Source organism: Aeromonas piscicola (genome assembly GCF_000820005.1).
Lineage (GTDB): Bacteria > Pseudomonadota > Gammaproteobacteria > Enterobacterales > Aeromonadaceae > Aeromonas > Aeromonas piscicola.
Genome location: NZ_CDBL01000081.1, coordinates 1,765 through 54,240, shown reverse-complemented (window position 1 = coordinate 54,240; position 52,476 = coordinate 1,765). Strand labels below are relative to the sequence as shown.

68 protein-coding genes, 1 tRNA gene and 1 riboswitch (1 of these 70 only partly in view) are annotated in these 52,476 nt (G+C 57.8%); of the genes, 22 read left to right on the top strand and 47 right to left on the bottom strand.

Annotated features, from left to right (window positions below):
* From BN1128_RS22245 to BN1128_RS22210, 10 genes are all read right to left on the bottom strand, one after another.
* Positions 1–744: the 5' portion of a PD-(D/E)XK nuclease-like domain-containing protein gene (locus tag BN1128_RS22245; protein WP_042872946.1), read on the bottom strand. Its footprint begins 99 nt before the window's first position; the window shows 744 of its 843 coding nt (coding positions 1–744); it begins with the start codon at positions 742–744; its stop codon lies off the left edge, out of view.
* Positions 741–1,040 (bottom strand): hypothetical protein, encoded by a 300-nt coding sequence (locus BN1128_RS22240; RefSeq protein ID WP_042872943.1) that lies wholly within the window; start codon positions 1,038–1,040, stop codon positions 741–743. Before BN1128_RS22240 ends, BN1128_RS22245 begins: the two co-directional genes overlap by 4 nt.
* Positions 1,037–1,402, bottom strand: coding sequence for a hypothetical protein (locus tag BN1128_RS22235; RefSeq protein WP_042872941.1), 366 nt, complete (start codon positions 1,400–1,402; stop codon positions 1,037–1,039). Before BN1128_RS22235 ends, BN1128_RS22240 begins: the two co-directional genes overlap by 4 nt.
* A gap of 9 nt (positions 1,403–1,411) precedes the next feature.
* A complete protein-coding gene (locus tag BN1128_RS22230) occupies positions 1,412–1,657 on the bottom strand; it encodes a hypothetical protein (protein ID WP_156140631.1) in 246 nt (81 codons plus the stop codon).
* Positions 1,654–1,788 (bottom strand): protease FtsH-inhibitory lysogeny factor CIII, encoded by a 135-nt coding sequence (locus BN1128_RS26610; RefSeq protein WP_156140629.1) that lies wholly within the window; start codon positions 1,786–1,788, stop codon positions 1,654–1,656. Before BN1128_RS26610 ends, BN1128_RS22230 begins: the two co-directional genes overlap by 4 nt.
* A 52-nt stretch (positions 1,789–1,840) precedes the next feature.
* Positions 1,841–2,041: a hypothetical protein gene (locus BN1128_RS22225; RefSeq protein WP_042872938.1), complete on the bottom strand. Its 201-nt coding sequence runs from the start codon at positions 2,039–2,041 to the stop codon at positions 1,841–1,843.
* A 4-nt stretch (positions 2,042–2,045) separates the two neighbouring features.
* Positions 2,046–2,270 (bottom strand): transcriptional antitermination N peptide, encoded by a 225-nt coding sequence (locus BN1128_RS26645; protein ID WP_042872998.1) that lies wholly within the window; start codon positions 2,268–2,270, stop codon positions 2,046–2,048.
* 10 nt (positions 2,271–2,280) lie between these two features.
* A complete protein-coding gene (locus BN1128_RS25695; RefSeq protein WP_156140627.1) occupies positions 2,281–2,478 on the bottom strand; it encodes a hypothetical protein in 198 nt (65 codons plus the stop codon).
* A 512-nt stretch (positions 2,479–2,990) separates the two neighbouring features.
* Positions 2,991–3,248, bottom strand: a complete 258-nt coding sequence (locus BN1128_RS22215) for a hypothetical protein (RefSeq protein ID WP_042872936.1) — start codon at positions 3,246–3,248, stop codon at positions 2,991–2,993.
* Positions 3,249–3,352: 104 nt separating this feature from the next.
* Positions 3,353–3,907, bottom strand: coding sequence for a LexA family protein (locus BN1128_RS22210; protein WP_052445548.1), 555 nt, complete (start codon positions 3,905–3,907; stop codon positions 3,353–3,355).
* Positions 3,908–4,126: 219 nt separating this feature from the next.
* On the opposite strand from BN1128_RS22210, the gene BN1128_RS22205 reads away from it, so the two are divergent.
* From BN1128_RS22205 to BN1128_RS22190, 4 genes are all read left to right on the top strand, one after another.
* The gene (locus BN1128_RS22205) at positions 4,127–4,357 is read left to right on the top strand and encodes a hypothetical protein (RefSeq protein WP_042872934.1); all 231 of its coding nucleotides are present in this window, start codon (positions 4,127–4,129) and stop codon (positions 4,355–4,357) included.
* A 114-nt stretch (positions 4,358–4,471) separates the two neighbouring features.
* The gene (locus BN1128_RS22200; protein WP_042872931.1) at positions 4,472–4,759 is read left to right on the top strand and encodes a CII family transcriptional regulator; all 288 of its coding nucleotides are present in this window, start codon (positions 4,472–4,474) and stop codon (positions 4,757–4,759) included.
* A gap of 237 nt (positions 4,760–4,996) precedes the next feature.
* Positions 4,997–5,773, top strand: a complete 777-nt coding sequence (locus BN1128_RS22195; protein WP_209428604.1) for a replication protein — start codon at positions 4,997–4,999, stop codon at positions 5,771–5,773.
* Positions 5,763–7,748 carry a DnaB-like helicase N-terminal domain-containing protein gene (locus BN1128_RS22190; protein WP_052445547.1) on the top strand — a complete coding sequence of 662 codons (1,986 nt, stop codon included), beginning with the start codon at positions 5,763–5,765 and terminating at the stop codon, positions 7,746–7,748. The genes BN1128_RS22195 and BN1128_RS22190 overlap by 11 nt, the downstream gene beginning before the upstream one ends.
* A 192-nt stretch (positions 7,749–7,940) precedes the next feature.
* Here the strand turns inward: BN1128_RS22190 and BN1128_RS22185 are convergent, their stop codons facing one another.
* The 28 genes from BN1128_RS22185 to aopN form a co-directional block, all read right to left on the bottom strand.
* The gene (locus tag BN1128_RS22185) at positions 7,941–8,606 is read right to left on the bottom strand and encodes an HrpE/YscL family type III secretion apparatus protein (RefSeq protein WP_042872927.1); all 666 of its coding nucleotides are present in this window, start codon (positions 8,604–8,606) and stop codon (positions 7,941–7,943) included.
* A complete protein-coding gene (locus BN1128_RS22180; RefSeq protein ID WP_042872924.1) occupies positions 8,585–9,211 on the bottom strand; it encodes a SctK family type III secretion system sorting platform protein in 627 nt (208 codons plus the stop codon). The genes BN1128_RS22185 and BN1128_RS22180 overlap by 22 nt, the downstream gene beginning before the upstream one ends.
* Positions 9,208–9,948, bottom strand: coding sequence for a SctJ family type III secretion inner membrane ring lipoprotein AscJ (gene ascJ / locus BN1128_RS22175; RefSeq protein ID WP_209428603.1), 741 nt, complete (start codon positions 9,946–9,948; stop codon positions 9,208–9,210). The genes BN1128_RS22180 and ascJ overlap by 4 nt, the downstream gene beginning before the upstream one ends.
* A gap of 6 nt (positions 9,949–9,954) precedes the next feature.
* The gene (gene sctI, locus BN1128_RS22170; protein ID WP_042872920.1) at positions 9,955–10,293 is read right to left on the bottom strand and encodes a type III secretion system inner rod subunit SctI; all 339 of its coding nucleotides are present in this window, start codon (positions 10,291–10,293) and stop codon (positions 9,955–9,957) included.
* Positions 10,293–10,844: a YopR family T3SS polymerization control protein gene (locus tag BN1128_RS22165; RefSeq protein WP_042872918.1), complete on the bottom strand. Its 552-nt coding sequence runs from the start codon at positions 10,842–10,844 to the stop codon at positions 10,293–10,295. The genes sctI and BN1128_RS22165 overlap by 1 nt, the downstream gene beginning before the upstream one ends.
* Positions 10,841–11,194: a YscG family type III secretion system chaperone gene (locus tag BN1128_RS22160; protein WP_042872916.1), complete on the bottom strand. Its 354-nt coding sequence runs from the start codon at positions 11,192–11,194 to the stop codon at positions 10,841–10,843. The genes BN1128_RS22165 and BN1128_RS22160 overlap by 4 nt, the downstream gene beginning before the upstream one ends.
* On the bottom strand, positions 11,194–11,439 hold the full coding sequence (gene sctF, locus BN1128_RS22155) for a type III secretion system needle filament subunit SctF (protein WP_042872913.1): 246 nt from the start codon (positions 11,437–11,439) through the stop codon (positions 11,194–11,196). The genes BN1128_RS22160 and sctF overlap by 1 nt, the downstream gene beginning before the upstream one ends.
* A gap of 3 nt (positions 11,440–11,442) precedes the next feature.
* The gene (locus BN1128_RS22150; RefSeq protein WP_042872911.1) at positions 11,443–11,646 is read right to left on the bottom strand and encodes an EscE/YscE/SsaE family type III secretion system needle protein co-chaperone; all 204 of its coding nucleotides are present in this window, start codon (positions 11,644–11,646) and stop codon (positions 11,443–11,445) included.
* Entirely contained in the window at positions 11,609–12,910 is a 1,302-nt protein-coding gene (gene sctD / locus BN1128_RS22145) for a type III secretion system inner membrane ring subunit SctD (protein ID WP_042872909.1), read from the bottom strand. Before sctD ends, BN1128_RS22150 begins: the two co-directional genes overlap by 38 nt.
* The gene (gene ascC, locus BN1128_RS22140) at positions 12,907–14,763 is read right to left on the bottom strand and encodes a SctC family type III secretion system outer membrane ring subunit AscC (RefSeq protein ID WP_167335825.1); all 1,857 of its coding nucleotides are present in this window, start codon (positions 14,761–14,763) and stop codon (positions 12,907–12,909) included. The genes sctD and ascC overlap by 4 nt, the downstream gene beginning before the upstream one ends.
* The gene (locus BN1128_RS22135; protein ID WP_042872906.1) at positions 14,736–15,161 is read right to left on the bottom strand and encodes a YscB family type III secretion system chaperone; all 426 of its coding nucleotides are present in this window, start codon (positions 15,159–15,161) and stop codon (positions 14,736–14,738) included. The genes ascC and BN1128_RS22135 overlap by 28 nt, the downstream gene beginning before the upstream one ends.
* A 15-nt stretch (positions 15,162–15,176) precedes the next feature.
* Positions 15,177–15,992 (bottom strand): T3SS regulon anti-activator ExsD domain-containing protein, encoded by an 816-nt coding sequence (locus BN1128_RS22130; protein ID WP_042872904.1) that lies wholly within the window; start codon positions 15,990–15,992, stop codon positions 15,177–15,179.
* A 119-nt stretch (positions 15,993–16,111) separates the two neighbouring features.
* Positions 16,112–16,927 (bottom strand): helix-turn-helix transcriptional regulator, encoded by an 816-nt coding sequence (locus BN1128_RS22125; RefSeq protein ID WP_042872902.1) that lies wholly within the window; start codon positions 16,925–16,927, stop codon positions 16,112–16,114.
* A gap of 345 nt (positions 16,928–17,272) precedes the next feature.
* Complete coding sequence (locus BN1128_RS22120; protein ID WP_042872899.1) at positions 17,273–17,674, bottom strand: YscW family type III secretion system pilotin; 402 nt, start codon at positions 17,672–17,674, stop codon at positions 17,273–17,275.
* The gene (locus tag BN1128_RS22115) at positions 17,671–17,904 is read right to left on the bottom strand and encodes a T3SS regulon translocated regulator ExsE family protein (protein WP_042872898.1); all 234 of its coding nucleotides are present in this window, start codon (positions 17,902–17,904) and stop codon (positions 17,671–17,673) included. Before BN1128_RS22115 ends, BN1128_RS22120 begins: the two co-directional genes overlap by 4 nt.
* A gap of 2 nt (positions 17,905–17,906) precedes the next feature.
* Positions 17,907–18,350, bottom strand: coding sequence for a type III secretion system chaperone (locus BN1128_RS22110; protein ID WP_042872896.1), 444 nt, complete (start codon positions 18,348–18,350; stop codon positions 17,907–17,909).
* A 135-nt stretch (positions 18,351–18,485) separates the two neighbouring features.
* Positions 18,486–19,376 (bottom strand): type III secretion system translocon subunit AopD, encoded by an 891-nt coding sequence (gene aopD, locus BN1128_RS22105; RefSeq protein WP_042872894.1) that lies wholly within the window; start codon positions 19,374–19,376, stop codon positions 18,486–18,488.
* Between the two features lie 12 nt (positions 19,377–19,388).
* The gene (gene aopB, locus BN1128_RS22100; protein WP_042872892.1) at positions 19,389–20,561 is read right to left on the bottom strand and encodes a type III secretion system translocon subunit AopB; all 1,173 of its coding nucleotides are present in this window, start codon (positions 20,559–20,561) and stop codon (positions 19,389–19,391) included.
* On the bottom strand, positions 20,542–21,045 hold the full coding sequence (locus BN1128_RS22095; RefSeq protein WP_042872890.1) for a SycD/LcrH family type III secretion system chaperone: 504 nt from the start codon (positions 21,043–21,045) through the stop codon (positions 20,542–20,544). Before BN1128_RS22095 ends, aopB begins: the two co-directional genes overlap by 20 nt.
* A gap of 9 nt (positions 21,046–21,054) precedes the next feature.
* Complete coding sequence (locus BN1128_RS22090; RefSeq protein WP_042872888.1) at positions 21,055–22,140, bottom strand: virulence-associated V antigen; 1,086 nt, start codon at positions 22,138–22,140, stop codon at positions 21,055–21,057.
* 9 nt (positions 22,141–22,149) lie between these two features.
* Entirely contained in the window at positions 22,150–22,434 is a 285-nt protein-coding gene (locus BN1128_RS22085; protein WP_042872885.1) for an LcrG family type III secretion system chaperone, read from the bottom strand.
* A gap of 39 nt (positions 22,435–22,473) precedes the next feature.
* Positions 22,474–22,914, bottom strand: coding sequence for an LcrR family type III secretion system chaperone (locus tag BN1128_RS22080; protein ID WP_156140625.1), 441 nt, complete (start codon positions 22,912–22,914; stop codon positions 22,474–22,476).
* The gene (gene ascV, locus BN1128_RS22075; RefSeq protein WP_276325072.1) at positions 22,911–25,076 is read right to left on the bottom strand and encodes a SctV family type III secretion system export apparatus subunit AscV; all 2,166 of its coding nucleotides are present in this window, start codon (positions 25,074–25,076) and stop codon (positions 22,911–22,913) included. Before ascV ends, BN1128_RS22080 begins: the two co-directional genes overlap by 4 nt.
* Positions 25,009–25,359, bottom strand: a complete 351-nt coding sequence (gene ascY, locus BN1128_RS22070; RefSeq protein ID WP_156140623.1) for a type III secretion system chaperone AscY — start codon at positions 25,357–25,359, stop codon at positions 25,009–25,011. The genes ascV and ascY overlap by 68 nt, the downstream gene beginning before the upstream one ends.
* Entirely contained in the window at positions 25,356–25,721 is a 366-nt protein-coding gene (gene ascX / locus BN1128_RS22065; RefSeq protein ID WP_042872876.1) for a type III secretion system protein AscX, read from the bottom strand. The genes ascY and ascX overlap by 4 nt, the downstream gene beginning before the upstream one ends.
* 79 nt (positions 25,722–25,800) lie before the next feature.
* Positions 25,801–26,172, bottom strand: a complete 372-nt coding sequence (acr2, locus tag BN1128_RS22060) for a SycN family type III secretion system chaperone Acr2 (protein WP_042056899.1) — start codon at positions 26,170–26,172, stop codon at positions 25,801–25,803.
* A complete protein-coding gene (acr1, locus tag BN1128_RS22055; protein ID WP_005334576.1) occupies positions 26,169–26,450 on the bottom strand; it encodes a type III secretion system gatekeeper subunit Acr1 in 282 nt (93 codons plus the stop codon). The genes acr2 and acr1 overlap by 4 nt, the downstream gene beginning before the upstream one ends.
* On the bottom strand, positions 26,431–27,309 hold the full coding sequence (gene aopN, locus BN1128_RS22050; protein WP_042872870.1) for a SctW family type III secretion system gatekeeper subunit AopN: 879 nt from the start codon (positions 27,307–27,309) through the stop codon (positions 26,431–26,433). The genes acr1 and aopN overlap by 20 nt, the downstream gene beginning before the upstream one ends.
* Positions 27,310–27,498: 189 nt before the next feature.
* Here aopN and ascN point away from each other — a divergent pair, with 189 nt between their 5' ends.
* The 12 genes from ascN (at position 27,499) to BN1128_RS24190 (ending at position 36,033) form a co-directional block, all read left to right on the top strand.
* Positions 27,499–28,821 (top strand): SctN family type III secretion system ATPase AscN, encoded by a 1,323-nt coding sequence (gene ascN, locus BN1128_RS22045; RefSeq protein WP_042872868.1) that lies wholly within the window; start codon positions 27,499–27,501, stop codon positions 28,819–28,821.
* Entirely contained in the window at positions 28,818–29,279 is a 462-nt protein-coding gene (gene sctO / locus BN1128_RS22040) for a type III secretion system stalk subunit SctO (RefSeq protein ID WP_042872865.1), read from the top strand. The genes ascN and sctO overlap by 4 nt, the downstream gene beginning before the upstream one ends.
* A 6-nt stretch (positions 29,280–29,285) precedes the next feature.
* Positions 29,286–30,575, top strand: coding sequence for a type III secretion system needle length determinant (locus BN1128_RS25970; RefSeq protein ID WP_042872863.1), 1,290 nt, complete (start codon positions 29,286–29,288; stop codon positions 30,573–30,575).
* Entirely contained in the window at positions 30,572–31,498 is a 927-nt protein-coding gene (gene sctQ, locus BN1128_RS22030; RefSeq protein ID WP_042872862.1) for a type III secretion system cytoplasmic ring protein SctQ, read from the top strand. The genes BN1128_RS25970 and sctQ overlap by 4 nt, the downstream gene beginning before the upstream one ends.
* Entirely contained in the window at positions 31,495–32,148 is a 654-nt protein-coding gene (ascR, locus tag BN1128_RS22025; protein WP_042872859.1) for a SctR family type III secretion system export apparatus subunit AscR, read from the top strand. Before sctQ ends, ascR begins: the two co-directional genes overlap by 4 nt.
* A 1-nt stretch (position 32,149) precedes the next feature.
* Positions 32,150–32,416 (top strand): SctS family type III secretion system export apparatus subunit AscS, encoded by a 267-nt coding sequence (ascS, locus tag BN1128_RS22020; protein ID WP_033137845.1) that lies wholly within the window; start codon positions 32,150–32,152, stop codon positions 32,414–32,416.
* Positions 32,413–33,201, top strand: a complete 789-nt coding sequence (gene sctT, locus BN1128_RS22015) for a type III secretion system export apparatus subunit SctT (protein WP_042872855.1) — start codon at positions 32,413–32,415, stop codon at positions 33,199–33,201. Before ascS ends, sctT begins: the two co-directional genes overlap by 4 nt.
* A 4-nt stretch (positions 33,202–33,205) precedes the next feature.
* Complete coding sequence (locus BN1128_RS25685) at positions 33,206–33,379, top strand: hypothetical protein (protein ID WP_156140621.1); 174 nt, start codon at positions 33,206–33,208, stop codon at positions 33,377–33,379.
* Positions 33,380–33,440: 61 nt separating this feature from the next.
* The gene (ascU, locus tag BN1128_RS22010) at positions 33,441–34,499 is read left to right on the top strand and encodes a SctU family type III secretion system export apparatus subunit AscU (RefSeq protein ID WP_042872852.1); all 1,059 of its coding nucleotides are present in this window, start codon (positions 33,441–33,443) and stop codon (positions 34,497–34,499) included.
* Positions 34,500–34,833: 334 nt separating this feature from the next.
* Entirely contained in the window at positions 34,834–35,025 is a 192-nt protein-coding gene (locus BN1128_RS25680; protein WP_156140619.1) for a hypothetical protein, read from the top strand.
* 3 nt (positions 35,026–35,028) lie between these two features.
* Positions 35,029–35,415 carry a hypothetical protein gene (locus tag BN1128_RS25675; RefSeq protein ID WP_156140617.1) on the top strand — a complete coding sequence of 129 codons (387 nt, stop codon included), beginning with the start codon at positions 35,029–35,031 and terminating at the stop codon, positions 35,413–35,415.
* Positions 35,416–35,574: 159 nt separating this feature from the next.
* Positions 35,575–36,033, top strand: a complete 459-nt coding sequence (locus tag BN1128_RS24190) for an anthrax toxin lethal factor-related metalloendopeptidase (RefSeq protein WP_290041159.1) — start codon at positions 35,575–35,577, stop codon at positions 36,031–36,033.
* A 672-nt stretch (positions 36,034–36,705) separates the two neighbouring features.
* Here the strand turns inward: BN1128_RS24190 and BN1128_RS21995 are convergent.
* The 3 genes from BN1128_RS21995 to fdhD form a co-directional block, all read right to left on the bottom strand.
* Positions 36,706–37,913 (bottom strand): IS3 family transposase gene (locus BN1128_RS21995; protein ID WP_156140613.1). Its coding sequence is split into 2 segments (ribosomal slippage): positions 36,706–37,595 and positions 37,595–37,913, totalling 1,209 coding nucleotides; the frame shifts between segments, so codons are not numbered across the junction.
* 651 nt (positions 37,914–38,564) lie between these two features.
* A complete protein-coding gene (locus tag BN1128_RS21980; RefSeq protein ID WP_042872842.1) occupies positions 38,565–40,853 on the bottom strand; it encodes an FdhF/YdeP family oxidoreductase in 2,289 nt (762 codons plus the stop codon).
* The gene (gene fdhD, locus BN1128_RS21975; RefSeq protein WP_209428602.1) at positions 40,840–41,646 is read right to left on the bottom strand and encodes a formate dehydrogenase accessory sulfurtransferase FdhD; all 807 of its coding nucleotides are present in this window, start codon (positions 41,644–41,646) and stop codon (positions 40,840–40,842) included. The genes BN1128_RS21980 and fdhD overlap by 14 nt, the downstream gene beginning before the upstream one ends.
* 162 nt (positions 41,647–41,808) lie before the next feature.
* Here fdhD and BN1128_RS21970 point away from each other — a divergent pair, with 162 nt between their 5' ends.
* Positions 41,809–42,720, top strand: a complete 912-nt coding sequence (locus BN1128_RS21970; RefSeq protein ID WP_042872838.1) for a LysR family transcriptional regulator — start codon at positions 41,809–41,811, stop codon at positions 42,718–42,720.
* Between the two features lie 182 nt (positions 42,721–42,902).
* Here BN1128_RS21970 and BN1128_RS21965 read toward each other — a convergent pair.
* Positions 42,903–42,992 (bottom strand) — tRNA-Ser (locus BN1128_RS21965).
* Positions 42,993–43,410: 418 nt separating this feature from the next.
* Between BN1128_RS21965 and BN1128_RS21960 the strand changes: the two genes are divergently transcribed.
* A complete protein-coding gene (locus BN1128_RS21960) occupies positions 43,411–44,328 on the top strand; it encodes a L,D-transpeptidase family protein (RefSeq protein ID WP_042872836.1) in 918 nt (305 codons plus the stop codon).
* 30 nt (positions 44,329–44,358) lie between these two features.
* On the top strand, positions 44,359–45,291 hold the full coding sequence (locus BN1128_RS21955) for a DUF481 domain-containing protein (protein WP_042872834.1): 933 nt from the start codon (positions 44,359–44,361) through the stop codon (positions 45,289–45,291).
* Between the two features lie 139 nt (positions 45,292–45,430).
* Here the strand turns inward: BN1128_RS21955 and BN1128_RS21950 are convergent, their stop codons facing one another.
* The 3 genes from BN1128_RS21950 to BN1128_RS21940 all read right to left on the bottom strand — a co-directional run bounded on the left by BN1128_RS21950 (position 45,431) and on the right by BN1128_RS21940 (position 47,990).
* A complete protein-coding gene (locus BN1128_RS21950) occupies positions 45,431–46,150 on the bottom strand; it encodes a MaoC family dehydratase (protein ID WP_042872832.1) in 720 nt (239 codons plus the stop codon).
* A gap of 268 nt (positions 46,151–46,418) precedes the next feature.
* Entirely contained in the window at positions 46,419–47,375 is a 957-nt protein-coding gene (rlmF, locus tag BN1128_RS21945; RefSeq protein ID WP_042872829.1) for a 23S rRNA (adenine(1618)-N(6))-methyltransferase RlmF, read from the bottom strand.
* 150 nt (positions 47,376–47,525) lie between these two features.
* Positions 47,526–47,990, bottom strand: coding sequence for a C40 family peptidase (locus tag BN1128_RS21940; protein ID WP_042872990.1), 465 nt, complete (start codon positions 47,988–47,990; stop codon positions 47,526–47,528).
* Between the two features lie 299 nt (positions 47,991–48,289).
* Here BN1128_RS21940 and BN1128_RS21935 point away from each other — a divergent pair, with 299 nt between their 5' ends.
* Positions 48,290–49,012, top strand: a complete 723-nt coding sequence (locus tag BN1128_RS21935; RefSeq protein WP_042872827.1) for a 4'-phosphopantetheinyl transferase family protein — start codon at positions 48,290–48,292, stop codon at positions 49,010–49,012.
* Positions 49,009–49,857 carry a tetratricopeptide repeat protein gene (locus BN1128_RS21930; protein WP_042872826.1) on the top strand — a complete coding sequence of 283 codons (849 nt, stop codon included), beginning with the start codon at positions 49,009–49,011 and terminating at the stop codon, positions 49,855–49,857. Before BN1128_RS21935 ends, BN1128_RS21930 begins: the two co-directional genes overlap by 4 nt.
* Before the next feature lie 141 nt (positions 49,858–49,998).
* Here BN1128_RS21930 and BN1128_RS21925 read toward each other — a convergent pair whose 3' ends face one another.
* Complete coding sequence (locus BN1128_RS21925; protein WP_005334342.1) at positions 49,999–50,241, bottom strand: Lpp/OprI family alanine-zipper lipoprotein; 243 nt, start codon at positions 50,239–50,241, stop codon at positions 49,999–50,001.
* A 225-nt stretch (positions 50,242–50,466) separates the two neighbouring features.
* A complete protein-coding gene (gene ribB / locus BN1128_RS21920) occupies positions 50,467–51,120 on the bottom strand; it encodes a 3,4-dihydroxy-2-butanone-4-phosphate synthase (protein WP_042872823.1) in 654 nt (217 codons plus the stop codon).
* A gap of 105 nt (positions 51,121–51,225) precedes the next feature.
* A riboswitch (FMN riboswitch) is annotated at positions 51,226–51,380 on the bottom strand.
* Between the two features lie 209 nt (positions 51,381–51,589).
* Here ribB and purU point away from each other — a divergent pair.
* The gene (gene purU, locus BN1128_RS21915; protein WP_042872821.1) at positions 51,590–52,426 is read left to right on the top strand and encodes a formyltetrahydrofolate deformylase; all 837 of its coding nucleotides are present in this window, start codon (positions 51,590–51,592) and stop codon (positions 52,424–52,426) included.
* Positions 52,427–52,476 lie beyond the last annotated feature (50 nt).

The window sequence follows — 52,476 nt, the reverse complement described above, 5'->3', positions numbered from 1 at the left end:
ATAGAGCTCGTATCCCTCACTGCGCCACTCAGGCGACAGCGGGCGAACACGCACCGGGTAGCGGCCGCACTCAATGGATGAGCTGACAGCCAGGAATATGAAGTCCGGCATCTCGCCGTAAATCTCGCGGTAGCCATCGGAATACATGGCGTCTTGGACGTGGTAGCGGAACTCCTCTACGTGGCGCTCAAAGCGGGCCATGTCATCCACCTTCTTCACGTCGGCGAGGATGGGGAGGTTGGTGAGCATCTTGTCTGGCCGGCACCGGCAGAGCTCCTCTGTCTCTCTGTCAGTCCAGTAGAGCGACCCCTCGCAGATGCCGTCCTGCTCCAGCAGCCAGCGGGCGTCTGGGTGGGCGAACACGCTTTCGCGCATCAGCTGCAATTTGCGGTCGTCCTCGAATGAGATGATGGTCTTGCCCAGCTCGGCGCAGTTGGCCAAAAACTCCTTCTCTTCTTCCTTGCCGGCGTTGGTGCGGCGGTTGAATTCAGGGGCGATGATGAATCGATCCTTGAACTCTTCCGGCTCCAGCAGCAGGCAGTGCAGGGCGGTACCCATATCCAGCGGTTTGAGCTTTTCCTCATCAACCGGCGCGCTTTTGCGCCAGATGTAGGTGGCCCCGCTCTCCGCCACGTCATCCAGCTGGGATTTGCTGACGCCATCACCTGAGTGGTATTGCTCATTGGTGAGGCCCGGCACCAGACCATGAGGAACGGCCTGGCTGGTATCGACGGCGGCGTTCATGATGAACTTCCATTGAAAAATTTTGCAGCCAAATCAGCCCCTCTAACAAACTTCACTTGAGCTGGAACGTTCAGCCTTATGGTTGCCCACCCGAGCCCAGTAACAGCAGAGCCGTTGCTGCGAGTCATGCCATGCCAAACCTGCTGCTTACGAAACAGCGTGCTGACGGTGCTTGCTGATGCCATCAATCCCACAGTGCAATGGCCTCGCTTGGTGGCGTACCTCTTGGCCCCGCGCTCCGTTCGCATAACACGCATCACGCGCAGATCTCTCGTCATCACAGCGTATACGTTCATGCTGCGCTCCTGTGCTGGTATTGCTGCCATTGCTCGGCGCTCATGGCGTCGTGCAGAGCCGCCACATGGTCGTTCCAGGCGGCCTGGGCCAACTTGATCAGCCCAGCGTCAACCACCTGCTGGATGAACTGCTTCAGCGGCATATGGTCGCCGTCGTGCATCATCAGCAAGATGGCCTGATTGTATTGGCGGTGCTGGTCGCTACCGAGCTCACCCAGCAGGGTTGCTGGGTCAGTTTCAAGCATCCCGGCCAGCAGCAGCGGGCGGTTTGACTCGCACCACTCGGCGATCCATTCAGCCTCGGCGTTTGCCTCGGCTTCGCGGCTTTCGAGCAGGGCGAGAAGAACGTGCTCTCTGGTCATGTGACCCCCTCAAACAGAATGACTATGATTGCTGGCCATCAGGGACAGCATCAGCCGGTGACCTTGCGGAGCCTTGCCGAGAGCCTGATTGGACTTGGCGTGCTTTCTGGCCCAGCGCTGGCGGCGTAGCTGGTCACCCAGCTCAATGGCGCGCATTCGCATTTCATGGCGCCGGGCCGCGTTGCCGTTGAACTGGTCAGCGACACCCTGAATGAGGCGATCTGCGCTCATTGCTAACTTGGCGATTGTCTTCATACCGGAACCCCCACACTCAGGCTGTCAGAAAGGCGACGAGCGGCCCGCTTGAGCCACTCGATGGATTTGGATAACTGGGATTCTTCAAGGCAGCCAGCAACAGGCCACCCAGCAAAGCAGAGCTGTTGCATGGTGCTTTTCCTTTTCGTTGGGCACTAAAAAGGCGCCTTGGCGCCGTGGTGGTTAATCTTTTTGCTTTGGTTCTGGTAGCGGCATCCATTGCTCAACTTCGGTGCCGTTTGCCATGTAGTGATGGCCGTATTCGGGGCAAACCTCGACATAGTCGATGTGCCAGTCACAGCCATCCCAGACCAATATCTCCTCGCCAACTACCGCTATGTCTTCTGGCGAATCAACAATCTCAGGCCAGTCAGATTCAGCCATCCCATCACCTCGCAGTCACATTCACAGATTTACGATGACCCGCTTGATACAGCGCCACATCGGGCAAGCATATCGAGCCGGAGTGTTGCCTCCGAAGTGCCGGGCCGCCGATCGCGTTGGCTACGCGACTGGAGCAACCCAACTCCTCTTGCATTCCCGCCAGGCGCTCGCGCTGCTCGGCGTGGTATTGAGCTGACCGCTTGGCGCGGTACCGCTGTTTTGCGTTCATACCAACCCCCTCAAAGCCGATATGGCTTGGTGTGACCACATACTTCGCATTCCCACCATGCTCCGTCCCAAGTACCTTCATCACCTTCAAGGCTCATGGTCTTGAAGTGGCATTTAGGGGCTGACCGCTCAATCTCTTCAGCCATCTCGTCATAGCTTTCACATAAGCCATCCCACGCTTCTATTTCCTCTGGAGTTAACTCCTTCATATCCCCTCCCCTAGTAACAGACTTTGGTGGTGTGGCGTGCAGGGCCTATTTCAATCCCTGCCGCTCTCGGTGAGCTTCTAAGTCCAGGGCAAAGCCCCTTAGCTCCACTCATTCGCCACACCCCAAAGCCTGCTTGGCTTGGCCTACCCGCATCGGGTAGGAACCACATTGTTAAAGAGCGGGAGACCTTGGTGCGTCTCGATGCCGATAACTATACCCACGGGTAATTAATACAACAATACCTGTGGGTAAGTTTTTTGTATGTGGTGACGCATTGAGTTGTTTTTTAAGGGAATTTAGTTTTTGGGTGGCGAGGGGTTGTGGAACTTAAAAGCAGAAAACCCGCCGAAGCGGGTTAGACAGGGTAGTACAGAAAGAGGGAAGTAGTTATGATATTCTTTAATGTAAATCTTGAGCTAAATAGATATGACCAACAGGAATATCAGTGATCTTGCGCAGGAGATTTTTAAAATTAGATCACCAATTAACTTAAGGAGATAAAATGAAAGAATTTATTGCAAGAAACCTTTGCTGGCTCGTAATGCGATTAACTCACCGAACTCTTTTTGCAGAGTCGGGAGCGAAGACAGTAATTGCTCTGTTGCCTGCACGTCAAATCGGATCTGCCACTGAATCGTCCCGACAACGCCCGATTGAGGATGTAAGCATTCCAACAGTAACTCCCCTGTTTTTGGGTCGAAAAGCGTCCTGACCGGAGAATTAACCTCTATGGGAAAGGTCCTTAACTGCATCTCTTCACTATCACTCACGGGGTCTTCCTTATGTCATTATCAGATGTTTTAGCGACCGTGGCTCTGGTTATCGCCTGCGCCAACCTATGCGCCATCCTTTATGGAATTTGGCGCTTAAGAGATTAACCAAACGTCTCTTCTGGCCACTGCGACATGATAACCCTCCCAACAATGCGGCAATTGTCATCGCATGTTAGCAATGGGAACTGAGGGTTTAGCGGTTGCAGATAATTGGCACCACCATCACGAATTAGCCGTTTAAACGTGAATTCATTACCATGCATCATGGCAATGCAAAAATCCCCTACCCCTACATCCTGATCCGGGTCAACCAAGATCAACATCCCCTCTGGAAAGCTGGGCCTGATACCAGCCGGAGCCGTCATGGATGATCCTTCAACCTCAAGCCAGAAAGACCTCTCTCCTGCTTTTTTCGTCGTCGGTATCCACGCTTTGGCATCTTTTTCTGTGTACGAGTGTATGTCGGTAGTAAAGGAACCAGCCTGAACTGCTGCCAGAAGTGGGTACGTTTTTGACCCAACCACCTGGCTACAGCCATCGTCATGTTTGCTTAAGCCGTCCATCCAACCTCTAGACAGCCCAAATGAGGTTTCGATAAGTTCGACCATATCATCAGCTATTCGCTTGCGCCCAACCTTACCTTCCGGATAAAGCATCCGGCTCACATAGGAGGGCTCTCGGCTTATCCTCCTGGCAACATCAACGACCTTTCCGTTGCATTGCTCGTCCCGCAGCTTAAGCAACCGCAGTCTTCGTCTCTCGTATTTATCCATAGCCAAAGATTACCAATGCATACCAGCAGGTAAACAACCCACAGGTATTGACCGAATGCTTACCCACAGGTAAGCTTTGTGAGAATCAAACAGGAGATAGATATGAATGAACTGAGGAGTTATTTGAACTCGCTATCTCTGGATGAACAACGTGACTTCTCTTGCCGATGCGGAACCAGTGTCGGCTATCTCCGCAAGGCGATAAGCAAGAATCAGGTTTTGGGGGCGGCGCTATCAGTGCTCATTGAGACTCACAGCGCTGGAGTAGTAACCCGTCAACACCTTCATCCAGAGGACTGGTTGAGTATTTGGCCTGAACTCAAGGCCGCCTAACCGGCACCCCGCTCTTTTAAAACCTGGCCGCCAGCCTGATGCAGGAGGGCAACAAAACCGACAAGGCCCAGTGTGGCCTTACGTTCGATTTTTCAACGAAAAGGATTATTTCACATGAAACATGCAAGTTACAGCAAGCCCACCCAGCAGGACATAGACCGCGCTGAGACCAACATCCTGATCTCGCTGTCCCAACTCAGTGGCCGCAAGTTCGCAGAGTTGGCCGGGTGGCATGAATCCAAGGTATCCCGAATGAAATGGCGCGACATGGCCACGGCTTTCTGCGTCCTGAAGATGGCAGCAGAAGTCAGCCCGCTCGGGAACGCGATCAAAGAGGCGGCCCTGGCACTGACCGAGGCCAATAAAAAAGCCCCGGGGGCAACCGGGGCTTTCGAAGCATAGATAAGGAATATGACGAGGTGATTATGACAAAAGCATCAGGATCGCGCAATTCCCATTCACCATCAACGGCATGGGAAGTCTATGAGCTCCGCAAGGCAGCTCTGCGCCGGCAGTGCTTAACACCGAACCAATATGCCGCCGCTGTGCGCCGCCTCGCCGATGAGCTGGGGGTGTGACATGGGCGCCCTACTTCAATTCCCTGACAGAAGCACTCAGGAGCAGCCGCAGGAGGTTCGTGTGGCAGACCTTGACGACGGCTATACCAGGATTGCCAATGAGCTGTATGACGCGCTTATCCTGGCAGACATCAACAAGAATGAGCAGAAGGTGGTCCACGCAATCACCAGATGCACGTACGGGTTTAACAAGAAGGTGGATCGCATTGCGGACACTCAGTTGGCGGAACGCACGGGGTTGTCTCGCAAGGCTGTCAACTTTGCCAAGAACACCCTGATTCGCATGAAGGTTTTGGTGCGAGAAGGCAGCAGGATCGGGCCAAATAAAAACCTGAGCGAATGGGATATTTCAGAGTGTCACAGAAAGTCGGACATTGTCCCAGAAACAAGGACAAAAAGTGTCCCAGAAACTGGGGTATCGGTATCCCAGAAACAGGGACACACAAAAGACATTATTCCAAAGACAGTAAAGACAGTTACTGATGGGGAATCAGCTTGCGCTGAAACCCCCGCAGCAACGCCCCTGAAAACTCAAGTCAAGAACACCCCATACCAAGCCATCCTGGATGCCTATCACGAACTGCTACCCGAGATGCCAGCCATCCGGGAGCTGACTGATTCGCGCAAAACCAAGATCCGAAACTTCTGGGCGAAGTTCAAATTCAACGAGGAACGCTGGCGCGCCTACCTGGGCTTCATCGCCAAGAACTGCCGCTGGATGTGCGAGAGCCGAAAGCGAAGCGATGGCGAGTCTTCATGGAAGCCCAAGAACCTTGAATTCCTGATAACCGAGAAATGCTATCTCGGCGTGAGAGAGGGTCGATTTAATGACGAATAACACCGCTGGATTCATCCCGCCTCACAACTTCGAGGCAGAGCAGTCCGTCTTGGGCGGCCTGATGATCCGGTCATCCGCCTATCACGATCTGTCCCTGTCAGAACCGGATTTCTACAGCCGGCCACACCAGATCGTCTTTGGTGCCATATCGAGCCTTGTCTCTGCCAAGCAGCCGGTTGACCTGATGACCGTGAGCAACAGGATCGAGGTGGATGGCATGCTCGGCGACATCGGCGGCATGGCATACCTGATCGAGATCGCCAAGAACACCCCGAGCGCATCGAACATCGAGGCATACGGCGCCATTGTACGCCAGGCGTCTGAGCGCCGGTTTGCCGTGTCCAAGCTGTATGACTGCGTGGCAGCCATGATGGATCCTGGTTATACGAGCTGCGATGACCGTTTCGCTACCATGGGGAGCATGCTTTCCGAGATCGACGCCAAGCGATCTGGCGGAGTCAGTGGCATAGCTGCACCGGCCAGTGACATCGTGATCGAGTGGTGTGACGAGATGGAACGCCGCCTCACCCGGAAGCCGGGGGAGTTGGCAGGGTTCGCCACTGGCATCCCTGCCCTAGATGAACTGCTCTACCCGGGCGGTATCAGCCAGACAGCCCTGATCTGCATCGGCGCTCGCCCCAAAATGGGGAAAGCGCAGCCCCTGAATGCCAGGATCTTACTGGCTGACGGGTCATGGGTTGAGATGGGTAAGATCCAGGTAGGCGACCATGTCGCCTCGCAAGATGGTGCAGCCTCAAAAGTAATTGGGGTCTTCCCGCAAGGGGTCAAGGATGTCTACGCGGTGACATTCTCCGATGGTCGTGAGATCGAATGCTGCGCTGATCACCTGTGGCAAATCAATTCGAGTCGCTTGCCAGCAGGCACAGCCGTAGTTGATACCAATGAACTGATGAGGCTGACAGGGTTGGTGCGCTACAAGTCCAGAATTAGCGTCCCCTCAGTTAGCGGTGATTTTGGCAGTGTCACGGACATCGGGATAGACCCATGGTTACTCGGCGTTATGTTGGGTGACGGCGGTCTCACGAGTGCCACTCCAGTGCTGACCAATAGCGAGCCGTATATCGTTGATCGCGCTGGCGGTTCGCTATGTGGCAAGGACGAACTGAAACGGAAGGGGGATTCGATAAGCTATTCGGTTACTGGATGCGAAACTCGATCAGCTCTGAAAGAGCTTGGCGTCTACGGGAAGCTTAGCCATGAAAAGTTTATTCCGAGTGAAGTTTACTCGGCATCCCGCCCAATCAGGGAGGGAGTGTTGGCCGGCTTGCTGGAGACCGATGGTTGGGTTGAGGGGAAAAACGTCATTCGCTTCTCATCAGCCAGTGAGCAGCTGACGCAAGGTGTGGCTGAATTGGTGCGCTCGTTGGGTGGCACAGCCAGGATCAAGACTAAGGCAACCACGGCTTACTCGTACAAGGGAGATAAACGGCTCGGGTTGCCGGCGCACTTGCTGTGTATTCGGTTGCCGAATGTTGAGATCATCAAGTCTCCACGCCTTGCTGATCGCTTGTTCGCCAACCGCAAGACACCGGCCCCCATCATCACCGGCGTCAGGCTGACCAGACGAGCAGAGTGCCAGTGCATTGCGGTGAGCCATGAAAACCACCTGTATGTCACCGATGGTTATATCGCGACGCACAACACCACCCTGATGGCGGCCATGCTGAACCACGTCGCACTGAATAAGCGGCTGCCCCTGATTGGGTTCTCCCTGGAGATGACCAAGCGCGAGCTGTTCGAGGTGATGGTTACTCAGGCATCCGGCGTATCAGGTCAGGCGCTCAAGAGCATGCAGGACCAATCCAAGATGGACCAGGCCTATGCCGTGGCCGCAGAACCTGGCAACACCAAGCTGTACCTGGCAGACCAGCCCGGCATCGGCTTCCGTGCACGAATGCACGACACCTCCGCCCGGACACCAGCGCCGGTTATGGTTGCTGAATTTTCACCCTGATTGCGACCACAGAAAAATATTTGGGGGTACATAAGGGGGTATCACTTGCATTGTGAATTTATTTTCCCTTTAAAAACAATGATATTATTGCAAGGTTCAATTCCTCTTACCGGCACCATTTTTTTTAAAAAAAAGGTTAGCTTCATCATGAAGCCAACCTTTTTTGTATCTTGGCTCTCTGTAGTGATCAACTTACACTGCGGCTAACATAACGTTATCTTCACGAGGCAACTGCTCACTACGTTTTTTCAAAACCGCAGCCATAGCAGTGGCAAGTGCCTCCAACTGACCATCCATACTAGCGTCTATGATCCCCACCTCAGTTTCCAGAATGCAGCCGCCCTGATCGAGCCGGGCATCGGCGGAAATCTCCAGATAGCCGATCTCGGGGAAATCCTTGTGTACCCGGGCGATCTGGTCGCGCACCGCCTGCACCTGCTCGGGATGAACCCGCACCGTCACCTGCTTCTGGTTGCTCACCAATGCAAGCGCCTCGCGCACCACCTTGAGGGTGAGCGCAACTTGATCGTAATCGTGGAGGATCTTGCGTACCGCCTGCAACACCACCTCACTCATCTGCTGCTCCACCGTGCGGTAATAACCCTGGCACTGCAACTGGGTCTGGTGGATCAGCACCGCCTGTTCACGGCGGGCCACATCAATACCGGCCTGCCAACCAAGGCTCTTCTGCTCTTCATAGATAGCGCGGGCCTCCGCCACTATGTCGGCGGCTTGAGCACGGGCTGCCTCCACCAGCTCCTGCGCACTCAGGTAAGACTGATAATCCTGACTGCGTAAAATGCGCTGGCTTGGCGCCAGTTGCAGGTGTTCACTCTTTATTTCAACAAATGGCAGCATTGGGGTGTTACCTGTTTGGCAATCTTGAGACAGAGCGCCCGGGCCAGCGGCTGTTGATCTGTGGTCAACCGCCATGAGGGGCCCAGCGGCGCGGGAGCAAGGCGCAGGGCAAGACGCCGCGCCCAGTCAGGCTCGCCCTCCCCTGCTGCTGCCAGCCAGAACTGTAATCCGGCCACTTCCAGCGAGGCCTCTTCCAGTTGGGCGGGCAAGGGCTGCTGCCATCCGGCTGGCCAGGGACCGATCAGCAGGTCGAGCTGGGAGAGCACGGCTCTGTGCCCCTCCTCCCCCAGCAGGACGATGATCTGGCGCAGCGCCGGTGCCAACAAACAGTGGCGGATCGCCTCTCCGTGCAGCACGGCCCCAAGACGACGCAACAGCTGCACCAGCTCACCTTGAGGAAACAGTGCAACGCCGCCCAGCATGACGGGCATCTCGTAGCCAGTCCCCAGCGTCAGCGCTTTGAGCAAAGCGCCGTTGCTGGCCGGCAGAGTCCGCCACTCTGGCAGGATCTCCGGCACCCGCGCCCAAGATGAGGGCAGGTGCGCCTCATGAAGGTAACTGGCCGGGCAAAAGCGCAGTTGATAGGGGGTCAGACCGACCGTCATCTGCGACTCCGGCTCCGGTGCCACAGATATTGGGCCAGGTTGCTGGTCACCACCAGCGCCAGCAGCAGGGCAATCAAACCGCCAAGACGCCACTTGGATCCTTCACTCACCTCGATGGAAAACAGGCTGGTGTTGCGGGCCATCAACGGCATCTGGCGAATATCGGCTGAGGGCACCAGTACCACACTGATCCGGTCGTAAGCCAACCCCTCAATGCTGTTGTTGACCAACTGCTTGATCTGGGGGATGTAGGTATCAAGCTGGATATCCGCCGCATGCTTGATAAAGACTGAGGCCGAGGCGGGAGAAGTTTTTTTGTTGAAGCCTTCATTGCCTTCCGGCAGCACCACATGGACTCGGGCCACCAGCACCCCGTCTATTTCCGACAGCGTATTGGATATCTCCTGTGCCTTGGCATAGGTCAGGCGTGCACGCTCCTCGGTCGGCGAAGAGATAAGGCCATCCTTGGGAAAGACATCCTGCAAGGTAGAGAAGCTCTCCCGCGGATATCCCTTGCGCTTGAGGGTCTCAATGGCTTGGGCCACATCGGATTCTTCGACCAATAGCTTGATATTGCCATCCTTGTCGGGCTGTTTGTCCGAGGAAATACCCTCGGTCTGCAGCAACGCCAGCATCTCGTTGCCCTCTTTCTGGCTTACCCCGGTATAGAGCTCCACTTTGCAGCCACTGAGCAGCAGCGAGGTGCAGAGCACCCCCATCAGCATCGATCTCTTCACACTACCTCACTGGGTCTTCAACAGGGTTTCTACGTTCTGGCTCATCTTGCCCACCGTCTTGGCGATCAGCTCTTCTTGCATGGTGATACGCATCAGCGACCACTGCATCTGCATCAAACTATTGGGATCATCCCCTGGGGTCGCAAGCTCGGCCTGCAGGCTCTGCTTGGCATCGGTAAACTGCTGCTTCAACTCCCCCAGCTCCCCCAACAAGGAGCCACCGAGCCCCTGGGAAGAACTGCCCATCGCCTGTTCAAAACTGGCAATATGGGGAGAGGAGGCCTCCACCGCTTTCAACTCATCCAGGCTGGTGACGACCGCCTGGGCAGTCTGTGCAATTTCCATCAATCCTCCAGATCAAGTTTGTGAGAATGGCGCATCAAATTGGTCACCATGCCGTTTTGCGGGATCAGGGTCATCAGCTCGCGCCGGGCCAGCGCATCGAGAAATTCATGCCCGGGTGACACAACACACTGCTCGCCCTTGAGCTTACTGAGCAGATCCAGCAGCACCGCCTCTCGTCGCGACGCCAACGGATCAAATTCCCGCATCAGAGCCCGTAATTCGAGCTGATCTATCGCAGCAACGACCGGCAACTGGCGCCCACCAAATCGCTCGGTAAGCTTGTTGGTTACCGGTTCAAAAAGCTGTTTTCCAATCTCGGCCTGCCGTTTGTCACCCTGTTGATAAACCTGCCAGAGCAACTCACGCCGAGCGGATGGGGCTGCATTGGCCAACAAACCATCGAGTGCTACTCCCTGCTGCCAGCGTCCAAACAGATCCGGCTCGGGAGCCTTGGTCAGCAGCCGATCGAACTGGCGCTGTGCAATCGGCTCAGGGGGTGGCAGTGGCTGAGTCGGCGGCTGTCCCGACGGCTCGCCGCCTTCAATCCTCATGACGCCATCTGCTCACGCAGGCCAGCGGCAAACTGTTGCAAGGCCGGTTGGCCGCTCTGCTCCAGCCGAACCAACCTGAGTGCCAGCGCATCATGCAGGTCAAGCCGCCACTCGCACAGGGCCAGCCAGGGCTCGATATCCGCAGTGCAGCTTTCTTGACCCAGCAGCAGGGCTCCCTGGTAATCCCCCCGGTTCATCAGAGAGGAGAGACGGATGAGCGTCACACACTCCGCCATCTCAGGTTCACCAGCCAGCCAATTGGCGATGGTTGTCGCCTCTTGGTGACAATGGTGACCGGTCCCTGCCAGCGCGATCTCGGCCAACTGTCGCTTGAGTTGAGTGTTCATCATCAAATCTTCTGCAAGATAGATTGCATCATGTCTTTAATAGCTCGAGTCACGGTGGAATTAATGTTGTAGATCACTGACCACTTGTTAATCTTGTGTTGCAGCTCGGCAAGACGAGCAGGGTCATCCGGGGAGGTTTTCAGCGCTTCAATCGCTTTTTGAACCTCATCATTGGCTGTGTTAGCCTGCCCCTTCAGGTTCTCGGCGACCTTGTCTAGGGTATTTCCCGGGTTAAAAATATCGGCCATCTGTCATGCTCCCTCTATCTGTTCAAGTATCTTCATGCCCGCCTCAATGGCGTCGGCTTGCTGTTGCCACTCCCGGAACTGCTGGGTCGTGCCCCCGCGCAGCAAATCGCGTTTTACCGCGCCCAGCGCCTGCACAAGCTGATCGCGCAGCTCGCGGGAAAACGCCGGATCAGCGCCGGACAGTCGCGTTTCCAAATTGGTCATCATGGCGCTCGACTCCTTTTAATTTGACGATGTATTGCTGTTTGCCCTTGCTCACCACCACTGCATCGCGGCGAATAGCCAGCACACGTACCCCGCTGATGGTCGCCCCTCCGACCGGATAGCGCTGGTTGTCCGCCAGGATCACATAGGGCACCCGGCCAAACGAAACGCTGCGCACATCGAACTCCAGCTCATCCTGGCGCGGTGTTCGGGTCTGATTGATCAACTCCAGCGCAGGGTAGGCACCAAACTCGCGGCGAAACTGCTGATGCACCTGCTGAAACAGGACGAGTTGGTGCTCATCCAGTTGCCCAGAGAGCTCAAGACGATCGCTTGCCTCGCGCACGCGCAACGTCCCCGTAAGCCCCTGATCCTGTAGCAGAGCATCAAGACGCTTGCGATAGGCACCGGCGATTTGCACCTGATTTTCAACCCCCAGCAAGCCGGGCACCTCCTGCTTGAGCAAGGATTCAATGCTGTTCCACTTGCCATCTTGCCCCTGAATTTCACCGCTGAGCTTGAGCCAGCCAGGCTCCTCGCCATTGCGGATCTTCAGCTGTTCATAACCGAGCTTTTGCAGGATAAAACCGGCCCCCTGCCGCAGATCCTCCATGGTGCGCAGATCCAGGCGATAGCTGAAACCATTGCCGTCAAGGAACTGCTGCAGGGCAAGGCGACTACTGTTTTCATCGACATAACCCGATAACAACCACAGTGCCGGTTCGGCATTGCCGATCACTACCTGACGGTAGATCGGCGCGGCAAGAAATCGCTTCAAGGTCTGCTCACTGCGGGCAGTATCCCCTTCACCGCTGCCCTGCCACCAACCTTGGGCCAGCAAGAACAGCACCCCCATCATCAAGGTCAGGCAAACTCCGCCCAGCAACAGGTCGGTACGACCAGTACGATGGTGTGGGCGAGGTGGCGCAGCCACTTGGGCACTGTCGTCAAACTGCGCGGGCAAGACACGGCTGCTGTCACAGAAACTCCAGAGCAGCGGGCCTGCCTCCAGTCGCGTCCCCGCCCTGAGCGGGTCCCCCGCGGTCAGGGCGACACCGTCCTGAGTCGGGGTAATGCCGTCGGCCCACGCTTGCAAGGTGATTCCTTCAGTACTGACCAGCAGCACCAGATGCTCAGCGGCCATCCCCTCATCCACCAGTACCAGATCGGCCTTGAGGGGATCAGAACCGATGACCAGACGCCCCTCCGGCAGAGGGACTTCTACCCCGCGGTTGAGCCCGCGATATACGCGGCACTTCCAGCTCATCGGGTGGCACCCTCGTTGCCCGCCTGCACACACCAGCTGGCAGCGGGCGTACATTTTTGATCCTTGTTCATCTCGACCAGTCGCCATCCCAGTTCGTTGCCCATCCGGCACTGGGTGAGGGAGGAGCTCTTGCCACCCTGACGCAACAGCTGCTGCACGTCCCGTGCCGCGGCTAGCGGCTGACACTGGGCACCACCCAGCACCTTGCCAAGAGAGAGGCTCTGATTGGAGATCTCGTCGACACCCAGCACGCTGGCCCGCAAATCCTGGCCGTTTCCGAGCGACAAATAGTGTGCGATGCCGTCATCAATCAGCCGAGGCTCGATGATAAAAAGCCGTACCGAGCGACGGGTCTGGGTATCCTTGCTGCGAAATAGCGCCCCCAGATAGGGAATATCGCCGAGGAAGGGTACCTTGCTCAGGTTCTCGCTCATCTCATCCCGGTAGATCCCACCGATCAGCAAACTCTGGCCGTGGCCGACCCGGGCTATGGTGTCCACTACGGTGCGTTGTATGGTGGGCAATCCATCCGCACCCGTGCCGTTAGGTTTTTGGCTGCCATCTTCGATATGGAGGCTCAGGCTAATCTCTGGCTTGTCCCCCATCTGGACCACCCGTGGTGTCATTCGTAGCATGGTGCCGTAGGTAATCCCCTGCAGTTCCGCTACCCGCTCGCCGCTGATCTTGACGTAGTAGGTCTCACTGTGGTCGATCACCGCCTGGGTGTTCTCCTGGGTCAGCAGGGTCGGACGGGAAATCACTTGGGCATTGCCCTCGTTCTCCAGCAAATTGACCCTGGCCAGCAGATAATCGAGTCCTTTGGAGTCCACCAGACTGCCAAGCGCCGCAGCGCCTTCAATTCCTTTGCGATCGCCAGTGGTCTTGATGATCACCTGCTGGTTGGAGCCTGTTCGGATCCCTACTCGCCAGTCCACCCCCAGCTGGGAGAGATCTTCGGCATTGATGTCGATGATGGAGAGCGCCACCTCGATGCGGGCCGCCGGTTTGTCGAGCGCGGCGATCAGCTTGCCGTACATCGCCATCCGCTCAGGGGTATCGCGCACGATCACCGCGTTGAGGGAGGGATCGGCCTGCACGATAGCCTGGCCGGAAGTGACCGCAGCCCCTTTCTTGTTACCCTCGCCGTTGACCATCTGCACCCCGGCATCGCTGAGCAGTCTGGCCAATATGGTTGCTAGACCGGGTGCCTCCACATCGGTATCGCGATACTGGATCGAGCGATCGGTGGCCGAAGCGTACTTGAGCGGGAAGATCTCGATGGCCAGCGGCCCAGTCTTCTCGCTGCGCAGCTGAGTCTGCTGCTCCAGCGCCACCGCAGTCTGCTCGATCAATTCGAGGTACCGGGGCGGGCCAGAAACATAGACCAGCCGGTTATCCGCATCGGGGCGCCAGCCAAAGCGCGGCTCCCAGATCCCCGCGCGCTGCAGCGCCTGCTTCAACTCAGCGGCACCGGTCTGCTCCAGATTGATGAGGCGAGACTCTACTTCACTGTTCTTGAAGACATAGAGCACATTGCCGTCGTAGTACCAGACCAGGTTGTAGAGGGAGGCAAGTTGCTGCAAAAAGGCTAGCGGCTCGTCATGTTCAAACTGGCCGTTGACCTGATCGTTGACCTTGTCGCTGACCACCACCGAGACCTCATAGTTGGCCCCGAAGTTGACCAGTACATCGCGCAGACTCTCTCCTTCCGCCACATAGCTGTAAGGCATAGGCACCCAATCCAGCTCCTGCGCCGCGACTGGGCGCGACCAGATCGCCACCGCGAGGCAGAACCACAACAAAGGATGCAGCAGGGGCTGCATGCTCAAGGGTGCCATATCATCTGTCTCCACTGGGGGGCCAATGCGGCCTCGGTTAATTGGGGTTCCAACTGCTCTAGCAAGGCAATGTGCTGACTCAGTCGCTCAGCCAGCAATTGCTCGTCGAGCCACTCCAGAGCGAGTCGGGCCTCCAGCTGAAGGTTTCCCAGCTCGTCCAGCACCAGGGCATGGGGGGCATGACGACCCCAAGCCACCACCTGTTGCAGCAAGCGCTTCAGCAGTACCGGATCATCTGTTGCAGCAGCGTTCGTCCCGCTGCCTGCAAGGGGGGTACTCAGCAACAACTCACCGCTTCTCTGGGTCAAAAAGAGCGGATAACCATCGAGGCGCAGGTGGTATTTTCCCTGCGCGTCGGCAACAAAAGGCCCTTGGCCAAGGGTTGCGGCCAATCTATTCAGTAAAGTTTGCATAGTTCCTCGGGCTATCTAGGGCTCGGCAGGCTGCCAGTAGAAGTGATCCTGACCCAGGGCAATACCCCGACCGACCAGCCACTCGTGCAACGTAAGGGCCACGTCGTCCTGGTGGGGCAGCGCCAGCAGGGCGTGCCAGAATACGCCAAGCTCCAGCGGTACCGGCATAAGAAGTGCCGGGTCGCCTTCCTGACTGGTCTGCCCATACCAGGCGGGCCAAGCCAGCTGAAGACGCGCTTCGCAATCGGAATGCAGTTGTGTAAGCTCCTGCTCGCGCTGGCTCAACTGCGCAAGCTGGTCGGTGATCCGGCTCTCCAGATCCGCCGGCACATCGACCACTGTCTGCCAGAACACCGCCTGGGCATTGAGTTGACGGCGCATCACCTGCAGCTGTACCAGCTCGTTGCGCCAAGCGCCGTAGAGCGGTTCCAGACGCTGCACCCACCAGCGATGCAAAGGGTGAAGGACCAAGTGCCACAGCAAGGCGCGATCCGCCAGATTGATGCGATCTCCCAACTGTTGCAGCCAGTCGTATCGCTCACTGCCCGCCAGCCGCAGAATTTGTTGCAGCTCTTCGCGAGAGACGCTCAGCGCGGCATCCAGACGACGCTGGAACCAGAGGGATTCCAGCAGGCTCTCCAGCCGGGTTCTTGGCAACAGCCGTTGCAACAGGTCCATTTGCTGCGAGGTGATCACGCCGGCATCCTGATAACGGAGCACGGACAGTTGGCCGACCAGACGATCCCGACTCAAGGTATCTGGCTGAACAACGGTAACCCGACGACCTGCAAACAGGCCTTGGTTAGATGAATTGTGATCTTGCTGACTCATGCTATGCCTTGCTTATCTTGCTGCGGGCAATAATGGAATGATGTTTCGATATGCTGGCTATTCTATCCATTGCCTCACTCCGCGGCTTATAAAAAACGTCAGATTATTTTAGTCCGGAGTTAATCTGTGCCATGTCTGGCACGACTTGGCGTACAACCAAAACGACGGCGATAACTCTGGGTAAAATAAGATTGGCTGGAAAAACCGGCCTCCATCGCAATATCAACGATGCTCATTTCGCTATTGAGCAATAACTGATGAGCGAACAGGATCCGCCGTTCACTGATCCAGGCTCGCGGTGAGACGCCATATATCGAGCCAAATAGCTCCTTGAAGGTGGTCAGCCCCATGCCGAACTCTTTGGAAAATTCGCTGAGCTTCCACTCCATCAAGTAGTGCTTTTCCATGAACTGTTGCAACCGCTCGACCTGACGATTGCTCAGCTGACGCAAAATTGACATCAGTTGAGGCCCCTGCTCACCAAAGGCGAGCAGAAACAGCAGCTCTTCGGTGCGTAATTGGGCCAGTGCGGGCGGATGCTCATGGTCAATCAAACCGTACAGCCCCTGAATGCATTGGGTCAGCAGGGGGGAAGAGTGAAACGGCAACAGCATCGGGGCCATCCCCTCCAGCCGGGCGACTTCGCTCAACAGGGAACCGAAGCGTTGCAAGAATCCTTGCAAAAAGCTGTTTGACAGGGGCAGCCAAAGCAGGCGGCAGGGGCTGCCACCGGTACAAACCGCGTAGTTGCCACGGCGCACGAACAGGAGTTGGTTGGGGGTGAGTTCGTAGGTATCGGTACAGTCCTGCCAGGTTATCGAACCTTCAAGAAGGATATATATTCCCTCTTGCGGATGTTCGATGACGTTGAAAGCAGACATGCACCACTGGAGCAGGGCCATATCGCCCTTCTCTGCAGTAGTAATGCCATTCATATTTTTTGTTTTCCTGAACCTGAATCTGCGTGTAGTACCAGTGACACCTCGATAGAAGCACGCCTCTGTCGGGTGGTTTCTTATTGGCTTTTATTTTTTAATTAAGCACATCGTCTGGTGATTTTAAAATTAATCACCATTGAAATGAGGACGAATCCTACAACAGTCACAAGCAGAAAAACCAGTCTGAAATTAGAGTTAACGCACTACTCATCCACTAGAGCGGCTCATACTTCATATTGTGCTTACAGAGAAATATACTTCGTTACAAAAAGAAACTTTCAGTTTTAACCGAAAGAAATTAATAAATGATTGATTTCAGTGTTTTTTATTTAAACATGGCCACTACTGACACAGTGGATAACAATGTTTGGGCTGCAATTGAATAATGATTCTCTCGCCATTAAAAACCTTAAAAACTTTCTGTTGACTCATGGCCTGCACTACTGTGCTATCCATAAATCGCAATCTGGCACGCACATAGATCTCCCCTTCTGCCAATTGCAGGGGAGTCAAGCGTAAATCAAATAGCAACGGCAGCATGCTCACCTCATAGCGGGTAGCCGCCACTTGCAAGGGGCGCCCCTCAATCACGCTCAACACCGCCACCTCGACTGTGGCCGGACGTGGCAAGGCTGCAGGAAAATGCACCTCTCCCTTGAGTTGCTGTAGGGATGGCTTCAGCTCTGGGGTGGTAACACAACCGGCAAGCGTGACCAACAGCATCAGTGCCAGCAGACCTCTCATAACACCCGGATCCGACGTTCGGCCAGTGAGGTATGCTCGCCCTGTTGCAGTCGCTGAAGCGCCAGCTCCTGTACTTGATTGAGGGTAATGGAGCGTCGCAGAAGTGCCGACAGGGGAACCTGGCTCGCACTGGCTGGCTGTGCACTCATGGTTCTGCCAGCAAATCCCCCCACCTTGCCCGGCTCTGCCGCATGCAGGGCCAGTGCGCCTTGTGATTCCTGAATCTTCATGGTTATACCCGCACTCCCATCACCTGATCACTGCCGCCTGCGTCCCGAGTACCGGGTTGCAGCAACTCTTGCCAGAACTCGGCATGCTCCAGCATGCTGGCGAGACTCTCTTCAAGGTATGCCAGGGTCAACCGGCTTGCCGTCATCTGCCGATAAAGTTGCACCGTCAGGCTCTCTTCATCGAAACCAAAGTGGAGATTGAACTGATACCAGTGACGATTGAAGCTGGCCAACTGACGAAAAATCCCCTCACCTACCTGATGGAGCTCGGCCACGTCGGCCTGCAACACCAGCTGATCCCGCTCCGATACCAGGATCAGGCTGAGTTGCAGTTGCTCGTCAAAACAGAGCGCAGCAACCCCCTCCTGATTCAGGGTCAGGGATGGCAAACCATATTTGGTGGCAAACTCAGTGAGCAGCCGATTGATGATGACAGTTACATCCATGATTTCCTCCAGCACAGAGGAGTTGATGTTAGCTTGCCACGTCCATGTAGGCTGTCACTCAAGGACGCCACTTTTAAGAAAAATGGCCGGAAAAACAAAAAGGCGCCCACGCGGGCGCCTTGCTAACCAGGGTGTTTATGCAACACCGAATGCCGCTTTCAAAGTCTGGTTCTGGCTCTGTGAGTACTGCTGCATAATCTTCACCAAGTCATTCATAAGGTTTTGCATGAAGGAGAGATAATCCTCGGCCTTCTGCTTTTCAGTCTGGCTGATGCTTGCGTTCACTTCATCTTCCTTGGCATCTGCCTGACTATCACCCTGAGCGACTTGCACCGCCGAGTTACCTGCTTGCCCTAACGACTGGATCACGGTATTAAAAATCTGCTGACGGCTGTTATTGGTATCAAACGTCTTGTTCAGGGTTTGCAGTGCAGCCTTGTCGTTCTTGATCCTTGCAGTCAGATCCTGGCCCGCATCCCCCATTTCCAGGCCCGCCGCCTTCTTGATATCCCCGACTTGCTTCAAGTCTTGCTGCCGCCCGGCAATGTTGGCGTTAAGTGCCTTGTCCTGCTTGATGGCCTTAGTCGATTTGGCCAGGGAGAACCCCCCCATTAGCGCCGAAACACCCGCCATCACACCGGAAACTACCGCCATGACGATCATCAACTTGGCACCATTGCGCATCTCATCAACCTGCGCTTGCTGGTGACTGATAACCAGCTTGTTTTCGATATCCCGCAGCTGTATTCCCTCTTCCCGAGCCTGCCGGGCCAGCTGGAACAGCAAGGACATCATATCCATGGAGCTTTCGAGCTGGCCGACAATTTGAGTAACCCCCTTGGTATCGAAAGGGATCGAGGGGCGCGGCAACACGGGAACACCTGTTTTACCAAGCATTTGGCTGTTGATAGTGCCAGCCGCTTCATGGTTGGTGCCCTGAGTGCGAACCGGCTGCACGTCACTGCTACGCACGTTGGTCAACGGAACTGTCTGGGTCACACTGTTTGCATAATCACTGTTAATCATGGTCGGCACTCCTTAAATAGCGGCGGGTCTGCGGGCCAGGTTGTTCATCATGTCGCCCCTGGCATTGATGATCTGGAAGATCATCTCCATGGTCTGCTGGAACGCCTCGATCATCTGGGCAATTGCCTCCTTGAGCTTGTCGATGACTCCTTGTAACTGGGTCATCTCGCTCTTGTTCAACGCGAGATCAGCCTGCGCATTCAATGACGCTGACTCTTTCACAGACTGGACCGTCTTGGTCACGCCACCACTGACATCGACAAGCACATCTGTTGCCTGGGTACCCGCTTTCAATACCTTGGCGGCGGTCCCGGTCACCTTCAATGCTTCAACTGTGCTCTTGGCCGTGAACTGGGCTGCCAGCTCCGCGACTTTGGCAGTCATCTTGGCGGCCATATCCACGGCCTTGCCACCAATCTTGGTTGCTACCTTGCTAATGAGTGTGCCGATAGAGGAACCAAAACTCGCGACCAGCGAAAGCGCGGCCAGCGCTATTTCAATCCCCATCAGGGCAGGCCCCAGCTTTTCCATCACCTCCTTGGAAATGAGGCCCGCATCAGCGGCATGCTGTACGGCCATGCTGACCATGCCAACCACACCGGCAGCAATCATCAGAGCACCAGCGACAGCCCCTACACCGGTTGCCACCATGATGGCACCGATAACGACCGAGGCGATGGCACTGAGCCAACCAAAAATCTTGCCAAAAATACCGGCTTTCTTGGCCTCCTTGGCACTTTCTTCCGCCTCTTTGATCTTCTCCTGGTTCTCGCCGATCTTCTTCTCGTTCAGATCGCGAGCACGCTTGATATCCTCAAGCTTCAGCTTGTTCTGACTCTTCTCCAGATCGCTGGTCAGCCTGCCCAACTCAATCTCGAACGCGGCGGGTGACGTAAAGGCCGCAGTGACCAGCGCACTGACGTGCGGCAGGGTCGCCATGACACTCCCCTTAACTGTGGAGATCAGCTTATTGACCTGCGCAAACTGCTCTGCTCCGAGCTGGCCATTACTCACGGCAAGGGGGGCGTTCAACGAGACACCAGACTTGCGGGCTTGCCCACTGGCCTGCGCCGTCGCGGCATCGAGCCGTGTCTCACTACGTGGTTGGGTAACGGGCGTCAGGCCCGCGACCTCACCAATGTTTCCCAGCGGGGAAACGCTTCTTTCATTGCTGATCGGGTTCATCTTGCAGATCCCTTCTGATTGCGACGGCTTCCAACATAACCTTGGCGCTTGTCGCCAGGTCAGCCTGCAGCGGATCGGCGTCCGCCAGCAAGTGGGCCGAGTGGAAGCCACTCTCGGCCCCGTTCAAATCACCTTGTTGTAAGCGACATTCAGCGGCATGAAACGGGAAACGGGGATCTTTCAGGTCGAGTATGGCGCCAAAGCTGTAGCTCTGAACCGCCGTTTCAAACTCGCCCATCGCCTGACGGCAGGCACCAAGCCCGAGGAAATAGCGCGGCTGGTAGTGATCCAGCATGCAGAGCGCCTGGAAAATCTTGTGGGCATCTTCCCACTTGCCCGCCTGATACTGGCCAAACGCCAGGGAATAGAGCTGCTCCAGGGTATCGCTGGAGATGTCCTGCAGCATGGCTAAGGTGCCACCATCTGCCATAAAGGCTTCCAGCTCGGCGTCATACTCCGGGGTCAGGGTGGTGTCGGTCTGCATGGTCTCTCCTTAAATAGCGCCAAGAATGTCGCGCATGATGCTGTCGTATTTCTGGATAAAGCGGTTGAGTGCCTCAATAGCGGCGTTGTAGCGCGAGCTGACATCGTTGAGGCGGGTCGTCTTCTCGCTGACCTGATCGTTGAGCGGACGGGAGCGGTCACTCACACTGGTGGAGAAGTTGCCAAGCTTGTTGTTGTCCTTGTCATAGCTGTAGCTGGCTTCGATATTTTTCATCGCGCCACTCTTCTTCTGGTCACTTTCGAGGAACGATTTAACGGTTATGCTCTGCTTCTCTACGCTCTTCTCAAGAATGGCTTTTTTACTCTCATAATCGGCATTAGCTTCCTCCAGGGTTTTGGGGTCGAGGCTGGCCGACTTTACTTTTTCCAGCTCATTTTTAGCGTTGGTGAAATCTTGCTGTGCTTTTTTAACCTGTACGTCGGTAAACATTTTTGACAACAGTTTGAACTCTGCCCCGTCCATAAATTTGGCCAGTGACTCATAGCCATAGAGCTTGTAATCCATCAGATTGAAATCGGTGTTGAAGGTCTGGCTGGATGCAGCAGAGAGCACCTTGTTGATCTCAGACTGGATCACCCCGTAGATCTTGAGCTCGGCGGTCATATCTTTTAGTTCATTGCCGAGAGCTTTACGCTGATTGTCTTGAAACGCCATCACCCCGGTAAAGACATTGATGATGTCGTCATCAATGCGGTCCATGGTCAACGCACTGAAGGAGAGCAGCATAAATTCAGACACGGTCCAGCTGGTGACCTTGGGCTCTCGTTTCTCACCTTGCTCAATCAGCCCTTTGATGGCGGTAACGGCTGCTTCTTGGCCTCGCAAAAACTGATCGGTGGGCCATGACCCAGTGACCGTGGCTGGGTCCGTCAAGTACTTCGCCAGCAGCTTCTCCAGCTGGGCCTTGCTCAGCACGGTCGGTTGGTCGGTACTGATGGTGATCTTGCCCTCGAGCAAGGCGAGCAACTCGGCCAGCTTGGGATTGTTATGGCCAGGCAAGGTATCGACCGCTTGCCCACCGAGCCAGCCGACAAATCCGGCAGGATTGCTGTTGTAGTCAGGGATAACGCTCATCACAACTCCTTAAATCATCAGTCCGCGCATCATGGCCGGGCGGCGGCTCTTGCGGGCCTCTCCCGGCTGGGCAGGCTGTCGTGCCTGCCGGCGCTGGATCTCCGCCAACAGCTCCTGCTCGGCCACCGCCACCTGTTCGGTCGGGGCATCGAACAACAACTGACAGGTCTGATCCGAGAGGGCCAGTCCCGCCAGCATCTCCTGCAACAGGGCGTTGCGGTGATCGCTGTCGGCGATGGCCTGCTCTGCCTGCGCGATGGTCTCGCTATGGTGGGCAAAACGCGGTTGTTTCATCTTGGCTCCTATTCTATGAGGCCCCTTTGGACATGCCTGTCACGCAAGGCCGTGCTTTTGTCGTTTTCGCATATCCCGCAAGGAACAGACTCGCTCGGCCGCCAGCATGAACCAGCCGGGCTCGGGTTCGCTGGCGCCGGTCCAGCGCAGATAGAACTGGCCGAGCCGTTCGCCGCTTAAGCTACTGCCGCGAAACACATCGACATTGCCGTAGAGAACATGGCCCGGCCCGAGCACCGCCAGGGTGGCGTCGGCCAGCAGATAGAGGGCAGCAAAAGGATTGGCCAGTCCGGCCCGCTCGCCCTCACGGCGCACCAGCAGGATCCAGACCCGCCGGGTCGCAGGATCGACCCGCCAGGCGAGGTAGATATGGCGATAGCAAAAACCGTGACCGAGCTGGATGGGGGTATTACCCAGATGGTAGGGGGTTACATCAAGCCCCCTGCCCTGCAGCCAGGGGATCAGCGGATCCCCCCTCACAGGCAGACCCGTCCGAGCGGCTGGATATTGATCTGCTGGGTCAGCTCCTGATAGGAGAGCACCGGCAGGGCGTGGTAATCCCCCTCAATCAGCTTGCGCACATAGCGGCGAATATCCATGGAGACAATCAGCACCGGCTTGTTCTGCATCTGGGCCAGATCACCGACGGTATGACGCACCTGATCGAGGAAGCTCTGGGTAATGGTGGGGTCGAGCGCCAGATAGCTGCCGGCACTGGTCTGGCGAATGCCGCCGCGGATCTGCTCCTCCACCTGCTGATCGAGCAGATAAGCGGGCAGTATGTTGTTGCCATTGGCGTACTTGTAGCAGATGTAGCGCTTGAGGCTGCTGCGGATGTACTCGGTGAGCTGCACCACATCCTTCTCCTTCTGGCCCCACTCCACCATGGCCTCGAGAATGGCGCGCATGTTGCGGATCGAGATATCCTCCCCCACCAGCCGCTGCAAAATTTCGGTCATCCGCTGCAGCGGGATGATGCGCTGCGCCTCCTTGACTAGCTCACCATAGCTCCCCTCCATCTGCTCCAGCAGGTAGCGAGTTTCCTGAATGCCGATAAAGTCCTCGGCATATTCCCGCAGCACATGGGAGAGATGCCAGGTCACCACCTGATCGGTGGTTAGGGTGGCCAGCCGTGACTTCTCCAGCCGCTCCTGATGTTCATTAGCGACCCACAAGGTCGGTTGCCCCGGCAGCAACGGCGCCCCCTCCTCGTAGGGGATCCCCAGCAGATCGAGCTGGGAGGCGTTCTCCTGCACCAGTTGATGACCCGGTCGCAGCAGGCCGCGGGCCACCGGCACCTCCTGCAGCTGGATCAGGTATTCGCCGGGCCCCATCCCCTCGTTGAAACGCAGGTGAATACCCGGGAAGGGCACCCCGAGATCGAGATAGAGGGCGCGGCGCACTCGCACCAGTTCGTCGTTGAGGGCGATCGCCTCCAGATCGGCCTGCAACGCGGCATCCACATCGATCAACAGCGGCACCGTCATGGCGAACTCCTCCTTCTCCCCCAGCTTGCCCCGCGGCTTGCTGCCCGGTTTTGGCTTGCTGCGGGCGGCAGGCGCGCCTGCCCCTTGCGCCAGCACGGCGGGAAGATCCTGACTGTTGCTGCTCTGCGCCTTGCGCTGACGCAAGCCGATAAAGTAACCGCCCGCCGTGACGATGGCCGCCAGCGCAAAGAAGGTGATCATCGGGAAGCCCGGGATCAATCCAAACAGCACCAGCAGCAGACCACCGATCAGCAGCGCCTTGGGCTGGGCCACCACCTGGGCGCCGATATCGGTACCCAGATCGGAGGACTCTTCGGAAGAGACCCGGGTGACAATGATCCCCGCTGTGATGGCGATCAGCAGTGCGGGGACCTGGGAGACCATACCGTCCCCCACCGTCAGGATGGAGTAGAGCTGCAGCGCATCGGCGGCGGACAATCCCTTCTGGGTCACCCCGATGGTGACGCCGCCAAGGATGTTGACGAAGATGATGATGAGGCCCGCGATGGCGTCCCCCTTCACGAACTTCATGGCGCCATCCATGGAGCCGAACATCTGGCTCTCCTTCTCGATGACCCCGCGGCGATCCCGCGCCTCGTGCACGTCGATCACCCCGGCGCGCATGTCGCCGTCTATACTCATCTGCTTGCCGGGCATGGCATCGAGGGAGAAGCGAGCGCTCACCTCAGCAACCCGCTCCGAGCCCTTGGTGATCACCAGAAACTGGACGATGGTGATGATGAGGAAGATGACGATCCCCACCACCAGATTGCCCCCCACCACGAAGTTGCCGAAGGTGTAGACAATCTGCCCCGCATCCGCCTGCAGCAGGATCATCCGGGTGGTACTCACCGACAGGGCGAGCCGGAACAGGGTGGTGATCAGCAGCACCGCCGGAAAGGCGGAAAACTGCAGCGGCGAATTGATATAGACCGCCATCATCAGCAGCACCACCGAGATGGTCATGTTGATGGCGATCAGAATATCGAGGGCCACCGGCGGCAGCGGCAAGACCATCATGAAGACGATGGCCAGCAGCAGGATCGCCAGCATGATGTCCTTGCGCTCGCCTATCCGGCGCAGCAACTCAAGGGAGCGTTGATTCATTCTGCTCTTCCAGTTCGAGGTATTGTTGATAGGCAAAACGGGCTTCATCCAGCCGACCCGCCAACTGGCAGGCCCGGCTGCGGCAGAGCCAGAGCGGGCCGTCGGCCGCCCCTTGCTGCATCAGCTGATCGACATGGGCCAGCGCAGCCTCCCCCTCCCCCTGTTTGAGCAGGGCCACCAGCAGGGTTCGTCGCCCCCCCTGATGGTCGGGGTGGATCTGCAGCAGGGCGGTCAGCAGCACGCTCGCCTTATCGGGGTGGCCATATTGCAGTTGCAGCCAGCCGGTGAGCAGCAGCGCATCCTGCTGCTGTGACGTAAGAGCCATGGTCATACCTTGTGCAGCAGATGAAGGGTCATCTGCATCAGTTGTTCATCGGCGTGCATCTGTTCGAGCAGCGCGGTGGCCGCTCGCAATTCGGGGCTCTGCCCCTCGGCCAGCACACTGCGCAACCCCTGCATCGCCTGATTGAAATCAACCGGTCGCAGCAAGTCGTGAAAGCCGCGATCCGGGGTGGCGAAATCGAGCAGCGCCCGATCCGCCAGCCGCTCGGGGTAGAGGCGGCTGATATGGGGTTCGATGGACTGGCCATCGGGCAGCAGGGCATAACGCCCCGGCAGGCTGCGCTCCTGATCGTCGAGGGAGATGGCGCTGAGCTGCTCGATCCCGATATGCGCCGCAGTGATCCGGCTCATCCCCTATCCCCCTTAAAACGGGTGGGTCTGTTGACGCCAGACGACTCGATAACCCAATGACGGGCAGCTGTGATCCGGCTCATGACGCCAGCACCTCTCGTTGCAGCCGGGTCAGGGTGGTCAATGCCTGATGGAGCTGGGGCAGGGTCACGGCCCGCTCATCCAGAGTGACGAAGAGGATCAGCTGATCCTCCCCCAGCCAGCCGCTGCGCACCGGCAGCGCCGGACCTTGCGCCGCCGCGGTGAGGGTCATGGCGCGGCGGATCGCCTCGCCACTCTGATGCCAGGGCACGGCGCGGGCCAACCAGAGGGTCAGTTGCCCCTGATGGCGCTCCAGTTGCAGGGTGCCGCTCTGCTCCAGTTCAAGCTGGATCAGCGAATGGGGGTTATCCCCGATGGTGATGCCCAGATCCTGGCAAAAGTGCACCAGCAGGGGTTCAATCCAGTTCATGACGACTCTCCAGACAACTCATCCTCTTCCCGCTCGATGGCGTTATCGAGCGCACCCTGACAGCACTGCAGCAGGTTCTGGCGCTGCTCTTCCTCACTGAACAGCTCAACCGGCAGCAGGCGGATCAGCCGCTTGAGTTCCTGATAAAGCAGCACCTGCTGGCGACAATCTGACAGCTCGAGGGCGACACCGACCTGCTCCACATCCCGCACGCTGGCCCAGCGTTTCTCCACCAAGGCGATCAGATCGCCCATCAGATCAGAAGGCCCGTATGCCATGGGCCGAGCCCTCCTTCACCCGTTGCCACAGCTCGTCCACTTGCGCCGAGAGGGTGTTGAGCAGCCGCAGCTTGTGCATGTCGCTCATCACCCGCTCCAGCTTGACCGGGTCGAGCCAGCGCTGCTGGCTGTCGAGATCGGCGCTCAGGGCCTTCATCATGAAACCGGTCACCTTCTCCAGCGCACCGTTGCCAAAGCGGCTGTGAATATCGCGCCAAGCGGTGGAGAGCGCGCGATAGTCCTGCACCGCATCGCGATAGAGATCCCGCAGATCCTGCTCGGCCCCCACGCCCGCTTTGGCCGCTTCGGCCGCAGGGCCGGTAATGCGCGCCCCCAGCACGATGGCACTGCCCTGCTCGTCAGCCAGCTTGGCCAGCGCCTGCTCGACCAGCGCCAGGGTGCCCTGCATCTCCGGTCGTCCAGATAGCGCCTTGCGCGCCTGACAGAGCGCCTCGAACTGCTCGCTCACCTCCCCCGAATAGCTCTCGAGGTAGGCCAGCAACTGGGAGAGGTTGGCCAGCCGACCGCTGCCGAGGTGGCTCACCATCTCCTTGATCTTCTGCTGGCGTTCCAGCTCCGGCACCTTGTCGAGGTAGTCTCCGACCAATGCTTCGATCTCGCTGATGCGAGCATGGCTGTCGCTCAGCTTGCGTTTGTCCAGCGACAGCTCCTTACGCTCGGAGAAGACGAAAGTAAGCTCTTCGGCCATATCGGCCAGGGACTGGGACGCACTGGCCAGCACGACCCGCTCTCCCTGAAACTGCCCCCCCGACAGGGGAGCCTGACGGGATGCGACCTCTGCGCCACGCGACTCGGGCTGGGCGACAGGGGCATAGGGGTTGCTCTGGATAATGGCCATGGAAACTCCCGTGACGAATGGATTGATGAGGGTGGCATTATAAAAATTGCCCCCGCGTCCCTATGCCAAAATCGGCCGTGAATTTTTAGCCCGCCCCCAACGGTTTTCTAAAAAGTCCCGACTCGCGCTGAAATCCCCGTGACACGCCATCCCCTATAGTGGCCACCAGTTTCAATGATGCAGATCTCTATGACCCTATCTCTCGACCACATCCCCGGCCAGCTTCGTCATGCCATTGACGAGTGCCGCCTGATCCAGATCCGTGGCCGGGTCACTCAAGTGACAGGCACCCTGCTTAAGGCGGTCGTCCCCGGGGTACGGATCGGTGAGCTCTGCCATTTACGCAACCCTGATAACACCCTCTCGCTGCAGGCAGAGGTGATCGGTTTTGCCCAGCATCAGGCACTGCTCACCCCCCTTGGCGAGATGTTCGGCATCTCCTCCAACACCGAAGTGAGCCCGACCGGCACCATGCATCAGGTCGGGGTCGGCGAGCACCTGCTCGGTCAGGTGCTGGATGGCCTCGGCAACCCCTTTGGTGGCGGCCATCTGCCGGAACCCGCCGCCTGGTATCCGGTCTATCGGGATGCCCCTCCCCCCATGAGCCGCAAACGCATCACCCAGCCTATTTCGCTGGGCATTCGCGCCATCGATGGCCTGCTCACCTGCGGCGAGGGACAGCGGATGGGGATCTTCGCGGCGGCTGGTGGCGGCAAGAGCACCCTGCTGGCCTCGCTTATTCGCAGTGCCGAGGTGGATGTCACAGTGCTGGCGCTGATCGGTGAGCGTGGCCGGGAGGTGCGGGAGTTTATCGAAGCTGATCTGGGGGAAGAGGGGCTCAAGAAGGCGGTGCTGGTGGTGGCTACCTCGGATCGCCCCGCCATGGAGCGGGCCAAGGCAGGCTTTGTCGCCACCTCCATCGCCGAATATTTCCGCGATCAGGGCAAGCGAGTGCTGCTGCTGATGGACTCCGTGACCCGTTTTGCCCGTGCCCAACGGGAAATTGGTCTGGCCGCCGGCGAGCCACCAACCAGACGGGGCTATCCGCCGTCGGTATTTGCCGCCCTGCCCCGCCTGATGGAGCGCGCCGGTCAGTCGGATAAGGGCTCCATCACCGCCCTCTATACCGTGCTGGTGGAGGGGGATGACATGACAGAGCCAGTCGCTGACGAGACCCGATCCATCCTTGATGGCCACATCATACTGTCGCGCAAACTGGCGGCGGCCAACCACTACCCGGCCATCGACGTGCTGCGCTCCGCCAGCCGGGTGATGAACCAGATCATCGAACCCGAGCATCAGGCACAGGCCGGTCGGATACGCAGCTGGCTGGCGAAATATGAAGAGGTGGAGCTATTGCTGCAAATCGGCGAATACCAGAAAGGTCAGGACAAGGTGGCCGATGAGGCGATCGCCCGTATCGAGGCGATTCGCCAGTGGCTCAGGCAAGGAACCCATGAACCTAGCTCACTCCCAGAAGCCCTCACGACCCTGGAGGCACTGACCCGATGATTGGCCGCCTGCAACGGATCAAAGACATGCGGCTGGATCGGGCCGAACAGCAGCTCGCCGCACAACAGGCGCGTGTGCAACTCGCCCGTATCCGCCAACGTGAAGCAGAGCAGGAGAGCCAGGCCTATCGCCAGTGGCGCCTTGCTGAGGAGGAGCGACTGTTCACCATCTGTCAGACAGAGCAGCTCGATCGCAAGGGGCTCAAAGCGTGGCAACAGCAAGTATCCCTGCTGCGGGAGAAAGAGGCGCAACTGGAGCAAAGTGCCGCCGAACAGGCCGAGCGCGTTGCCGAAGGGCGCATCCGCTTGCAGGAGCGCCAGCAGGCGGTACACCGCGCCCGCCAGCAGCAACAGAAATTTGCCGAACTACACCGTCAGGAGTTGGCCTCACAGCAAGCCCTGCGTGACTACAACGAAGAGCAGGAACAGGAAGAGTTCCGCCAGCAGATCAGGATGTAACGAGTCATGAACCGAATCCTCCCGATAAAGGGCGCAGTAACAGCACCGGGCGACGCCCCGATGGCTGAGGCCAATCGGTCGCAACAGCAGCGTTTCGAGCAGGCGATGCGGCTTGAGCAGGAACAAAAGGCAACCTACCAGCACAGGGCGAATGGCCAGAGCAAGACGCAGGAGCCTCGGCTTCAGCAACTATTGCAGACACAGGAGCCGCAGCCTCAGCCTCAGCCTCAGCCTCAGCCTCAGCCTCAGCAACTATTGCAGACACAGGAGCCGCAGCCTCAGCAACTATTGCAGACACAACAGCAAAAAAAACAGGCGGCCGATACGGCCCGGCAGCCTGATATTTCAGCTTCTCACAGCCAGTCAAAGCAGTTGCAGACACAACCGTTCATCACAAGAGAGGCATCCGGTTTATCCGCCCCTGCCATCTCGGAGGTGACCGCCCGTGACCAGAAGGAAATCGAGAGCAAAAAATCGCAGAAAATGTTGGATACACAAGATAAAAAGCTGGAGGACGGAACCAGAGGTGTGGAGCTACCCGCACCAGAGAACTCGTTTTTAGCGCCTTCATCCATGGTGAATACACCGACCCCGCGCCTTCCCCTTGAGGGAGCGGGAGGGTCGGCACCGGAGAGTGCTCTGGCAACGCTGCCATCCTTGGTGAAAGAGCAGGTCCCACACCCCAAGCAAGAGGGGCATGACTCTCAGCAACATGATATGCAAGTAACCGGGATCACCGCAGGTGCAGAGGTGCCGCCAGGAGCCGAGCAAGCAGCTCTTCAGCAGGGTGGGGCCTCTCTGCCTGAAGACGTCGAATTCGTCGAACGAAAGGCCTCTGACACCGTCATCAATGAGCTCACTCTGACCGATGAGATGCCCGAGGCAGGTGATCAACTGATCCCCCCGCAGGTGAAAACCCCCGGGGATCTACAGCTGGCCCGGATGGCGCCCGCCGAGAGTAATCGGGAACTGGGTCAGCTGCTGGAGCGGCTGGCGGTGGATATTTATCAGGAGCTGGGCAGCCCGGAGCGGCCGCCGCTGCTGCGCCTTACCCTGCCCGCATTGGGAGAACTTGCCATCCGCATCGAACACCACCATGGCGAGATGCAGATCGAGATCCTCGCCACTACCCAAGGAGAGCTGCTGCTCAATCAGGGGCGTAGCGAGTTGATCGATCGCCTGCAGCGCCTCCATCCCGGCGAGCGGGTCACCCTCGATCTCTTCAGCCAGCCCGACCGCGATCAGGGCTCGCGCCAGCAGCGATCCATCTATGACGAGTGGGATGCCGACGCATGACATTGATAACGTTTCCCTCTGCCTCGCTGACAGAGTTAACCCTGCAACAGACCCTGAGCCAATACCGCCAGCACTTTAGCTGGGGGGGCGGCGAGCTTGCCCTCGCCATCGGTTTGCCTCCGGCTACGCTCGATACCCGGCTGCAACTGCAGTGGCAGGGGCTCTCCCTGACGCTCTGTTGCCACGGCGCCGAACTGGCCCACTGGCTGGCGCCGGATCTGCAGCAAGCTGCGCTGTTCAGCCTGCCAGAATCCCTGCAACTGGCGCTGATCGAGCGGCTGGGACAACCCCTCGGTGGCCTCACCTGCTCGGCGCTGACCCGGCAGCAAAGTGGCGATAAGGCCGACGATCCCGCCCTGCAACTGTTGCTGCAACGGGAGGGTGCCAACCTCGCCCTCTGGCTGTCTCAGCCCGGGCCTCTGCTGACCAGATTGCCGCCACGGCCACAGCAGCAGCGGTTGCTGCTGCCCCTCATCCTCTCCCTGCAGTGGGGCGAGATGGGATTGACCATGGATGAACTTGGCGCCCTTGCTATAGGCGATGTGCTGCTGCCGCCACCCCATCCGCAGCTCGGCCAGCAACTGACCATCTGCGTGGAGGGTCGCCCCTTTGCCTACTGCCAACCCCATCAACAACATCTGGAACTGACTGCCATGCACAACGCTACCCCCGCTGACCCCTTCGGCCCGACCGAACTGGAGCAACTGCCTATTCAGGTGAGCTTTGAAGTGGGCCGCCAGACGCTGGACTGGCACACCCTCACCAGCATGCAACCGGGCGCCCTGATTGATCTTGGCACGCCCCTCGATGGCGAAGTGCGCATCATCAGCAACGGCCACTCGCTTGGCGTGGGCCGACTGGTGGAGATCCAGGGACGCCTGGGGGTGCGTATCGAAACCTTGAGTGGAGAGTCGCAGGCATGATCCAGCTACCAGATGAGCTTAACCTCATCGTCGGCCTCGCCCTGCTGGCCCTACTCCCCTTTATCGCCGTGATGGCCACCTCCTTCGTCAAGATGGCAGTGGTCTTTTCACTGCTGCGCAACGCCCTGGGCGTGCAGCAAATCCCCCCCAACATGGCGATGTACGGGCTGGCAATCATCCTTAGCATCTATGTAATGGCCCCGGTCGGTTTCGCCACTCAGGATTACCTGCGCCAGAACGAGGTGTCACTGGCCAAGTCCGAATCAGTGGAGAAATTCCTCGACGAGGGAATAGCCCCCTACCGCGCCTTTTTGAAAAAACAGATCAAGCCACGGGAACACGCCTTTTTTATTGACAGCACCAAGCAGCTTTGGCCAAGCAAATATGCCGACCGGCTGGAACCGGACAGCCTGCTGATTCTGCTGCCTGCCTTTACCGTGAGCGAGCTCAGCCGTGCCTTCGAAATCGGCTTTCTCATCTACCTGCCCTTTATCGCCATCGACCTCATCATCTCCAACATCCTACTGGCGATGGGAATGATGATGGTCTCCCCCATGACCATCTCGCTGCCATTCAAGCTGCTGCTGTTTGTGCTGCTAGATGGTTGGGCTCGCCTCACCCATGGGCTGGTCATCAGCTACGGAGGCTAGGATGAGTCACGCCGATATTCTCCACTTCACCAGCCAAACCCTCTGGCTGGTGCTGATCCTATCTATGCCACCGGTGCTGGTGGCCGCGCTGGTGGGGACGTTAGTTTCCTTATTGCAGGCCCTGACACAAATCCAGGAGCAGACCCTGGGCTTTGTCGCCAAGCTGATCGCGGTGGTGATCACCCTGTTTGCCACCACCGCCTGGCTAGGCAACGAGCTCTACAGCTTCGCCGACATGGTGCTCTACAAGGTACCGCAGATCCAATGACCCTGGAGAGTCTGCAGGCCCAGATGCTGGCCTATACCCTGCTGTTGCCACGCTTTATCAGCTGCTTCGTGATGCTGCCTGTGCTCGGCAAGCAGATGCTGGGGGGGGCAATGATCCGCAACGGTGTTGTCTGCTCGCTGGCGCTCTACGCCTACCCCATGATCGCTGACACCCTGCCACCAAGCATCGGCGCCATGGAGTTGGCCCTGTTGGTGGCCAAGGAGGTGCTGCTCGGCCTGCTGATCGGCTTTGTCGCCGCCATCCCCTTTTGGGCCATCGAGGCGAGCGGTTTTCTGATCGACAACCAGCGCGGTGCCGCCATGGGCTCTCTGTTCAACCCGAGCCTCGGCAGCCAGACCAGTCCCACCGGTCTGCTGCTGACCCAGACCCTGATCACCCTCTTCTTTGCCAGCGGTGCTTTCCTCGCCCTGCTGACAGCCCTTTTCCAGAGCTATACCAGCTGGCCTGTGGTGTACTTCTTTCCTACTATCGGCAGCCAGTGGGTCAGCTTTTTCTACGGCCAGTTCAGCCAGATGTTGCTACTCTGTGCCCTGCTGGCAGCCCCGCTGCTTATTGCCATGTTTCTGGCAGAGTTCGGGCTGGCGCTTATCAGCCGCTTTGCCCCCTCTCTCAACGTCTTCGTGCTGGCGATGCCAATCAAGAGCGCTGTCGCCAGCCTGCTGCTGGTCATCTACATCAAGCTGATGATGGACCACGCCTATCAGGAGGTGCTGGCGGTGATGGATCCGCTGCGCCTGCTTGGGCCCATTCTGGGAGCACAATGAACACATGATCAAATACTCCGTAATGACGGCCACCCTCATCTTCCTTGTCAGCATGCTGATCGCCCAGTCAAGTATCTACTTGCGACACTCGCTGCTACGGCTGATGGATGAGCTCGGCAGCTGGATGGTGACGCTGATCGATCCCCTGGGTCTGTTCCTTTCTGCCTGGGGATCGTAATGGCCACTTATCCTGTGACCCGTGCTGACGCCAGCCGGATTGACCTTGCCCCGGAGGCACGATGAGCGGCGAAAAAACCGAACAGCCCACCCCCAAGAAGTTACGGGACGCCCGCCAGAAGGGGCAGGTGGTCAAGAGCAAGGAGGTAGTCTCCACCGCCATCATCCTTAGCCTGGTCGGCATGCTGATGGCGATGTCCGATTACTATCTGGAACATCTGGGCAAACTGATGCTGATCCCGGCGTCCCACATCAACCTCCCCTTTACTGAGGCCCTGAACCATGTGGTGGAGAACCTGATGCAGGAGATGGCCTATCTCTGCATCCCGATCCTGGCGGTCGCGGTGCTGGTGGTGCTCGTCTCCCACATCGCCCAGTACGGATTTCTGCTGAGCGGCGAGTCCATCAAACCCGACATCAAGCATGTCAATCCGGTGGAGGGGGCCAAGAAGATTTTCTCCATCAAGAGCCTGATGGAATTTGTCAAATCCCTGCTCAAGGTCACCCTGCTGAGCCTGCTGGTGTGGGTCACCATAGAGGGCAATCTGCAGGCGATGCTGCAACTACCCGGCTGCGGCATGAGCTGCGTCGCTCCGGTGCTGGGGGGGATGATGGGCCAGCTGATGGCAGTCTGCGCCATGGGTTTTGTGGTGATCGCCATCGCTGATTACGCCTTCGAACACTACCAGCACATCAAGCAGCTCAAGATGAGCAAGGACGAGGTGAAGCGGGAGTACAAGGAGATGGAGGGGAGCCCGGAGATCAAGAGCAAGCGCCGTCAGTTCCATCAGGAGCTGCAATCGAGCAACATGCGCGCCGACGTGAAACGCTCCTCGGTGATCGTCGCCAACCCGACCCATATCGCCATCGGCATCCTCTACGAGCGGGGGGAAACGCCGCTGCCGGTGGTCACTCTCAAGTTCACCGACGCCCAGGCGCTACAGGTGCGCAAGATTGCCGAAGAGGAAGGCATTCCGGTGCTGCAACGCATTCCGCTGGCCCGCGCCCTCTATCGGGACGCCCAGATCAACAACTACATTCCCGCCGACCAGATCGAGGCGACCGCCGAGGTATTGCGCTGGCTGGAGCAGTGGCGCCAGAGCGAAGGACCGCAACGGTAGCGCAATCCTGATCACCACTGCGCCGCATCACCTAAAAATACCCGGCCTTGGTTAATATTCGGCATGTTCCCCTTTTTTGCGATCCTGTGCACCTACATCATCCCCCTCCAGAGATATGAGCATGGATCTCAATACTCGATTGACCCGGCGGGCTAGGCAGCTCGATGCCGATCAACTCTATCAGATATCTGCCGACGAGTGGCTGTTGCTCACCGCGGATGGACCCTGCAAATCACCCGAACTGGCACCGGCATGGTGGTGCTGGCTTGCTGCCCCGATGACCTAGAACTGGATCCCCGCTGGGTGCCGCTGCTGCTCAGCTATAACGGGGCGGATGGAGCTGACGGGTAACCATCGCTTCGTGATGCAATTGTCGGTCACAGGCGCTGATGACGACGTGCTGGCCAGCTTGACACACAACTTCCTGCAACTGGTGAGGGAGTGGCAGCAGCGGCGGGCTCAGCCCTGCCAGGCCGCCACAGCGGCACTCCACTCAATGACTATGATGTCCGCCATCAAGGGATAATTCATGAACACCACCTCAGCGACCTCATTGACGTCACTCCATCGTGGCCTCCATTTGTCCTCCGCCGACAGTCAGCAAGAGCTGCGAGCCAGCAATGGCAACCTCTACCTCAAGGAAGGTAAAGCGCTTGTATCCATCGAGAGCCGCCGTCTGGATCACCGGGAGGCAGCCATTGCGCAGGTGATCAGCGCCATAACCCGGGAATATGGCTTGAGCAAAGAGAAGGCTGGCAGCCTGCTGCGCAGCGTACAAGCGGATAGCGGCAAAGTGACGGTGGCAGATGTCCGTCAGTTACACAACGAACTTACCCTAGGGGCACAGCAGCAAGAGCGAACGTTCGCAGGAGTTGCAACAAGTTGCCGATCTGCGCAAACAGCAGCTCGCCCCTAATATCCGCCCCCATGAGCAGCTGCGCAGCGTCATCACCCAACAACATGGCGCGCAAACCCTGGCCCTGCTCGATGAGAAACACCCCTCTTTTTTGCATACCAAGGGAATGTCGACCCCGCTCCATATCAACCCATCGGCCAGCTTCTCAACTCCAGCGAAGTGGTCCGCTTCCAAAAAGCCATCACCATGGTGACGCTCAATCCCAACAGCCCGGTCAACAGCCAGGCCGCTCGAGCCGTCGCCATCGAATTGGCCAAATTACCGATAAACCTGCTCAATCCAGCCAAGGCCGAAGGGCTGACGATCCGGGTCACCCACAACAACGTGACCACCTATCATACCCATCTGGCAGGGACGGGTACCCGTGGCCATAGTAGTGGCGAGTGGGACAAGCTGCCGGGAGTTGGCGCCTTCGGTGGGAGCAAAGAGATCGTCATCGCCATGGAGCAGGACGGCTCAGGCAAGTGGCGAGTGGGAACTCACCACGGCGCTGCCAATCTGGTGCTGCTCGAGTTCGGCCACTCCGTCGACCGCCTGCTGGGTGCCAGCACCACCGGCACCAACCTGAACAAGGACAATGCCTTCTATGCAGCCTGGTATACGATTACAACAAGCTAGGGGATGTCCACTTCCAGCAGGCTGGTCCGAACGGCGACTACGAACCGGGACTGGAGGAGAGCTTTGCCGAAGGGCTCGCACGCCTCTATGGCAACAACAATGCCTTTGCTCACTGGAATCATATAGAAGTCGAGCTGTTGAAACTCTGACCTGCCGTATCACAGGTTCATTGGTCTTCTGCTGACCGGAACACCAATGATCTGTCATATCAATCAGAACAATGCACCTCCTCTATATCAACCGCCCCATAACCCAAAAAGGTTAAAAAATCTCCGGTCGAGCCCCGGTATAGCGCGCTACTACGGTTCATAATCATTCCCTTATCGTTCACCATGCAGGAGATCACACCATGGCCTTACCAGCAATCAGTGGGCAGATTCACCACCCCCAATTCAGTCCATTCAGGCAAACATCTGCCCGCTGCCAAGCTGGGTGCAACCACCAAAACACCGCAACATAGATCGAAAGTGATCGCAGGGGGAACCTATGCCTGTACCGACACCCATACCTTTGTGCAGCCCGGCCGCCCATTGCCAATTTATAGTCGCCTGCAGTATCTGTTTTTGACACAACGATCCAGGAGCCATGATGATGTTCAACACCATGCTGTCCGCTCTCTATCGCCATTTGATACTTGGATTTGACCCCATAGATCCAGACACTCTTTCCCGCTTAGGGTTGTGATACCCGGCTGCGCAGATATTCCCGAGGTGAACGATACCCCAAGGCGCTGTGCGGGTGGTGCTCATTGTAATGCTCGAACGCGATAGCCAAATTGCCTACCGCAGTATGGCTATCCGGTTTCGGCATCATCTCGATATAGTCTCGCTTCATCGTCTTCACGAAGCTCTCCGCTATACCGTTGCTCTGTGGACTCCTCACCGCCGTCGTTCTGGGCTCCAACCCAATTTCTCTTGCGAACGCGCGGGTCTCATGGGCCCGGTACGCCGACCCATTATCTGTCAGCCATTCCACCGGTGATGCCGGCAACGAATCCCCGAAGCGACGTTCAACCGAGCTCAGCATGACATCCTGTACCGTGTCACTGTCATAACCCCCGGTACTGGCTGCCCAATCCAAGGCTTCCCTGTCACAGCAGTCCATAGCGAAAGTGACCCGTAGTTTTTCGCCGTTATCGCAGCGAAACTCAAAGCCATCCGAGCACCACCGCTGATTGCTCTCTTTGACGGCGACACGCCCCTTATGTGCCTGATGGGTCAAGGAAGCCACAGGTTTTCTTTCCAACAGCAGGCCATGTTCGCGCATGACGCGATACACCCGCTTTGCGTTGACGACGGGCTGTCCTTGGGCCTCAGACTGACGCCGTAACAGCGCCCAGACTCGCCGATAGCCATAGGAGGGGAGCTCTGCCACCGCATCCATGATCCGGGCAAGCAAAACGCGGTCATCTCGCTGGCGGCGATGCTGACGGCCATCTCGCCAGTCTGACTTTCGATGAACATGAACGGATAGTTGCGCACGCGATACACCCAGGGCCTGGCTCACCGCCCTTAATCGTCGTCCCCCGGCAACAAGGGCGCATGCGCTATCCATTTTTTTGCTCGGCCATACTCCACGGCTTCTTTGAGGATCTCGTTCTCCATGGTCTTCTTCCCGAGCAGACGCTGGAGTTCCCGTATCTGTTTGATAGCTGCGGCGAGCTCAGATGCAGGAACGACGTCTTCACCTGAGGTGATCGCGGTGAGTGACCCTTCCTGGAATTGTTTGCGCCATTTGAAGAGCTGGTTGGCGTTGACGTCATGCAAATGTGCGACATGAGACACCGTCATACCGGGCTCAAAAGTTTGCTGCACCATGGCGATTTTTTCTTGTGGAGACCTGCGTCGACGGCGCTCGGCCCCTGTTAACACTTCGACCATCTTCTCGTTGCGACTAGTACTGAACATAGTTCTAAGACTACCTCTTAAGTTAAGAGGGGCGAAGTGTCTGGTTCTTCAATGGGCTAATCTAATACTATCTCAAGACTACCTTAATTAGGCTGGACTAGACCTGCCGATAGGCCCTTTCAGTCTCCATATCCGGCAACAGGATCAATTGGTCACGCTGTTCATTCCGCTGGATGACATTTCGACCACCGCCCTGACAACCATGGCCGATTGGCCCGTACTGCAACGCAGCCACAGCGGTAAACGTGGCACCCTTCTTTGGAGCAGAGAATGGTTGGACATTCTGGTTGACCTAATCAGCCGCATGCTGCACCAAGCTGAAAACCTGGCTCTAGCAACAACCTCAACAGCTAATGAAAATACGAGCCGCCTCCCTATCGGGAGCCATGGATAACCCGCTGCAGCCATGACTAACATTTATTTACAATGTAGAAAGCTGAAGCAATCATTGATGGCCTCAGCTTTAGTTTATAAAAAGACCTTGTTGGACAATTCAGAGGTGAGACTACCTGCACACCAGCGACTTTCCTTGCTTAATTGACTCAATGCCAAACGGGCATATCCTCCTGTTCATGATTTTCACCCCCACTAAAATCCGCCCGACCAAGGCTGGCTATTGCCCTCTCACTTGAGCAACAGATTGTCCTGCTGACGGGTGGCGGTGACCAGCACGGGTATCGACTTGGAGGTGGGGGTAAACGAGCCCTCCCCGATACTGTCGATGGGCGCCAGCGGGTTGGTTTCGGGATAGTAAGCCGCGATATTGCCCTGCGGGATCTCGTAGATCACCACGTTGAATCCGGTCACAATCCGCTCGCGCCCATCGTTGCAGATGGCCGCCATATCGACCCGCTCCCCTTCGGCAAAACCGAGACGACGGGCATCTTCCCCGTTCATGAAGACCACGTTGCGCTGGCCCTTGATGCCACGATAGCGATCGTCCATGCCGTAGATTGTCGTGTTGTACTGATCGTGGGAGCGCAGGCTCTGCAGCAGCAATACCGGCTGATCGCTCATCTGCTCGGCATGGCGGGTACACTCCGGCAGCACAGAGCGCGGCAGGGTGCTGGCGCGAAACTCGGCGCTGCCGCTGGCGGTATTCCACGTCAGTTGCGCCGCGGCGTTGTCCAGATGAAAGCCACACGGCTGCTGGATGCGGGCATTGAAATCGGTGAATCCTGCGATGGTCTGCTCGATGAGATCGCGAATGCGCCCATAGTCATCGCGCAGGCCCAGCCAATCGACCCGCTCACTGCCAAGGGTGGCGTGGGCCATCCGCGCCACTATGTCGGTCTCTGACAAGCAGAGTGGCGACACCGGCTCGGCCGTACCGGTCGAAGCGTGCACCATGCTGAAGGTATCCTCCACCGTGATCTTCTGGTTGCCCGTGCACTGAATATCGAGCTCGGTGCGACCGAGGCAGGGCAGGATCAGCGCCGCCTTGCCCACCTGCAGATGACTGCGGTTGAGCTTGGTGCTGATCTGCACGTTAAGTGCGGCCTTTTTCATCGCCCCATAAGTGAAGTCGGTGTCTGGTGCTGCGGCGGCCAGGTTGCCGCCCAGGCAGATGAGCACCTTGCTCTTGCCCTCGTGCAGCGCCTTGAGCGCCTCATAAACATTGTGACCGCGAGTCCGCGGCAGGCTCACCAGCAGGTGACGCTCGAGCCGGCCGATAAAGGCGGCGGTCGGCTTCTCGTTGATCCCCATGGTGCGGTTGCCCTGCACGTTGCTGTGGCCCCGCACCGGACAGAGCCCCGCCCCCGGCTTGCCCATCTGGCCGCGCATCAGGTGCAGGTTGACTATTTCACGGATGGTGTCGACCGAGTGCAGATGCTGGGTCAGCCCCATGGCCCAGCAGCTGATGACGCTGCGGCTGGCGGCAAACACACGGGCAGCCTGCACTATGTCGGCGCGAGTCAGGCCGGATTGCCGCTCGATCTCGGCCCAGCCGGTGGCGCGCACCTGCGCTTCGTATTCGTCAAAGTGGCGGGTATGGCGGGCGATAAAGTCGCGATCCACCACCTCCGGCGCCTCTTCCAGCATGTACTTGGCCATGCCACGGATGGCGGCCATGTCGCCGCCCAGTTTGGGCGTCAGATATTGATGGCTGATGGTGGTGGCTGCCGGGGTCAGCAGCTCCAGCGGACTTTGCGGACTGGCAAAGCGCTCGAGGGCCACCTCTTTGAGGTTGTTGAAGCTGACAATCTTGCAGCCATTTCGCGCCGCCTGGCGCAGGGCATTCATCATGCGCGGATGGTTGGTGCCCGGATTCTGGCCATAGACGAACACGGCCTCGGCACGGTCAAAATCATCCAGCACGACCGTGCCCTTGCCGATGCCGACCGACTGAGTCAGCGCCACCCCGCTCGCCTCGTGGCACATGTTGGAGCAGTCGGGGAAGTTGTTGGTGCCAAACAGGCGGCCAAACAGCTGATAAAGGTAAGAAGCCTCGTTGCTGGCACGGCCCGAGGTGTAAAACTCCACCTCGTCCGGGCTGTCGAGTCCCTTTAGGGTGTCGGCGATAAGCGCAAAGGCGTCGTCCCAGCTTATCGGTTCATAGTGATCGGTCGCCGGATTGTAGCGCAGCGGCTCGGTCAGCCGCCCCTGATACTCCAGCCAGTAGTCGCTCTGGGTGGCCAGCTGGCGCACCGAGTGGGCCGCAAAAAACGCGGCCCCCACCGTCTTGCCGGTCGATTCCCACGCCACCGCCTTGGCGCCGTTTTCGCAGAACTGGAAGGCGCCGTGATCGTTGTCGCCCCAGGCACAGCCCGGGCAGTCGAAGCCGTCTGTCTGGTTGACCCGCAGCAGATTCTTGATGTTCTGGCGGGTCTTCTGGCTGCGCAACACCTGCTTCATGGTGGACTGCAGGGACGAAAAACCGCCTGCTTTGGCAGGCTTTTCAATATGACTCATGGCACTCTCCGATGGGATCCGCCGGGCGATAGCTGGAGTAGCTGACCGGGGCATCAAACTTGGGAATATGGACGACATTGAGGTTGTATTTGAGGGCCAGCCTGACCGCCAGCTGGCTAGGGGACGCCAGGCAGACGAGGTGGCGAGCGCCGAACAGCGCTGCTTTTTGCACCAGCTCGCTGCCGCAGCGACTGGTCACTACCAGGGTGTCGCAGGCCTGTGGTTGGCGCAACAAGAGACCGATCAGCTTGTCGAGGGCATTGTGGCGCCCTATATCTTCGCGGCAGTGGAGGATCTGCCCCTGCCCATCCAGCGCCAGCGCCGCATGGAGGGCGCCAGAGTGTTGCCCCTTGAGCTGCCAGCGGGCGATCTGCGGTCGCAGTTCGGCCAACAGCGCAACATCAAGGGGTGGGCTCAGCGGCAATGGCTGCAATGGGGGAAATGCCTGCTCGACCGCCTCCACACCGCAGATACCGCAGCCGGTGGCGCCGGTCAGCCTGCGCCGACGCTGCTGTAGCTGCGCCAGACAACGATTGGCGATGGTAACATCCAGCACAAAGCCATGTTCAGCGGGGGATACCCGAATATCGTGCACATCGTGGTTGCGTCGGATGATCGACTCGCAGAACAGAAATCCTATGGCAAAATCGTCGAGATCGTCCGGTGTCGCCATCATCACCGCATGGTTGATGCCATTGATATTGATGGAGACCGCCACCTCCTCCACCAGATGATCCAGCGAAGGCAAGGCGTGGTGGAGAGTGTGTGGAACGGTGGGGTTGGCTGCCGGCATGAAAGGTTGGCCTAAAAATGCAATCTGCATTCAAGTTTAGAGAGGCCGCACCGGCAAAACCAATGAATTAAATCTATCTCCCGATAGAATCACTCTATTGACGATGAATTTTCAATTGATTAATTTTAACTATCACCCCGCCAGACGCCTCGCAAGATCGCGATGAACATCAAGCAACTGCACTATTTTCACGAACTGGCCAAGCATCGGCATTTTGCCAAGGCCGCCAAAGCCTGCCACATCACCCAGCCGACCCTGTCGGCCAGCATCACGGCACTGGAAAAAAATCTGGGCACGGATCTGGTGGTACGCACCAGCCAATTCGTCGCCCTCACCGAGGCGGGCGAGCTGGTGCGCCAGTATGCCGAGCGAATGCTGCTCGAACAGGAGGCACTCAAACAGGAGCTGGCGCTGTTTCACGGCGAGTTGTCTGGCACCTTGCGCATCGGCATAGTGCCGCAGTCCAATGTCGACATCATGCCGCTCATCGCCCGCTGCAAGCAGCGCTACCCCGATATCGTTATTCGCCTGTCGGTGCTGAGCAACGAGGCCCTGCTGTCACAGCTGGCGCTGCACCAGTGCGACATAGGCCTAGGGTTTGACGAGCCCCCGGGCGAACCTGGCAGGCGCACCGTCCATGTTTACCCTCAGGGTCAAAACCGGATGGTTGTGTTGATGAGCCGCGGCGCGGCAGAGCCCCTCCCCTCTTCTGAGCCCATGGCCCTGGCCAGTCTGCAACACAGACCGCTGGTGCTGCCAAGCCGCTCCATGCAGTTTCGCAGATACCTGGATCTCGCCGCCGAGCAGGCGGGGATCCCGCTCAACGTGGTGCTGGAGACAGACTCCCTGTTCCACCTGGTGAGCGCGGTGCGCCATCGGCTGGGCTGGGCCATCGTCAGCGCTGGCCTCGCCCACTCCGCCAGCCAGCTTTCGGATCTGGTCTGTCATCCCCTAGAACCGATCGAAGCCGGCAGCACCGTTTTTATTACTCGCCAGCACAGCATCACCCCCGCCATACGCGCCTTCCTCGCACTGGCAACAGAAGCAGCAACCAGTGCCAACTATGCAGATTGATCCACTCCGGGGCTGGCGCTGCATCTTCACACTCGCCAAGGTAGCTATTTGTAACAGGGGTCTCGTTACCAACGATGGTGGGCCTGCGTGCCATAACCATTAATGTCAGGCAACAAAAAACCCGCAAGGCGAGCGCGTTGCGGGTCTTCGGCATCTTGTCGGCACGAGCCAGACAAGGAATATGGCGGAGAGACAGGGATTCGAACCCTGGGTGGTATTGCTACCACAATTGATTTCGAGTCAATCCCGTTCGGCCACTCCGGCATCTCTCCACGGGGCTTCATTCTTACCGAACCCGGTCTGGTAAATCAACTTGAATCTCTTTAAAGATCAAACGACTGCCTATAAAACAGGCAAGACACACTGTTTTTACCGTGGGCCTGTACATGGCGCTTCAACGACGCTTTGGCGCAGAGCCCAATAGGCAGCCTGGCGAGTGTGATGACGCCCCCTACAACAGGCCTGCTTGCGGGTTGCGGTCTTTCCCATCACAGGCAGAGTTCATCCAGGGTTATCCGGCACTGTACTAAAAAGGTGTGGAAAGTCGTCCAAAGGGGCGTTTTTCGAAGCAAGACTCCTCTGTAGCCCTTGTGGGACGGGCTGGTAATCAGGTGTGGATTGGTTAACAATTTCACCTCTTTTTTCAGGGCGGGCAGTGACCGGCCCTCACGCCATTTGACAGGAAGTACCATGTTCAATGCACGAATCGTCTCACTGCTGCTGATGACAGCCAGCATCTGGAGCGCGCCAACCTGGGCCACGACCTATCCCTTGCCACCGGCAGGCAGCCGTTTGATTGGCGAGCTGGAGGACTATATAGTCCAGCCGGACGAGCACCTTGAACTGATCGGCAAGCACACCCAGATTGGTTTTTTGGCACTGCTCGAGGCAAATCCCGGAGTTGATCCCTATTTACCCAAACCGGGCACCCGCTTGACCCTGCCGACCCAGATGTTGCTGCCGGATGTGCCAAGAGAAGGCATTGTCATCAACCTGCCAGAGCTGCGTCTCTACTACTTCCCCAAGGGAGAAAATGAGGTGATCGTCTTGCCCATCGGCATTGGCGACATAGGGCGGGAAACCCCTGAAATGACCACGACAGTGATCGCCAAGAACCCCAACCCGACCTGGGTACCCGGGCCCATGGTGCGAAAATCCTGGCTGGAGCAGAAGGGGATCACGCTGCCCGCGGTTGTACCGCCAGGCCCGGACAATCCCCTCGGCAAGTTCGCCATGCGCCTGGGTTACGGCAAGCAGGACTACCTCATTCATGGCACCAACAAGGAGTTTGGCGTCGGCCTGCGGGTCAGCGCGGGCTGCATTCGCCTGCGCCCCGATGATATCGAGGCCCTGTTCAACATAGTTCCCCTCGGCACCCAGGTACGGGTGATCAACCAGCCGGTCAAGACTGCCAGCGAACCCGATGGCCGCCACTGGCTGGAGGTCCACTCCCCCCTCTCTCGCACCGAACTGGAGCTGGAGCAGGGCGCCCCCCTGATCCTCTCAGCCGAGGTGGAAACCTTTATCGCCATGCCCGAGATCGACGGCGACAAGGTCGCTGCCGTGCTGAACAATAAGAACGGCATTCCACACCCCGTCAGCGGTTAACGGCAACCCTGTGTTCATGAAGGACTTTCCATGAGATACCGCTTCTGGTACTTGCTCTCCCTGTTGCTCAGCCCGATGGCGCTGGCCGACATCCTCTGGATGGACAACGGTGACCGGCTGACCGGTACCATAGAGGAGATTACGAATGAACAGGTACGCATAGCGCTGCCCTACAGCTCGCCGGTGAAGGGCGGCATTACCCTGCTCGCTCTCACTCCGGATGACAAGCGCGCCTGGCTGTGGACCGGCAGCAGTGACCTGAACGTGAAGCTGAAACACAACGACAAGCAGACCAACAACGTCAACCTGAAAGCCGAGACCGAGGTGGCCAATCTCGACTGGCGATACAGCTTGGGTGGGGAATACATCTACGAGACGGCCAACAACGTCACCAACAGCCATGAGTATCGACTCAAGCCCATGCTGGACTTCTTCTTCGACCAGAACTGGTTCGTGCGATCCTCCATCGACTATGAATATCAGATGCTCGACGCTAACTATCTGAACCTGAGTTATGCCTCGGGCCCGGGTTACAGGTTCTGGAACGACAAGAAACGCCGTCTTGAGCTCATCACCCAGGCCGGTCTGGAGCGTTCCTATCTCAAACCCGCTGCCTACGATGAGTCCAACATGGCCGACATCTTTGATGACAGGATCATCAACTACCCGCTCATCAATTTGGGCTGGGACTACCGACAGCCTGTCTCCTTGTGGTCAGAGAACATAGAGCTGTTCAGCAAGGGGGGCTACAAGCGCTACCTGGCCCAGCCCTCTCCTTATGTGACTCAGGAACAATCCATTCAGGGGAGTATTGGGCTGCGTTACTACTTCAACGATCACTTGCGCCTCTCCTGGTCGAGCGAGCTGGACTGGGATGATGCCTGGTGGGACTACCAGGGTACTCACCAACAGCTGGCAAGCAAGGAGTGGCGCCACCTGATAAGCCTAGGGGCCAGCTTCTAGTCATCAGCGCAAGCCATTCACGGGCGAATGGCGGAGCCACAAACAAGCAGTACAACTGCCATAAACAAAACAGGCTCACCGAGGTGAGCCTGTTTTGTTTCAATAGGATTGATGCCACTGGGTGACGGCCGTCACGATATCAGAAGTAGATCCGGGTGACAGATTCAATGACGCAGCCGGGGCGACGGATGCCTTCGATCTCGACCTTGATCTCCTTGAGCAGCTCAAGACCGCCCTTGATGGGGGTCACCCGCAGCAGCTTGGTGCGTGCGCGGATATTGCTGTCCACCTTGATAGGATACGGGAAACGCACCTGATCCAGCCCGAAGTTCACCACCATGCGAGCATTCGGAAACTCGGGCGTCGCCTCGTTGATGCTGCCCGTCAGCCGCGGCAGCAGCGCCAGGGTCAGAAAACCATGGGCTATGGTGGTCTTGAACGGTGACTCGGCAGCAGCACGCTCAGGGTCTGTGTGGATCCACTGATTGTCACCGGTCACGGCGGCAAACTCATTGATCATCTGCTGGCTCACCAGCAGCCATTCACCCACGTGGGTCTCGGCGCCTATGCTGGGCTGCAGAGTGGCAAACAGAGCCGCAGCCTCACCATTGAGCTCAACCGCCGGCTCATCAGCCTGCAGGGGCTGGCCGTTGGCAATCTGCGCCGAGCCTGCTTGCCGCTGCACGGGCTGGCTGTCAGCTTGCAGATCCAGCACACGCCCCAGCAGAGGGTGGAGGTGTGCCTTTTGCTGAAACTCACGCCAGTAGTCGCGGATCGCCGGAGAGAGCCAATCCTTGAGCTCAAAGGGGTGCTGCGCCAGAATTTCGCGCTTGCGCTTCAGAAAATCGACAACTTTCATCTACCGATCCCTATTCGATTCAAAGCCTGTAAAGAGGTCTAACCAGTCCTATTTTATGAAAATTTCAACTGCAAGTGCAAAAAAATCTCAGCGTACAGCTGTACCACGGGCAGAAGTGGTCACTAACCTGTCGGCTGCAAGCCTGATGGCACAAGGAGAAAAACGATTGCTGTGGCCAGCGTCAGGCGACCATGGACGCCGCGCAAACAGAGGCCGAAACAAGGGGAATGCCGTTCGAGTGCCTTTGTCGATGCCCTGCCTGGGCCCGTCAGGCGTCGTCACGCGGTGCCGGCTGCCACCACTGCCCGCAGGTGACCTCATCCAGAAAACACCAGGCCAGGATCCGGCTCACCTTGTTGCCCTGGGCCATGTCGATCACCCGCACCTGACGGGCCCCGACCTGGGCCAGTGCCTTCTTCGCAGCCGGCAGGTTCTCCTTCTTCGATACCAGCGAACTGAACCAGAGGCACTGGCTGGCGAATTCCTTGCTCTGGGCGATCATGGCGGCGAGAAACGCGGCCTCACCCCCTTCACACCAGAGCTCGGCCTTCTGGCCGCCGAAGTTGAGCAGGGGCGTCCCCTTCACGGCTTTGCCCAGGTTGCGCAGCTTGCGCTCGCTGCCCTTGCTCGCCTCATCGAGCGAGCCATGGAACGGCGGATTGCACAGGGTCAGAGCGAAGCGCTCCTGCGGGCTTATGATGCTGCGAAAGACGTGTTTGGCATTGCCCTGATGGCGGCACTCGATCTGTCCACCCAGTCCGTTGCTTCTGGCCAGCAGGTTCGCCGCCTTGACCGAGACAGGATCGATATCGGACCCAACGAAGCGCCAGCCATATTCGCGCGCGCCCAGCAATGGGTAGATGCAGTTCGCCCCCACGCCGATATCCAGCACCCGCACCCCCTTGCCGGTCGGTACGCGCCCCGCACTTTCGGCCAGCAGATCCGCCACCCGATGCAGGTAGTCCACCCGTCCCGGTATCGGCGGGCAGAGATAACCTGCCGGCAGATCCCAGTGCGCAATGCCGTAGTGCAGTGCCAGCAAGGCCTTGTTCAGCGCCTTGACGGCGGCAGGATCGGCAAAGTCCAGGGTCTGGGTACCGTGCTCGTTGACGAATACCAAGGGCCGCAGCTCGGGGGTACGCTGGCAGAGCGCATCGAAATCATAGGGAGCCTGATGGCGATTGCGTGGATGCAATCCGGATTTGCGGTCGGAGTGGGTCTTCATGCTGGGCCTGCCGAGGGAAAACGGGCCCACACTATAGTGATTTGGCCCCGGAAAGTCTAAATTGCGGCCACAAAAAACCGGGCTTCAGGAGCCCGGTTCAAGTGAGGTTGGAAAAACAGTCCGTACTGCGAGCCGTTTGTCCAGCCTGACTCAGATGTCGATCCGGCGTGCTTGCCAGAACTTGCTGCGCCAATAGGAGCTATCCAGCTTGGAGCGCGTCACCCCGGCACGGGTCGAGGCGTGAATGAATTCACCATTGCCTACATAGATACCGACATGATTGAGACGGCGATTGATCTTGAAGAACACCAAGTCCCCTTCGACCAGATCTTGCTTGGAAACACGAGTGCCTTCATGGACTTGGGAGCGGGTGTCACGGGGTAATTCGACACCGACGGCATTGCGGAACACTTCACGGGCAAAGGCGGAACAATCTATGCCTCGCTGGCTGCTGCCTCCCATGCGGTACGGGACGCCACGCCACTCTTTATATACTGTCAGGATTTCATTCACATCGGGTGTTTGCGAAGCTTCCGGTTCAATAATGGGTTCCATCATGGAAACTTCAATCTTGCTCGCGACCTCGGGCTGGGGTGCCGAGGCACAACCCACCATTCCGAGCGCGACCAGCAGTAGTATCAGGTGGCGCAATCCTTTATCCCCGCAAAATAGTAAAACTTGTTAAAATACGGCCCAGAAGGGCAATTTATAAGGCAACAGCACCCGACTATATCCAAGAATTCTATCGAGGCAAGCGAAAATCCCTATCGACATCACATTTCTGCAAGGAAATGCATTATTTTTCATGATTAATGTGATCATGCCCAAACAATATACAATCTCGAAAGAGGCCATCCTTGCTCGATCAAACTGACTTTTATCGCTGTTTCATCCCTCTTTTAAAGTGAAAAATTATGATTTCTGTGGATCTCTATTTGTTAAAACCGGCAAATATCGGCGCCGACCAGCTGGCTCTGCTGCCGGACGAGCTCTCCCTGACAGAGCGGCAACGGTGGCAGGAGATCCACCATCCGGGACGCCGCCAGGAGTTCCTGATCAGCCGTGTGCTGCTCAGGCGCCTGCTGGCCGATCGCCTGCAATGCCAGGCCAGCGAGCTGCTGTTTTGCACCAACCCCCACGGCAAACCCGAACTGAGCGACCAGCGCTGGCAGTTCAACCTCAGCCACAGCGGCAACTGGCTGGTGATCGCACTCTGTGCCAGGGGACCGCTTGGGGTGGATATAGAGCTGGGCCAGCGTTGCCGCCAGACACTGCCACTGGCGAGACGCTTCTATGCAACCAGCGAGTACAAGTGGCTCGCCGCCCTGCCCGCAGAAGAGCAGGAAAGCGCCTTCTATCGGCTCTGGTCACGCAAGGAGGCGGTGTTGAAGGCCCACGGTGCCGGCATTGCCGCCGGGCTCGACAAGGTATGCTTTGTGCCGCAGCAGGAGTGGCGGTTCGATAATCGGCTCGATGAGCACGATTACCGGGTACAGGATTGGCCTCTTGGCAGCGGCTGGCTCAGCCTCGCCGCCCCGACCCTGGCCGTCAACGGCTGGCTGCTGGATGACAACTTGAAATCCGCCTCCATCAACCCCATGTTAACTCACACCATTTTCCAAGAGTCAGCCTCATGATCGTCGACATCAATCCCCAGAATTTCCAAACCGCACTGATCGATGCTTCCATGAAAAAGCCGGTCGTCATCTATTTCCACGCCCCCCAGATGCCCGAGTGTCAGGGCATGACCCCGCTGGTGGAGTCACTGGTTGGCCCGGCCAACCCCCAGGTGACCCTGGCCCGAGTCGACATGAACGATCCGCAGCTGCAACCGCTGGCCAGCCAGCTCGGCCTGCGGGCCCTGCCCGCACTGGTACTCTTCCATCAGGGTCGCCCGGACGAACAGGCCATTCTGGAAGGGCCGCAAGACGAAGCCACCCTGCGCCACTATTTTGCCGCCTTCGCTCCCAAAGAGGAGGAACTGCTGTTCGAGCAGGCGCAGCAGGCACTGGCAGACGGCCAGGCGGATGTGGCCTATGCCCATCTCACCAAGGCTCACCAGCTGGCTCCGGAGCGCCACGACATCAGCCTGTGGCTCATTCAAGCGGCGCTGGATCTCAATCTGCTGGACGAAGCGCAGGAGCGACTCGGCAAGATCCCCATGATCGCGCAGGATGACCACTATCAGACCCTGAGTTCCCGGCTGGCACTGGCACTGCAGGCCGCAGACAGCCCTGAACTGCGGGCGCTGGAGGCGCGTTATGAACAGGATCCTGACAACTTCACCCTGACCCAGGAGCTGGCGGTGCAATACAACCAGGCGGGTCGACAGGAAGAGGCGCTGGCCTTGCTGTTCACCATCCTCAAGTGCGATCTGGCTTTTGGCGATGCCAAGAAGACCTATCTGGACATTCTGACCACCATGGGCGCCCATCCGGCGGCACAGAGCTACCGTCGCAAGCTCTACAGCCTGCTCTACTGATCGATGCGGGAATGAAAGACGGGGTGATGCCGAGGAGTCGGCATTGCCTTGCAGAGGTGTATTTCAGGGGCAGAAAGAGGGGAATTGACGAATTTCAGGCAAAAAAAAATGGCGCATGAATGCGCCATTTTTTCGCATGGATTACTTCTTGTAGGAAGTAGCCATGTTGTCGATGCGCTGGTTAGCACGCATAGCTTCTTGCTTGGCTTCTGCAACATCAGCAGCGATCTTGGATTGATCAGCACGAACTGCGCTAACATCTTGAGCCAGTTGGTCAACTTTGTTAGACAGATTCTGAACGGAGGTTTCCAGTTCGCTGGTGTTTGCACAACCGCCCAGCAGAGCGGACAGACCAACAACACCTACCAACAACAATTTTTTCATTTTTAAAAGCTCCCTTTAACTCGCCAGACGTTTAGCAAGCGGCGTGATTATGGCACAAAAGAATCATACTTTGGATAGGCCTCATCACAGATAAATGCATTAAAACCCTCATTTTTTTTTAGTTGCACACTTTATGCGCAAACTTTAAGCAAAAATGAGTGTCTCTGGATGAGGTTCGCACAGAGCGTAACCAAATTTTGGGCTTATTACAATTTCGTATGAGGCTCAGGCAGAACGTTCTGACAACAATTGACGATATTGCACCAGGTCCTCGATGGTCAGCACAGGCATCTGATGAAGGCGACCGAAGGCAACCAGGTCTGGCAGACGAGCCATGGAGCCATCTTCTTTGGTCAGTTCACACAAGACCCCGAACGGTTTGAGGCCAGCAAGCTGCATCAGATCGACCGTGGCTTCGGTATGGCCGCGGCGTGTCAGCACACCGCCGGTACGAGCCCGCAGCGGGAAGACATGACCGGGGCGATGCAGATCTGAGGGTTCGGCACCATCGGCGATAGCCGCACGAATGGTAGTGATGCGATCGGCCGCAGAGACGCCCGTGGTCACCCCTTGCGCCGCTTCTATAGTGACGGTGAAGGCGGTCTGATAGTGGCTGGAGTTCGCCTCCACCATCATAGGCAACTCAAGCTGGCGAACGCGTTCGTCGGTCAGACAGAGGCAGACGATGCCGGAGCACTCGCGGATCATCATGGCCATCTGTTCATTGGTCATGGATTGGGCGGCGAAGATGAGGTCGCCTTCGTTCTCCCGATCTTCATCGTCGGCTACCAATACGCCACGACCGGCCCGCAGGGCCGCCAACGCAGCTTCAACCCGCGCAAGGGGATCACCGAATTCACTGAGTAGAGACTGATTCATGGTAAGACTCCTAAACAAGACAAGGACCAGAATCAGGGCATGGAAAGGCAGACAGAGATAGGTATGCAGCGGCAAGCCCAACGGGGGCCATGCCTGCAATATCTGTCTTATCCTCTTTCATCCGGACTATGACCGTCGGCTCCGGCATCTCACCGGATCTGCTGACCCCGACCCTGATTGCAAGGTCGGGCGCTCGCGGGCTCCCCGAGTCAGATCGGGATACCGCCGGTGGGGAATTTCACCCCGCCCTGAGAATAAGCGCAGACAGCCTAAAGAAAAAAAACGCAGGATACCAGCCCAAAACCCATCAAAGATGAATATGGAACCAACCGGTGCCCGCCGCCAACAACTTGGCGCACGCACGCACGGCACACTGTCTTTTCTGATTTTGTTTATGGCATAGTGCCTGAAAAAACGCGCAGCCTGCGCAGACTCAGGCGCCAACACCACAAACGGAATCATGACAGAGATGGAAAAGAAAATACTGCTGACGGACTGTCCGGACGCCAAGGGCCTCATCGCCAAGATCACCAACATCTGCTACAAGCACCAGCTCAACATCAACAAGAACGATGAGTTCGTGGATAACGAAAACGGTCGCTTCTTCATGCGCACCGAGCTGGAGGGGCGTTTCAACGACGAGACCCTGCTGGCGGATCTGGATGATGCCCTGCCCGCCGGTGCCCAACGCCGTCTGGTCAAGGCCGGCAAGAAGCGCATCGTCATCCTGGTGACCAAGGAGACCCACTGCCTCGGCGACATCCTGATGAAGAACTACGCCGGTGCGCTGGACATGGACATAGTGGCGGTGATCGGCAACTACGATACGCTCGCAGAATTGACGGGCAAGTTCGACATTCCGTTCCACACCGTCAGCCACGAGGATCTGAGCCGCACCGAGCACGAAGAGCAGGTACGCGCCATCATAGACGGCTATCAGCCCGACTACGTGATCCTGGCCAAGTACATGCGGGTGCTGACGCCGAGCTTCGTCGAAGCCTATCCGCGCAAGATCCTCAACATACACCACTCCTTCCTGCCGGCCTTCATCGGTGCCCGTCCCTACCGCCAGGCGTTCGATCGCGGGGTCAAGCTGATCGGCGCCACCGCCCACTTCGTCACCGACGATCTGGACGAGGGCCCCATCGTCGAGCAGGACGTGATCCATGTCGGCCACGCCTTCAGTGCCGACGACATGGCCAGGGCCGGTCGCGACGTGGAGAAATCCGTGCTGAGCCGCGCGCTGGAGCTGGTGCTCAACGAGCGGGTGTTCGTCTACGGCAACAAGACGGTGGTGTTCAAGTAACCCGCCTCTGGCATGACGCCAGAAACAACAAAGGCTCCCGCGGGAGCCTT

What these genes read in the sequence shown, in the direction of transcription:
- BN1128_RS22115 (WP_042872898.1), bottom strand. Translation starts at nt 17,904, where the DNA reads ATGAAGATTCAGGAATCACAAGGCGCACTGGCCCTGCATGCGGCAGAG.
- BN1128_RS21940 (WP_042872990.1), bottom strand. Translation starts at nt 47,990, where the DNA reads ATGGTGGGTTGTGCCTCGGCACCCCAGCCCGAGGTCGCGAGCAAGATT.
- BN1128_RS22125 (WP_042872902.1), bottom strand. Translation starts at nt 16,927, where the DNA reads ATGAATGGCATTACTACTGCAGAGAAGGGCGATATGGCCCTGCTCCAG.
- BN1128_RS21980 (WP_042872842.1), bottom strand. Translation starts at nt 40,853, where the DNA reads ATGAGTCATATTGAAAAGCCTGCCAAAGCAGGCGGTTTTTCGTCCCTG.
- ascN (WP_042872868.1), top strand. Translation starts at nt 27,499, where the DNA reads ATGACCCTATCTCTCGACCACATCCCCGGCCAGCTTCGTCATGCCATT.
- rlmF (WP_042872829.1), bottom strand. Translation starts at nt 47,375, where the DNA reads ATGAAGACCCACTCCGACCGCAAATCCGGATTGCATCCACGCAATCGC.
- BN1128_RS22205 (WP_042872934.1), top strand. Translation starts at nt 4,127, where the DNA reads ATGAATGAACTGAGGAGTTATTTGAACTCGCTATCTCTGGATGAACAA.
- BN1128_RS22230 (WP_156140631.1), bottom strand. Translation starts at nt 1,657, where the DNA reads ATGAAGACAATCGCCAAGTTAGCAATGAGCGCAGATCGCCTCATTCAG.
- BN1128_RS22130 (WP_042872904.1), bottom strand. Translation starts at nt 15,992, where the DNA reads ATGAGTCAGCAAGATCACAATTCATCTAACCAAGGCCTGTTTGCAGGT.
- BN1128_RS25680 (WP_156140619.1), top strand. Translation starts at nt 34,834, where the DNA reads ATGGAGCTGACGGGTAACCATCGCTTCGTGATGCAATTGTCGGTCACA.
- ascU (WP_042872852.1), top strand. Translation starts at nt 33,441, where the DNA reads ATGAGCGGCGAAAAAACCGAACAGCCCACCCCCAAGAAGTTACGGGAC.
- BN1128_RS25675 (WP_156140617.1), top strand. Translation starts at nt 35,029, where the DNA reads ATGAACACCACCTCAGCGACCTCATTGACGTCACTCCATCGTGGCCTC.
- BN1128_RS22090 (WP_042872888.1), bottom strand. Translation starts at nt 22,140, where the DNA reads ATGAGCGTTATCCCTGACTACAACAGCAATCCTGCCGGATTTGTCGGC.
- BN1128_RS22085 (WP_042872885.1), bottom strand. Translation starts at nt 22,434, where the DNA reads ATGAAACAACCGCGTTTTGCCCACCATAGCGAGACCATCGCGCAGGCA.
- BN1128_RS21960 (WP_042872836.1), top strand. Translation starts at nt 43,411, where the DNA reads ATGTTCAATGCACGAATCGTCTCACTGCTGCTGATGACAGCCAGCATC.
- aopB (WP_042872892.1), bottom strand. Translation starts at nt 20,561, where the DNA reads ATGAACCCGATCAGCAATGAAAGAAGCGTTTCCCCGCTGGGAAACATT.
- ascX (WP_042872876.1), bottom strand. Translation starts at nt 25,721, where the DNA reads ATGAGCCGGATCACTGCGGCGCATATCGGGATCGAGCAGCTCAGCGCC.
- BN1128_RS25695 (WP_156140627.1), bottom strand. Translation starts at nt 2,478, where the DNA reads ATGAAGGAGTTAACTCCAGAGGAAATAGAAGCGTGGGATGGCTTATGT.
- BN1128_RS22095 (WP_042872890.1), bottom strand. Translation starts at nt 21,045, where the DNA reads ATGCAGACCGACACCACCCTGACCCCGGAGTATGACGCCGAGCTGGAA.
- BN1128_RS25970 (WP_042872863.1), top strand. Translation starts at nt 29,286, where the DNA reads ATGAACCGAATCCTCCCGATAAAGGGCGCAGTAACAGCACCGGGCGAC.
- BN1128_RS22110 (WP_042872896.1), bottom strand. Translation starts at nt 18,350, where the DNA reads ATGGATGTAACTGTCATCATCAATCGGCTGCTCACTGAGTTTGCCACC.
- ascS (WP_033137845.1), top strand. Translation starts at nt 32,150, where the DNA reads ATGAGTCACGCCGATATTCTCCACTTCACCAGCCAAACCCTCTGGCTG.
- BN1128_RS25685 (WP_156140621.1), top strand. Translation starts at nt 33,206, where the DNA reads ATGATCAAATACTCCGTAATGACGGCCACCCTCATCTTCCTTGTCAGC.
- BN1128_RS22200 (WP_042872931.1), top strand. Translation starts at nt 4,472, where the DNA reads ATGAAACATGCAAGTTACAGCAAGCCCACCCAGCAGGACATAGACCGC.
- ribB (WP_042872823.1), bottom strand. Translation starts at nt 51,120, where the DNA reads ATGAATCAGTCTCTACTCAGTGAATTCGGTGATCCCCTTGCGCGGGTT.
- BN1128_RS22225 (WP_042872938.1), bottom strand. Translation starts at nt 2,041, where the DNA reads ATGGCTGAATCTGACTGGCCTGAGATTGTTGATTCGCCAGAAGACATA.
- BN1128_RS22160 (WP_042872916.1), bottom strand. Translation starts at nt 11,194, where the DNA reads ATGATGAACACTCAACTCAAGCGACAGTTGGCCGAGATCGCGCTGGCA.
- sctI (WP_042872920.1), bottom strand. Translation starts at nt 10,293, where the DNA reads ATGGAAATTGCACAGACTGCCCAGGCGGTCGTCACCAGCCTGGATGAG.
- ascY (WP_156140623.1), bottom strand. Translation starts at nt 25,359, where the DNA reads ATGACCATGGCTCTTACGTCACAGCAGCAGGATGCGCTGCTGCTCACC.
- BN1128_RS21950 (WP_042872832.1), bottom strand. Translation starts at nt 46,150, where the DNA reads ATGAAAGTTGTCGATTTTCTGAAGCGCAAGCGCGAAATTCTGGCGCAG.
- BN1128_RS21970 (WP_042872838.1), top strand. Translation starts at nt 41,809, where the DNA reads ATGAACATCAAGCAACTGCACTATTTTCACGAACTGGCCAAGCATCGG.
- sctO (WP_042872865.1), top strand. Translation starts at nt 28,818, where the DNA reads ATGATTGGCCGCCTGCAACGGATCAAAGACATGCGGCTGGATCGGGCC.
- BN1128_RS22120 (WP_042872899.1), bottom strand. Translation starts at nt 17,674, where the DNA reads ATGAGAGGTCTGCTGGCACTGATGCTGTTGGTCACGCTTGCCGGTTGT.
- aopD (WP_042872894.1), bottom strand. Translation starts at nt 19,376, where the DNA reads ATGATTAACAGTGATTATGCAAACAGTGTGACCCAGACAGTTCCGTTG.
- fdhD (WP_209428602.1), bottom strand. Translation starts at nt 41,646, where the DNA reads ATGCCGGCAGCCAACCCCACCGTTCCACACACTCTCCACCACGCCTTG.
- BN1128_RS21930 (WP_042872826.1), top strand. Translation starts at nt 49,009, where the DNA reads ATGATCGTCGACATCAATCCCCAGAATTTCCAAACCGCACTGATCGAT.
- BN1128_RS22190 (WP_052445547.1), top strand. Translation starts at nt 5,763, where the DNA reads ATGACGAATAACACCGCTGGATTCATCCCGCCTCACAACTTCGAGGCA.
- BN1128_RS22185 (WP_042872927.1), bottom strand. Translation starts at nt 8,606, where the DNA reads ATGCTGCCATTTGTTGAAATAAAGAGTGAACACCTGCAACTGGCGCCA.
- BN1128_RS22150 (WP_042872911.1), bottom strand. Translation starts at nt 11,646, where the DNA reads ATGATGACCAATTTGGAAACGCGACTGTCCGGCGCTGATCCGGCGTTT.
- BN1128_RS22180 (WP_042872924.1), bottom strand. Translation starts at nt 9,211, where the DNA reads ATGACGGTCGGTCTGACCCCCTATCAACTGCGCTTTTGCCCGGCCAGT.
- BN1128_RS22235 (WP_042872941.1), bottom strand. Translation starts at nt 1,402, where the DNA reads ATGACCAGAGAGCACGTTCTTCTCGCCCTGCTCGAAAGCCGCGAAGCC.
- ascR (WP_042872859.1), top strand. Translation starts at nt 31,495, where the DNA reads ATGATCCAGCTACCAGATGAGCTTAACCTCATCGTCGGCCTCGCCCTG.
- sctT (WP_042872855.1), top strand. Translation starts at nt 32,413, where the DNA reads ATGACCCTGGAGAGTCTGCAGGCCCAGATGCTGGCCTATACCCTGCTG.
- acr1 (WP_005334576.1), bottom strand. Translation starts at nt 26,450, where the DNA reads ATGGCATACGGGCCTTCTGATCTGATGGGCGATCTGATCGCCTTGGTG.
- BN1128_RS21955 (WP_042872834.1), top strand. Translation starts at nt 44,359, where the DNA reads ATGAGATACCGCTTCTGGTACTTGCTCTCCCTGTTGCTCAGCCCGATG.
- BN1128_RS26610 (WP_156140629.1), bottom strand. Translation starts at nt 1,788, where the DNA reads ATGCAACAGCTCTGCTTTGCTGGGTGGCCTGTTGCTGGCTGCCTTGAA.
- BN1128_RS22240 (WP_042872943.1), bottom strand. Translation starts at nt 1,040, where the DNA reads ATGAACGTATACGCTGTGATGACGAGAGATCTGCGCGTGATGCGTGTT.
- sctF (WP_042872913.1), bottom strand. Translation starts at nt 11,439, where the DNA reads ATGGCCGATATTTTTAACCCGGGAAATACCCTAGACAAGGTCGCCGAG.
- BN1128_RS26645 (WP_042872998.1), bottom strand. Translation starts at nt 2,270, where the DNA reads ATGAACGCAAAACAGCGGTACCGCGCCAAGCGGTCAGCTCAATACCAC.
- BN1128_RS21925 (WP_005334342.1), bottom strand. Translation starts at nt 50,241, where the DNA reads ATGAAAAAATTGTTGTTGGTAGGTGTTGTTGGTCTGTCCGCTCTGCTG.
- BN1128_RS22210 (WP_052445548.1), bottom strand. Translation starts at nt 3,907, where the DNA reads ATGCTTTATCCGGAAGGTAAGGTTGGGCGCAAGCGAATAGCTGATGAT.
- BN1128_RS22135 (WP_042872906.1), bottom strand. Translation starts at nt 15,161, where the DNA reads ATGCAAACTTTACTGAATAGATTGGCCGCAACCCTTGGCCAAGGGCCT.
- BN1128_RS22165 (WP_042872918.1), bottom strand. Translation starts at nt 10,844, where the DNA reads ATGAGGATTGAAGGCGGCGAGCCGTCGGGACAGCCGCCGACTCAGCCA.
- ascV (WP_276325072.1), bottom strand. Translation starts at nt 25,076, where the DNA reads ATGAAGCCCGTTTTGCCTATCAACAATACCTCGAACTGGAAGAGCAGA.
- sctD (WP_042872909.1), bottom strand. Translation starts at nt 12,910, where the DNA reads ATGAGCTGGAAGTGCCGCGTATATCGCGGGCTCAACCGCGGGGTAGAA.
- purU (WP_042872821.1), top strand. Translation starts at nt 51,590, where the DNA reads ATGGAAAAGAAAATACTGCTGACGGACTGTCCGGACGCCAAGGGCCTC.
- aopN (WP_042872870.1), bottom strand. Translation starts at nt 27,309, where the DNA reads ATGGCCATTATCCAGAGCAACCCCTATGCCCCTGTCGCCCAGCCCGAG.
- sctQ (WP_042872862.1), top strand. Translation starts at nt 30,572, where the DNA reads ATGACATTGATAACGTTTCCCTCTGCCTCGCTGACAGAGTTAACCCTG.
- acr2 (WP_042056899.1), bottom strand. Translation starts at nt 26,172, where the DNA reads ATGAACTGGATTGAACCCCTGCTGGTGCACTTTTGCCAGGATCTGGGC.
- BN1128_RS21935 (WP_042872827.1), top strand. Translation starts at nt 48,290, where the DNA reads ATGATTTCTGTGGATCTCTATTTGTTAAAACCGGCAAATATCGGCGCC.